Genomic DNA, 55,221 nt, shown 5'->3' on the forward strand with positions numbered 1-55,221 from the left:
TTTCGTCGGGTGCTGGTGTGTGTGGGCGTGCGACGGCGCATGGTAAGGGATACCCCTCCTCCCGCTCTTTCGGCGCCCCCCCCCCCCCCCCCCCCCCTTCTTCTGCCCCCCCCCCCCCCCCCCCCCCCCCCCCCGACGCGTCCCACATCCCGCCTGAACTGCCGTGACAGGGCCGGCCGACCCCGTCTCCCGGGGCCGGCCGGCCCTGTCCGTTTTGGCGGCCGTTAGCGCGCCACTGCCGGACTGCTGGTGGTCTCCGTGGTCCACAGCCGTCCCTCGGCGTAGGCGAGCGCCGCCGATTCGAACTGGAGCGCCACGTGGGTGGCCGAGGTGTTGACGTCCCGCCAGTAGCGCTGCAGCGGGGCGCTCTCCCCGTAACCCGTGGTGCCGCCGTTCGCCGCGAGCCGGTTGACCGCGGAGGCCAGCATCCGCACGGACAGGGCGGTGTCGCGCAGATTGCGCCGGGTCTGCTCGGGCGTCACCTCAGCGCCCAGGTCGGCGACGTGCGCGCACCGCTCCAGCAGCAGCCGTGCGGCGTCCGTCTCCCCGGCCGAGTGGGCCAGCACGCCGGCGAGTGCCTCGCGGCTGGGGCCCGGTGCCTGGGGCCGCAGGAGTACGGAGCGCGCCTTGACCACCGCGTAGGCCGACCACTGGCCGAGCGCGCCCTCGGCGGCGCCAAGGAGCGGCCCGGCAAAGGAGAGCCCGTTGGCAGCTTCCAGCGGCACGGTGTGACAGGGCGCCGTGGACGCCGTGGGGCGGCCCGTCAGCAGGTCGGCGCGGGCGAAGGTGCGCCGCTCGGGAACGAACACGCCGGAGGCGACCACCGTGTGGCTGCCGGTGGCCCGCATACCGACGCTCTCCCAGCTCTCCACGACCTCCACCTCGTCCCGGGGAACCGCGAAGACCCGGGGCCCGGCCCCGTCGGGCAGCGTGGCGCACAGCAGCAGCCAGTCCGCGTACGCCACGGCGCTGATGTAGGGCCAGCGCCCGGAGACTGTCCAGCCGCCGGCCGCGGGGGCGGCCTGCCCGAAGGGGGAGAGGGAGCCGACGACGAGCGCGTCGGGCCCCTGCGCCCACACCTCCCGGTAACCCTCGGCGGGCAGATACGCCGCCATCCGGCCCAGGTTGGCGGCCAGCGAGGCGCACCAGGCGGTGGCGGGGCAGGCGGCGCCGACCCGCGCCACCGCCTCGGTGAGCTCCGCGAAGGTGCCCTCGGCGCCGCCGCACTCCCGGGGTACGAAGTGCCGGGCGAAACCGGCCTCGACCAGCAGTTTGACCACGTCGGGGTCGAGCTTGCGGGCCTCCTCGGCCCCTCGCGCGGATTCGGCGGCCTGTTGGGCCAGTTCCTCGGTGTCCAGCATCCTTGCGCCTCCCATGGACCGCGTCGTGCGGGGAAGCAGCCGTGGGCATGGACGTCGCACTCCAGGCGGCCATGCCGTCAGCGGCGTGCGTTCGCGCACCCGTCGTCCGCCACGGTCCCGGCCTCCGCTGGAAGGCGGCTGGAGGTCGGCTCGACAGCGGCCGCCGTCACCGCTCCCGACTCCAGCGTGCTGCTCAGGAGCTGGTCGAAGCCGGCCTTGATGCGCTCCGGCGAGAAGCCCCTGACCCGGCTCTGGTGGTCGATCAGGCTGGGCGCGAAGGGGGCCAGCAGCGCGTCCGCCAGAAAGTCCGCGTCGGCGTCCGGGCGCAGCTCGGCGATCAGCCGGCCGGCATGCGCGTGCTGAAAGTCGTAGGAGTCGCTGACGTAGCGCGCGGGCGGCGAACTGGACTCGGCGAGCAGCAGCAGTTCCCGCTGCCCGACGGAGAGGTCGACGAGCGCGTGCAGGAAGGCACGCAGCCGCTCACCGGCGTCGGCCTGCGGCCCCAAGGGGGGCGGGCCCTCCACCACCCGGGCCCGGAACAGCTGATGCTGTTCCTCCAGGAGCGCGAAGACCAGTCCGGCGCGGTCGCCGAAGCGGCGGTAGACCGTGCCCACGCCCACGTCCGCCACCCGGGCCACCTCGTCGAGGGAGAGCCGCTCCGCTGCTCCGGCGGCCACCAGACGGGCGGCCGCGGCCAGGATCTTCTGTCGGTTGCGCACCGCGTCGGCGCGTTCGGATGGGGCTGCGGCCATGGCCGTGAGCATAGTTCGCCCTTCTCCAGTGGCGTACGAGGTCGTTGCTTGCGATACGGAAGTCTCTCCGCTTAGGCTCGGCGCGCGTATCGATATGGAGAAATCTCCGCTTGTCTCGCCGAGAGGAAGTCCCCGTGGCTGCTGACCAGTTCGACCCCGCGCCCACCACACCCGCCGAAGGAGACCCGGGCAGTTACAACCTCCCGGTCATGCAGGAGTTCCGGCAGAACGGCGGCAAGGTCGGCGGCCCCTTCGAGGGCGGTTCGCTCATCCTGCTCACCACCAAGGGGGCGAAGTCCGGCGTGGTGCGCACGGTGCCCACGCTCTTCTTCGCCCAGGCCGACGGCAGCCTGCTGATCTTCGGCAGCAACGGCGGCGCGGACACCCACCCCGCCTGGTTCCACAACATCAAGGTGAATCCCCGGGTGACCGTCGAGACCGGCGAGGAGACCTACTCGGCCATCGCGACCGAGGTGCCGGCCGGGAGCGAGGAGCGCGACCGTCTCTTCGCCGAGGCCGCCGCCGAGGTGCAGGCCTTCGCCGCCTACCAGGCCCAGACCGAGCGGAAGATCCCCCTGGTCATACTGAGCCGGAAGGACTGAGCCGTGCGCTACACGCTTCTCGGCAGGACCGGGGTCCGGATATCCAGGCTGGCGCTGGGCACCATGACCTTCGGCGACGACTGGAAACTCCCCGAGGCGACGCGCGCGCGGATCTTCGACCAGTACGCCGAGGCCGGCGGCAACTTCATCGACACCGCGGACGAGTACGGCGACGGATCGGCGGAGACGGCGCTCGGCAAGCTGCTCGCCGGACGCCGCGACCAGTTCGTCCTCAGCACCAAGTACACGATGCAGACGCGGCCGGGTGACCTGAACTCCGCGGGCAACCACCGGAAGAACCTGGTGCGTTCCCTGGAGGCGAGCCTGCGCCGGCTCGGCACGGACCACCTGGACATGCTGTGGGTGCACGCCCGGGACACCCTCACCCCGGTGCCCGAGGTGATGCGGGCGCTGGACGACCAGGTGCGCGCGGGCAAGGTGCTCTACGTCGGTGTGTCCGACTGGCCCGCTTGGGAGGTGGCCCAGGCCAACACCCTGGCCGAACTGCGTGACTGGTCGCCCTTCGCGGGACTGCAGATCAGGTACAACCTGCTGGAGCGCACCGTCGAGCGTGAACTCCTCCCGATGGCCCACGCCTTCGACCTGCCGGTGTTCGCCTGGGGCCCGCTGGCCGACGGGCGGCTCACCGGCAAGTACCTGCGCTCCGAGGAGGGGCGGCTGGACCACGTGGCCTGGGGGCAGGGCGGCACCGGCCCCGGCGACGACGTCGTGGAGGAGACCGTGCGGGTCGCCGAGGCCGCCGGAGTCAGCCCCGCCCAGGTGGCGTTGGCCTGGCTGCTGTCCCGGCCCGGAAACGTGGTGCCGATCCTCGGTGCCACGAAGCCCGAGCAGCTCGCCGACAACCTGGGCGCCGTCGAAGCCGTGCTGGAGGACGACTGGCTGGCGGGCCTGGAACGGGTCAGCCGTGTGGAGCCGGGCTTCCCGCACGACTTCCTGCGCTTCCCGGCCATGCGGGACGCCATCTACGGCGACCGCTGGCAGCAGGTCGACGACCTGCGGACGACCGCGCGACGGGTGCCGGCCGACGACCGGTACGGGGCCGCCTGAGCGCTCCGCCGGAAGTGTGGTGCCTGAACCAACAGTGCGGCGGAGCGGCCAACCGGCCCGCTCCGCCGCACTGTTGTGTCACCGCACCGGCCCCGGAAGGGCTACGCGTCCTTCACGTTCACGGTCTCCGACAGATTCACCTTGGCGACGATCTGTTCCACCTTCACCCGGACCACGACGCCGTTGGGGATGGTGAACCGCTCGGAGAACTCCTCCTCGCGCCGCTTGCCGTGGTACCGGCCACCGATCCGGGCGGTCCAGGTACGCAGTTCGTCGATGTCCTCGCTGAGCGTCGCCCGCCCGCGCACCAGCACGAACGAGAACGGCGGACGCTCGTCGTCCCACAGCATCGCGATCCTGCCGTCCCGTTGCAGGGAGCGGCCCTTCACGCTGTCCTTCTGGCACGTGTAGATGATGTCGTCGCCGTCCATGATGACTCCGACCGGGACGACATGGGGGCTGCCGTCCTTGCGGACCACCGAGGCCTTCGCGGTCCTGGGCGGATCGGCCATGATGAACTCCCGCCACCAACCCTCGGGCGCGTCCACGTAGTTGGGCATCAGTGCGTCTCCTTCTCCTGCTGTTCCGCCGTCTCGTCGGACGCCGTGCTGTCGGACTCTGTGCTGTCGAACCCTGAGCTGTCGGACGCCGTGCTGTCGGATGCCGTGCTGTCGGCTGCGATGCGGTCGGTTGCGATGCTGTCGGCTGCGATGCCGTCGGGCTTCGCGCGCCGCCAGGTGAGCACGCGCTCCGGCGCGCGGCCCCCCACCGGTGTCACGGCCGTGCCGCGCAGCGACAGCGTTTCGCCGTCGAGCGTGACCCGGCGTATCTGTTCGGTGCCCGCCATCCGCGGATGGGCGCTGACCTGGACCCGGTGCGTCATCCGGTCCCCGGCCAGCCGCCACTGCCCCGAGTAGCCCATGTAGGTCTCCAGGGCCGGGGCCTCGCCGGTCTTCATCATGCTCACCGCGACATGGCCGTCCGCGGTGTAGATCAGCAGCCCGGCCGGCGCCTCGCCCAACGGCCCCGCCACCGTGCCCCCGTCCTCGCCCACCTCCGTGTACGAGGCCAGCCGCCACACTCCGACGACCTCTTCCGGCGTCACCGCGAGCGCCTGCTGGTCACGCGGTAGGAGCCGAGCCGCACGGCCGCGCCCTGTCCGAAGAGCCGCCCGGCGTCGGTGCTGTCCTCGTCGGCGAAGGTCTGCTCCTGCGGCGCACCGACCGAGGGCCGGTAGTACGTGGTGTGCTTGCGCGCGGAGAGCCGTACGAGGCCCTTGTCGGTGGGCCAGGACGCGTCCAGCAGGGTCAGCAGTCCGAGCCCGGCGTTGAGCTGCCGCGGCTTGACCAGCGTCTCCTCGCCGCCCTCGTCCAGGGTCGCGGTGGACCGGTCGAGACGGTGTCCGATGCGGTCCACCCGGAAGTGCTCCTCGCCGTCGATGAGCCAGCGCACCACCCCGGCCGCGCGGTCGTAGGCGATGCCGAAGTCGTGGCTGTCGCCGGGCCGTCGCGCGACCAACGGCACGGTGTGCGCGAACGAGGCGTAGTCGCCCAACTGGCCGCGCAGGAAGGTGGGGCGCCCGTACCAGGCGTAGATCCGCTTGTTGGTGACCACGAAGTCGAAGGAGACGGAGCTCTCCGGGTCGGTGGTCAGCATCATCGCGGAGGCCAGCCGCAGATCGTCCTCCGGATCCCGCACCGCGTCCCCGAAGGGGTGGTCGGCGGTGCCGTAGGTCCGGCCGGAGAGCCGCGTCTCGAAGAGGAGTTCGTAGCCCTCGTGGGCGTCGAAACCCGGGTGGCCGCTGGAGGCGGTGTGACTGGTGTACGCGATGAACTTGGCGTGGTCCCCGGAGCCCGGCATGCCGACCGGGTTCTCGGCGGGGATGGTCTGCGTGAACGCCGGCTCGCCGGTCGCGGGGTGGCTGCCGCGTGCCCGTACGGACAGCTCGCCCGGGCGGGTCGTGACGATGCCGTCGTCGGCCCGGTAGGGGCCGCCCGCCACGTGGAACCACCGGGCGCCCTCGCCCTCGGTGCGGAACCCCTCGGCGAAGTCGTCCCAGACCATCCGGTAGCCACGGCTGCCCGGTTTGGCGGTGGAGGTCCCTGGAGTCGTCATGACGGTGCCCAGTGCGGCGGCGGCGAGCAGCAGGCCGTGCCGGGAGACGAACGTTCTGCGCGGCATCGGAACCGCTCCTTTCCTCGGGGTGTCCAGGGGTGCGTCTGCGCGCGGGGTGCGGGGCGTGCGGGGCGCGTTCACGGGTGTCCGTCCAGTACGGCGGCGACCGCCGCCGGGAAGGAGTCCACGACCGTGTCCGCTCCCGCCCGCATCAGTTCGTCGGGGCCTGACACGCCGTACGAGACCCCGATCACCGTCATTCCGGCGGCCCGCCCCATCTCGGCGTCGGGCACCCCGTCACCGATCACCAGGCACTGCTCCGGAGCGAGCCCGAGCCCCTTGGCGACATGCAGGGCCATGTCGGGGTGCGGCTTGCCGCGCTCGACACTGTCGTCGCCCGCGATGACCGTCAGCCGGGTGTCCAGACCGGTGAGTTCGGCGATGGCGCGCGCGGCCTTCTCGACCTTCGAGGTCGCCATGGCCAGCCGGAAACCGGCGGCGGACAGCCGGTCCAGCCCTTCGAGGACCCCGGGATACAGCAACCGCGGACCGGCCGCCCGCACATGGGCGCCGAACCGCCGCCCGTACTCCTCGGTCGCCTCGGCCACCCGCGGGTCCTCCACGGGAACGCCCAGCAGCCCGGCGAGGGAGGCGGGCAGCGGGCGGCCGACGGTGGAGAGGATCGCCCCTCGGGACACCGCCGTGCCCATCGCCGCCAGGACTTCGGCGGTGATGGTGGCGATGGCGGCGGGGGTGTCCGCGAGCGTGCCGTCGAGGTCGAGGATCACCCCACGGTCCGCCGCGGCGGGGGCGCCGCTCACCGCTCCGCCTGTACGGCGCTCAGGGCGGCGGAGAACTCTCCCGCGACCCGGGCGGTGCTGAGCAGCAGGGAGCGGCCGGCCTTGGGCAGCATGCCGCCGGAGGCCCTGGCGAGCGCCTTCATCAGGTACGGGCTGACCGCGTTGCCGACGATGCCCTCCTGGTCGCACTGGGCGAGGGCCTCGGCGATGGCCGCCTCGACGACCGCCTCGTCCACCGCGTCCTGCTCGTCGATGGGAGTGGTGAGCAGCACCGTGCCGGGTCCGTTGACCTGCCAGTGCGCCTCGGCGGCGCGCGCGGCGGTGTGCAGGTCGTCCATGCGGGTCACGGGCACATCGGCTTCGCGCACCACGAAGGCCGCGAGCCTGTCGGTGCGGTACCCGTACACGGGGACACCGGCTGTCTCCAGGTACTCGGCGGTCAGCCGGTGGTCCAGGATGCTCTTCGCGCCGCCGGAGACCACGGTCATCTTCGTCTTGCGGAACTGGAGCAGGTCGGGGGAGATGTCGAGGGTGTCCTGGCCCCGGCGGTGCACGCCGCCGATGCCCGCCGTGGTGAAGACCTGGATGCCGGCCCGCTCGGCGATCACGATGGTGCCGGCCACCGTCGTCGCCCCGAGTCCGCCGCCGGCCAGCGCGCCGCCGATGTCCCGCGCGCTGATCTTCGGAATGCCCTTGGTGGAGGCGAAGCGTTCGATGAGGGAGTCGGTCAGACCGACGACGAGTTTCCCGCCGGCGATCCCGATGGTGGCGGGTACGGCCCCGGCGCCCCGTACCGCCTTCTCGATCAGTGAGGCGGTCTCGGACGAGGGGTCGGTGGTGATGAGCGAGGACTCCAGCGCCACCACCGGACGCCGTTCCGCGAGCGCGGTGGCGATCTCGTCGCTGACCTCTAGCAGCTGGTCGGGCTGTCGTTCCATGTCCGGGGTGTCCTTCCTGAGGTGCGGGAACTGACTCGCCAGGCCACCCTCCCCGCCCCCGCTGGAGCCCCGGTCGAGGAGCTGTCGAAGCTCGGGCCGCAGCGGTCCTCAAGAGAAACTCCGGTGCCTTCCGGCACGGTCGCGGAACCGGAAACCGCTGAAACAGGGGGTAGTTGTGGCAAGGGGAACGATGAGACACAAGGTCGCGTACGCCGTGGTGGCCGCGGCGGCCGTGGTGGCGCTGCTGCCGGCGACCGCGCAGTCCGCGCCGACGGCGTCGCAGGCGGGGGCGGACGGCGGGACCGTCCTGTTCCAGGACACGTACGGCACCGGCTTCACCACCGGTGAGAACGGCAACTGGCTGCTCCAGGGCGATGCGGAGTGGCCGACCGGGGACGCCGTCGTCACCACGCCGGGCGGCGTGCTCAACGTGGTGCCCACGGGCGTCAACCCGAAGACGGGCGACCCGGCCTACGCCCGCAGCACCGGCCCGGACGGCGGCGCGGACTCGGACGACCACATCAAGTGGATCGCCTTCCCCAACCGGTTCACCGCCGAGAACGTCCCGGGCTTCGAGGTGCCGGACACCGGCTCCATCAGCTGTGTGCACAAGGTGGCGGGCCGGACCTTCGGCACCGAGAACCCGTTCGGGAGCACCGTCAAGGACCCGGCGTCCGACATCCGGCTCGCCTCGATCGCGCTGATCACCGCCGACTTCGAGTCCCGGGCGATCGCCGACTTCTCGGTCACGAACGACACCATCTACGCCATCTACGAGCGTCTGCCGAGCGAGACGGAGGACTACGCCTCCTACGGTTACGCGATCCCGCTGGCCAAGACGGCGCGGGGGGCGATGCACGAGCTGGAGGTCCGGCTGGACCAGAGCGGCAAGCGGGTGACCTGGTTCGTGGACGGTCGCCAGAAGCTCCAGACCGACAAGATCGGCACGCGGGCCTTCGACCGCAAGTACATGACGCTCGACCACGGCGGCGAGGAGGAGCCGGTCGAGCTCGACCAGATCACCTGCGGCATGGGCCTGGGCAGTCTGCTGGACGGGGCCAAGCCGGGCGCGGCCGACGGCGGGGCGCTGGTGCGGCTCAAGCACAAGGACGGCTTCTACTTCGATCCGCGGCGCGGTGAGCCGGTGGAGCAGAAGTTCTTCGACCCCGACAGCAAGGTCGAGAACCGGCTCTTCGGCCAGGGCTCCGAGATCAGGATGGACTGGACGAAGGTGATCCGCAGGCCCTGACCGGGGGAGCGGATCACGGGACACGACCGAGCGGGGCCGCCCAGAACTGGGACGGCCCCGCTGTCGTGCGCGCTACCGGTTCTCACCGGCGCGCAGGTTCAACACCCTGCTTCGAACCGCGTGCTAGCGCAGTTCGAGGGCGAGATCGCGCTCCACATAGGTGCTTCGCGGTTTGTCCAGGCCTCCGCCCAGGACCTGCTGGTGCAGCCGCTGTATCCGGTCGGACGGTTCGACGCCGAGTTCGCCGACGAGCGCCGAGCGCAGTTGCTGGTAGACGTCCAGCGCCCGCCAGGTGTGCCCGGAACGGCACAGGGCGATCATCAGCTGCGCATGGAAGCTCTCGTGCATCGGATGCTGGGCGACCAGCATCCGCAGCTCGCCGAGGAGTTCGGCGTGCCTGCCGAGTCGCAGATCGGCTTCGATCCGCAGTTCGAGCGCCCGCGCCCTGGCCTCCTCGATGCCGAGGATCTCGGTGTCCAGGACATGCCCCGTCGGTACGTCGATGAGGGCCGAGCCGTGCCACAAGGCCAGGGCCCGGCCGAGTACTTCGGCGGCCAGGCCGGCCTCGCCCCTCTCCAGTGCGGCGCTTCCCTCCGCCGTGAGTCGTTGGAAGGTTCCGACATCGCTGCTGTGCACCGGTTCGGACAACAGGTATCCGCCGAACCGCGTGGACAGTACGTCCTTCGCCGTCGGTCGTCGGACGTCCGGCCGGGCTGCGCTGATCCTGCGGCGGAGTTGAAGGATGTAGGTCTGCAAGGTGGTCTGTGCGCTCCGGGGTATTCGGTCACCCCAGATCTCCTCCATGAGAACCGGTACGGGAACGATCCGTCCGGCTCGCAGGGCGAGGAGTGCCAGTATCTGCCGAGGCTTGCCCGCGCTCGGCACGATCGATGTGCCGTCCAGACGGATGTCGAGCGGTCCTAAAACTTCGATTTCCATATCCAGGCCCCCTGTCGGAAAATTCCAATTGGGAGCCTCGCAGAGGACTTCGGATCGACATAGTGAATCCGCCATGGCTGTGCCTATGAATTCCTCATACCCGGCAGGGGTGATCGGCACGGGGAGGAAAAGGTGGGGCGAGAACAAGCCAATATTGTGCGACGCCGTGTCGGGTGACACACCCTGGGGATGTGAATTCTGGCACACCTCCGCCGGAGCGGGCAACCTTATGTAACGCGCATTTATCGACCTGTTGGCCGGAATGTAAAAGCCCCGGCCCGGGAGACGGGTGCGGGGCTTTCTGCGGCGCTCGGTGCGGTTCGGTGCCGGCGCGGGCGCCGCCCGCGGTTCAGGACCGGCGGCAGTCCACATGGCTGATCTGTTTCCACGGCTGACCCTCGAACCGGATGAAGGCGTCGTCGGTGAACCGGTCCTCGTTGACCACCCGGAACTCGTCCTTGCTGTCCGCGTGCCCGCCGGGCGTGATGTACGGACCCTGGAAGCGCAGCATGCCGCGCTTCCAGCCGGCGGAGGACGCGGTTCCGGTGTTGCCCCAGGTGTCCCAGTAGAAGGAGGTGTACTGGTTGTCGATCGTGTTCAGGCCAAAGACCCAGCGCCCCTCGAACGCGGGGCTCTTGAGGTGCATCTCGTAGAACTTGCCCTCAAGGGTCTTCTTGGTGTCCCAGTTGAGGGTGACCGTGGTGGGCTCCTCAAGCGTGAGGTCGGTGTACGCGCAGGTGTAGTCGCCGAGCAGGAAGTCGAGTTCGGTCATGGAGACCGCCTTGGCCGACCCTCTCGCGTCCTGCTGGGCCCCGGCGGGCGCCGAGCCGATCAGCGGGAGCACGAGCACGCCGACGAGTGTCCCGAGGCCGCCCCGGACGAGGCGCCGCGAAGATACGGAGAGCATGGGCACGTTCCTTTCCTGAAGGTCCCCGAGGTCCTGAAGGCCCTCAGGGTTTCGAAGGTCCTGTGCCACACACTGTGGTCCGCGATGATCGAGGATCGGTCGAGGGCTTCCGGGGCGTCCGCGGCGTCGGGCGCGGACGCGGGTGCCCGGCCGCGACCGACCGCGGACATGCCGGTGCCCCGCCGCGACCGATCCGCGGCGGGGCACCCCTGACGAGGGCGGGGGTCCCTCTCAGGGGGCGACGCGCGCCTTCGTCCCGGCCTCCGGGGGCAGGGCCGTGCCGGTGGCGGCCGTCGCGTGGTGGTGGTCGGAGTCGTCATCGTCCGCGTCGACATCGCTCACGTCGACCCGGCCCGGCGGCAGCACGAGGGCGAGCAGTCCGGCCAGTGTGTAGAGGCCGACGACGGTCAGCAGGCCGACGACCGCCGAGTCGGTGGGCGAGTGCCGGTCCTCGAGCAGCGTGAAGTAGACGGTGCCCACGATCGCGACACCGGTGGCCACGCCGATCTGGATGGACGTGTTGATCAGCGAGGACGCGGCGCCCGAGGCGGACTTGGGCATCTGGGCCAGCACGATGGTGAGCAGCGTCCCCGCCACCATGGCGAGGCCGATACCGGAGACGATCATGCCGGGTGCCAGGTGCCACCACTCCAGCGAGCCGGAGTAGTGGTCGACGGTCCAGGTGATGACCCCCATGCCCACGGCCATGACCGCGCAGCCCAGGAGCACCACCCGGCGGCCGAGCGGCATCAGTTGAGGGGCCACGGCCGAGCCGATGCCCACACCCAGGGTGAACGTGACCAGTGCCACCGCGGTGCGCAGCGGGGAGTACCCCTCGCCCGTCTGGAGATGGACCGTGAGGACCAGCTGGTAGGCCATCCCGCAGAAGAACAGGATGGCGACGAGCAGGCCGCCGAGCGAGCTGCGGTGGTGCAGCAGTGCCGGGTCGATGATCGGTGACTCGCCGCGGGCGATCACCCGGTGCTCGTAGCGGACGAACAGCCAGAGGATCACCGGGCAGGCGATCATCAGGGCGAAGGTCCACCAGGGCCAGTCCAGTTCGCGTCCCTGTACGAGCGGGAAGAGCAGGCTGATCAGGCCGACGGTCGCGATCAGGGTGCCGCGGATGTCGAAGCTCTCCCGGGTCTCCACGCGCGACTCGCGGGTGAGGATGGCGGCGGCGACCAGCGCGGCCAGTCCGACGGGAACGTTGACGTAGAAGACCGGCCGCCATCCCAGGCCGAAGAGGTCGGCCTCCAGGAGGACGCCGCCCAGCAGGGGGCCGCCGATGCCGCCCACGGCCAGCGACATGCCGTAGAGGGACATCGCCTTCGGGCGCTCGGACTTGGGGAAGTCCACCTGGAGCATCGCCAGGACCTGCGGCACCATCAGCGCGGCCGCGGCGCCCTGGAGGATCCGGGAGACGATGAGCATCTCCGGGTTGGTCGCCGCGCCCGCCAGCGCCGAGGTGACGACGAAGGCGCCGAGGCCGATGAGGTAGATCCGCCGGCGTCCGAGCTGGTCGCCGAGGCGGGAACCGGTGATCATGGCGGCGGCGAAGGCCAGCGTGTACCCCGCCACCGACCACTCCAGCTGGGCGGAGGAGGCGTCCAGGTCCTCCTGGACGGCGGGCAGGGCCACGTTGAGAACGGTGTTGTCCACCATGTCCATGAACACCGCGAACAGGGTGACGGCCAGCGTCGCCCAGCGCTTCGGGCTGTACTGCGCCGGGGGCGCCGTATCAGCTTGTTCTTCCACCGTCATGGGACGGCCCTTCCGGTAGGCTCGGGAGCAGCAAGGGAAGCAAGACAAATCTGTTTTGCTTTCAAAGCAAAGCTATTGCGGGGGCTGTGTCATGTCAAGCGATGGTCGGCAGGGGGCAGGGCTGAGCGTCGACAACGGGGTCCGGACGCTCCTGCTCCTCATGCCGCGTGTCGTCGCACGCACCAAACGCACGCCGGTGCCTCAGCAGTTGGAGGAGTACAACCTCGCTCCGCGCCACCTGTCCCTGCTGGCCTACCTGTACTTCGACGGGCCGCTCGCCGTCAGCGAGCTGGCCACCCGGCTGGAGTTGGTCCCGGCCACGGTCAGCCTGCTCGTCGGGGAGCTGAACCGGTACGGCGTGGTGGACCGCAAGGAGGACGAGGCCGACCGGCGCCGCAAGATCGTCAGCATCGCCGAGCCGTACCGGGAAGCGGTGCGCAGCTGGCTGGAGAACGGCGTGAACGCCTGGCGGGTCGCACTCGAACCGCTGAGCCCTGCCGAACGGCAGACCTTCATCGACACCCTGCGCGTGTACGAGCGTGAGCTCATGGGCGCGCAGGACCGACAGGCGGTCGCGGCCACCGCAGACTGATCGACGTCCGCAGGCGCGCGCCGTGGCGTGCCTCTCGCGGAATCGGCCCGCCGAAGGGCGGGCCGGCCACATCCGTGATGTGACGGTTGTTCGCACGCCCTCGTGAACGACTGCGGGGGTCGGTCCATGTATGCGCAGGGGGAAAGCTACGTGGTCTACGCAGAGAATCGACTCCACGACCATCACTACGACTACGACTACGAATCCGATGACCGTGAATCGGGAATCGGTGCGGAATTAGGCGCGACCGGGCTGAGACTGGCCCTGTTCATCACCGGCGCGGTCCAGTTGGGCTACGCACTGATGGCAATCCTGAATCTGCTGAAGTGGCACCACGAATCCCTGAGTCTCGTGGGCGCCGTGCTGATACTGATCGCATTCTTCGGGCTGCAGCTATTTCACTGCAATCCCTATGCCGTTCATCTCAGGGCCAGGGTCGGTCCCTGGACACTTGTCCTGCAGGCCGCACTGGCCTATACCCCGTTCCCCATGTTCGGCGTGCTGTGGGGCGGCTTCGGCGGATTCCTCTCGGGGGCCGTGCTGGTCGTGCTCCGGGGCTCGCCGCTCGCCTGGGTCCTCTTCGTCCTCAACGCCTCCGCCGTGCTCGCGCTCGCACTCTCCACGTTCGCCCTCGCCGCGTCGGTCTATCTGACGCTCGCCACCGTGGTCATCGGGCTGATGGTCTACGGGCTGACCCGGCTGAGCGACATCGTCGTCGAGCAGTACAGGCTGCGCCACCGGACGGCCTGGGCCGCTGTCTCCGGGGAGCGGCTCCGCTTCGCCCGCGACCTGCACGACCTGCTCGGCTACAGCCTCTCCGCCATCACGCTGAAAAGTGAACTGACGCTGCGGAAGGTGGGAGTCGACGACGAGCGCGCCCGCAAGGAACTGGTCGAGACGCTGAACATCGCACGGCAGGCGCTGGCCGACGTCCGGGCCGTCGCCCGTGGCTGCCGGAACATGTCCGTCACGGCGGAGCTGCGTTCGGTGTCCGGAGTGCTCAACGCGGCGGACGTGGAGACCACGGTCGAGGGCGAGCCCGGCGACCTCGACCCGCGAACCGGCTCGATACTGGCCATAGTGCTCCGGGAGGCCGTCACCAACCTGCTGCGCCACAGCGCGGCGAGCCACTGCCGCATCGAGTTCGGCGAGGCCGACGGGGAGCTGTGGCTGGCGATCTCCAACGACGGCGTCGAGGCCGGGGCGTCACGCACCGAGGCCGGCCGCCGCAGCGGAGGCCTCGGCAATCTCGCCGACCGGCTGGGTGCCGTCGGCGGAAGGCTGACCGTCACCACCGAGTGGGGCTGGTTCCATCTGCGCGCCGCTCTGCCGGCCCGGCCCGCCGAACCTCCGGCCCGTACCGGGCGACAGCCCACGCATCACCACGCACGCTGACACGGGGGGTGGTCAGATGACACCGTTGTCCCTGGCGATCCGGACCGCGTCGACCCGATTTCGGGCACCGAGCTTGTGGACGATCGTCGTGAGGTAGTTGCGCACCGTACCGACGCTCAGATGCAGTTCCTTCGCGATGACCCGCACGTCCTCGCCCGCGGCGGCCAGGCGCAGTACGTCCACCTCGCGTGGCGTCAGCTGCTGCGCCGGGCCGTCCCAGGCCATCAGGGCGAGTTGCGGATCGATGACCCGCTGACCCGCCGCCACCTTGCGTATCGCCTGGGCCAGTTCGCTCGGCAGTGCGTCCTTGAGTACGTATCCGTCCACCTGGGCGGCGAGTGCGCGGCGGAGCGCCGCCGGGTTGCCGAGGCTCGTGATGATGAGGACCCGGCAGGAGGGGACACAGGAGCGGAGCTTCGCGGCGGCCGTCAGCCCGTCGGTGCCGGGGAGGTCGATATCGATCACGGCAATGTCGGGCCGGTGTTCCAGCACGGTGGGAAGAATGTCGTTCCCATTGCCCACCTCCGCCACGACGCTGAGATCCTGCTCCAGTTCCAGCAACGCCACCAGCGCCCCGCGGAGCATCGGCACATCCTCGGCAATGATCAGCCGTATCACGAGCTGTTCCCCCTAGTTTATTGTTCAGCTTTCACTCACTCGTCAGCGGCTCGATGTGGTGGTAATGAGGCGGCAATCGCTTTCTTCGTCGCCTGCGACCCCGTTGCGCCGGATCGCCCCGCTGAGGGCCGGGAGGCGCCTGGCCCACAGGCCGGGGATCATGCCGGTGAACTGCGGTTCCTGCCTGAAAGGGCGATGCCCGTCACCCGGTCCGGCATACGGCGCGATGACAGGAGGGTCCTGTTCGGCGTGCACGCGATCCCCCCGAAGTCGAACGAGTGTCAACACCATCGATTCCAGACGCTCTTCACCTTTCCGCGCGGTCCGGAAAACGGATCGATCACCTGGTCATCAGCCATCCGGCCACCGTCATCGTAGTGTGAACTCTCTTGCGAATGGCGGATATTCCTCCTGAGTTCCGAATGGGTGGGTCGTGATGAAAAGTGGCCACCGCACGGGCAGTTGCGCAGAAGTCGTCCGCCCGCCGCGGCCCACCGCCGCCACCCGCGCCCTGAGCTGAGCTCAAGGGCTTCTCCACCGTCCCCGTCGACGCTGGGCGCGAAGAACGTATCCGTTCACGGATGCCGCAGCCGATACGGAGGAGAGGGCGATGACACGGACCGTCCTGACAGCCGGGACCCGCCACAGCGCGCTTCTCGGGATCGGCGGCTACCGGCCGCGCCGGGTGGTCGGCAACGCCGAGATCTGCCGGCTCATCGATTCGACCGAGGAGTGGATCGAGACCCGCAGCGGCATCGTCGAACGCCGTTTCGCGGACCACGACGAGACCCTGCTGATGATGGCCGCCGCGGCGGCGGAGAAGGCCCTGGCACAGGCCGGAACCACGCCCGCCGAAGTCGATCTCGTGCTGGTGGCCAGCATGTCCAACCTGGTGCAGACCCCTCCGCTCGCCGTGCGCGTGGCACACGAGTTGGGCGCGCGCGTCGCCGCGGGCGTCGACCTGTCCGCCGCCTGCGCAGGCTTCTGCCATGCGCTGGCCATGGCCTCCGACGCGGTCCGCGCGGGCAGCGCCCGCCGGGTGCTGGTCGTCGGCGCCGAACGCATGACGGACATCGTGGAACCCACCGACCGCACGATCTCCTTCCTCTTCGCGGACGGCGCGGGCGCGGTCGTCGTCGGCGACTCCGAGACACCGGGGATCGGCCCGGTCGTACGGCGGGCCGACGGCGCCCACAGCGACGCGCTGAGGATGACCGCCCCCTGGGCCACGGCCGAAGGGGCCGCCCCCGAACGGCCATGGATGCGCATGGACGGCCGCCGGGTCTTCCGCTGGGCCATGGACGAGGTGGCCCCCGCCCTGGCCCGGACGGTCGGCGAGGCCGGGCTGACGGCGGCCGAGCTCGGCGCCTTCGTCCCCCACCAGGCCAATCTCCGCATGATCGAGCTGATGTCCGAGCGGCTCGGACTCACCGGCGCCACCGCCGTCTCCCGCGACGTGGTGCGCTCCGGGAACACCTCCGCGGCGTCCATACCGCTCGCCCTCGATGCGCTGCTCGCCTCCCAGGAGGCGTCCACCGGGGACACCGCGCTCCTCGTGGGCTTCGGAGCCGGCCTCAACTTCGCCTCCCAGGTGGTGGTTCTGCCGTGAACCGCACCGATCGGCGGGCCGTCGCCGACGTCGGGCCCTCTCAGGTCCGTGAGGGGTTCCGGGCCGCCATGGCCCAGCTCGCCGGCGGAGTCGTAGTCGTCACCACCGAGGACGCCGACGGCCGTCCGTACGGATTCACCGCCACCTCGTTCTGCTCCGTCTCGATGGATCCGGCACTGGTCCTGGTCTGCCTCGCCGAGACCTCCAGCTCCTACGAGGCCTTCATGGACTGCCGGGGCTTCGCGGTCAGTCTGCTGAGCCAGGAGCAGCGGGCCCTCGCCACTCGTTTCGCCACCACGGGCGCCGACAAGTTCCGCGCCGAGGACACCGTGACCACCCCCCGCCTGCTCCCGGCCGTGGAGGGCGCGCTCGCGGTCCTGGACTGCGACGTACACGCCCGCCACCCCGCAGGCGATCACACCATCCTGGTGGGCGCCGTGCGCCATGTCCTCCCCGGCCGGGGCGAACCGCTGGTCTACCACGACCGGGCCTTCCAGCAGCTGCGTCACCCCGAACACCCCCGCCTGCCGCGTCCCTGACCGGCCGGGGCCCGCTCAGGCCGGCCGCACCAGCCCCATGTCGTAGGCGAAGATCACCGCCTGTACGCGGTCCCTGGCCCCGATCTTTGCGAGGATGTGGCTGACGTGGGATTTGACCGTGGACTCGGCCAGGGAGAAGCGGGTGGCGATCTCGGCGTTGGACCAGCCCGTGGCGATGGCCGTCAGAACCTCGCGTTCGCGCGTTGTGAGGGCGGTGAGTTGGCGGTCCTGGGCGGGGGTGGTGCCCGGGAGGTGGGCGGAGAAGGCGTCGATCAGTTTGCGGGTCAGGCCCGGGGCGATGACCGCGTCGCCGGAGGCCACCGCCCGGATGCCCGCCGTCAGTTCGTCGGGGAGGGCGTCCTTCAGCAGGAAGCCGCTGGCTCCCGCGCGCAGGGCCGCGTAGGCGTATTCGTCCAGGTCGAAGGTGGTGAGGACCAGGACGCGCGAACGGCCGCCCGACTCCACGATGCGGCGGGTGGCCTCGATGCCGTCCATGCCCGGCATCCGGACGTCCATCAGCACGACGTCGGGGCGTAGTTCGGCCGTCATACGGACCGCCTCGGCGCCGTGGGTGGCCTCGCCGACCACGGTCAGGTCGGGGTGCTGTTCCAGGAGCATGCTGAAGCCGAGGCGTTGCAGGGCCTGGTCGTCGACGATGAGGACAGTCGTCATGCGGGACGCTTCTCCGTGGGTGCCGTGTGTGCCGTGGTGGTGGTCAGGAAGTGGGCCTCCACCGTCCAGCCGCCGTGGGTGTTCGGGCCCGCGGTGACGCTTCCCCCGTACAGGGCGGCCCGTTCGCGCATGCCTACCAGGCCGCGGCCCTCGTCCTGCGGGTCGGGGGAGTGCGGGGTGCGGGAAGGGCCGGCGTCCTCGACCGTGGCGTGCACGGACGTGTCGTCCGTCGTGAGGGAGACGTGGACCGTGGTGTCGGACGCCGCGTGTTTGAGGGTGTTCGTCAGGGACTCCTGGACCACGCGGTAGACGGCCAGTTGGAGTCCGGGGGCGAGACCGGTGAGGGCGCCCCGCGTGTGCAGGGTGACGGTGGGGCCGGCGCCGCGGACGCCATCGAGGAGGGGGTCGAGGTCGGCGAGGCCCGGCTGGGGAGCGAGGGGCGGGCCGGGGTGCGGGTGTCCCGTGCCGGGTCTCGGGGGGGCCTCCGCGGTGTCGCGTTCCTCGCCGATGACGGACAGGAGGCGGCGAAGTTCCGCCAGGGCGCCGCGGCCGCTGTCGGCGATGATGCGCAGCGTCTCGGCGCCCCGCTTCGGTTTCGCCTCGGTGAGTCCGGCGGCGCCGCCCGCGAGGCCGACGATCACGGCGAGGGTGTGGCCGAGGATGTCGTGCATCTCCCGGGCGACGCGGGCGCGTTCGGCGGCGGCGGCGAGGCGGGCCCGCTGGTCGCGCTCCACCTCCAGGCGGACGGCGCGTTCGTGCAGGGCCCGGATGTACGCGTTCATGACCCGGCCGACCAGGCCCGCCGCGGCGACCGCCATCACGAGGGCCGACTGCACGATCGCCAGCACCGGCGTCTCAAGGAACTGCTGGTTCGGCTGTTCGGCGCCGCGGACGACGACCGCCACGGTCGTCTGCGCGACGGCGATCGCCAGACAGACCGCCAGCTGGGCGGGTCTGACGCTGCGGCCCACATTGAGCAGTGCCACGATCCGTGCGCTCTCCGCGCCCGTGTCGGCGTCCAGCGTGAGGGCCACCGCGGAGACGGCGGAGGTGAGGGCGAAGACCAGGACGGGGCGCTGCTGCCGCCACAGCAGTGGACACAGAACGCGACGATCAGCACCAGCACCGTCGGTACGGCGGCTCCGATGCCGTTCGCCGCGTTCCGCACGGCCGGGAGACCGAGACCGGCGCAGAGCAGCGGCACCACCCAGCGCCTGACCCCCGGATGGTCCAGGTCCGCCTGTCTCGTCCGGCTGAGCCACTTCATGACCGCGACGTCCGAGCCCCGGTTCGTCCCGTCCAGCAGGGTCTCGGACGCGACGGAAGGAGCCGATGGCCCGGGCCCGGGAGCGGTTGGTGCGGTCACATCCTGACGGCCTCTCGTTGTGCGGGGGCCGCCCGCCGGCCCCCGGGGGATTGGGACCGGCGGGCGGGGCCGGGTGGGCAGGGCCGGTGCGGGTGCCGCCGCCGTGCGGGCCGTACGCCCTGCTGGGATCGTACGGCCGACGGGCTCGGCCCTGGCCGGTGCGGACAGCCGAGTCGCGGCAGGTGGGGGCAGCCGGGCCGTGGGCGGTGGCGACAGCCGGGCTGCGGGCAGTGGCGACAGCCGGGCCGTGGGCGGTGGCGACCGGCTCGGCTCTCGTCGGCGCGGGTGGTTCGGCCGTGGTCCTTGCCGGTGGGGCGATCCGGCCCTGGCCCTCGCCTGCGCGGGCGGTTCAGCCCTTGCCGGTGTGGACCGGCTCGGGGATCTCCTCGCCCTCGCCCCTGCCCCCGGTGCTCTCGGCGTCCTTCACCAGCAGGTGCCGCAGCTTCTCGCCCTCGACGTCCACGTTGGGCAGTATCCGGTCCAGCCGACCGGGCAGGGCCCAGGCGCGGCGGCCGAGCAGGGCCATGACCGCGGGGACGATGGTCATCCGTACGACGAAGGCGTCGAAGAACACGGCGGCGGCGAGGCCCAGGCCGATCGACTTGATGAGCGCGGTGTCGCTGAAGAGGAACCCGGCGAACACGGAGATCATGATCACCGCGGCGGCCGTGACGACACGGGCCCCGTGCCGGAAACCGGCGATCACCGCTTCCCGCGGTTCGGCCCCGTGGACGTACTCCTCCCGCATCCGGGTGACGAGGAAGACCTGGTAGTCCATGGCGAGTCCGAACACCACGCCGACCATGAAGATCGGCAGCACGCTCACGACCGGGCCGGTCTGGTCGACGCCGAAGACGTCCGCGAGCCAGCCCCACTGGAAGACGGCGACGACGACACCGAGTGTGGCGAGGACGCTGAGCAGGAAGCCGGCGGCGGCCTTGAGCGGGACGAGGATCGAGCGGAACACCAGCATCAGCAGGATCAGCGCGAGGCCGACGACCACGCACAGGTACGGGATCAGGGCGTCGTTCAGCTTGCCGGAGATGTCGATGTTGAGGGCGGTGGTGCCGGTGACCATCAGCTCGGCGCCGGTGTCTTCGTGCAGGGCGGCGCCCCGGTCGCGGATGTCGGACACGAGGCCGACCGTGTCCTCGCTGGTGGGGGAGGAGCCGGGGACGGCACGGATCAGGGCGACGTCACCGGTCTCGTTGAACGAGGCGGGGCTGACGGAGGCGACGTCGGGCAGGTCACCGAGCAGGGTCACCGCGTCCTGGGCGGCGGCCTTCGGGTCGTCGCTGCCGCGGGCGTCGACGACCACGGTCAGCGGCCCGTTGTAGCCGGGCCCGAAGCCGTCGGTGATGGTGTCGTAGGCGGTGCGCTGGGTGCTGCCGGGGGTGGCCGTCGCGTCGCTGGGCATGCCCAGTTGCAGCGACAGGGCCGGGACGGCGAGCAGGAGCAGGCCGGCCACCGAGACCCCGAGGACCTTCATGGGTTGCGCAGGACGAACCGCGACCAGCGCACACCCATCGGCTCGCGCCCGCCCTGCTCGATCGCCCGCATACGGCGCGTCTTGAGCTTCCCGGTCGAGATCCGCGTACCGGCGAAACCGAGCATCGCGGGCAGCAGGGTGAGCGCGATGACCACGGCGACGACGACCGCGAACGCGGCGCCGAGGCCGATGTCGGAGAGGATCTTGATGCCGATGACGCTGAGCCCGGCCAGCGCGATGACCACGGTCAGCCCGGCGAACACCACCGCCGATCCGGCGGTTCCCAGGGCGCGCCCCGCGGCCTCCTCCGGCTCGTGGCCCTCCTTCAGCTCGCCGCGGTAGCGCGACACGATGAAGAGGGCGTAGTCGATGGCCACCGCGAGGCCCAGCATCAGCGCCAGCGTGCTGGTGCTGGAGCTCGGGTCGATGAACGAGCCCGCCACGGTGATCCCGCAGATCGCCGCGAGGACGCCGAAGAGCGCGGTCAGCAGCGGCAGTCCGGCCGCGACCAGCGAGCCGAACGCGACCAGCGAGCCGAAGGTGATGACCATCACCAGGGCGGCGATCACGATGCCGATCAGCTCGGCCGCGCTCTGATGGGACTCCTCGTTGACGGCCGTTCCGCCCATGCTGACCGCGAGACCGGCCCGTTCGCCCTGTTCGGCGACGTGCTCCAGGTCGGCGCGGGCGGCGTCGGTGATGTCGGCCTGGGCGACCTTGTAGGTCACCTGGGCGTAGGCGACGGAGCCGTCCTTGCTGACGGTGCCGCTGGTGTAGGGGTCGGCGACGCTCGCCACCTGGGACGCCGACTTCAGGTCGGCGACCAGCGACTCGACCTCCCCTTTGTGCGCCGCGGACGTCAGCTTCTGCCCGTCGGGCGCCTCGAACACCACGCGTGCCGTGGCCCCGTCGGCCGACGCCTGCGGGAACTCCTTCTCCAGGAGGTCCAGCGCCTTCTGGGACTGGGTGCCGGGGATGGCGAAGGTGTCCGACGTACTGGACGACACACTGGCCGCGCCCATGCCGACGGCGGCCAGGACCGCGATCCACAGCATCAGGACGAGCCGTCGTCGCCTGAACGAGAACCGGCCGAGCCGGTAGAGGAAGGTGGCCACGGAATTACTCCCAGCAGAGTCGTCGTCGAGACGGAGAAAAGGGCCTGCGCGACCCGTGTCTCACGCTAGGGAGGGAATCCCGGCCACCTGCGGCACCGGAGATGCGATAACGGCGGGGCGGAGTAGTACCGCGGTACTACTCCGCCCTCATCCCGGGGAACACGCGCCTCGGCGCACGGCTAGCCGGCCGCCGGGGATCCAGACCGCTCGGTCTCCCAGCCGGCCGCCGCCGCGATGCCGATGAGCAGCGGCCAGAGGGCGGCGCCCATCTCCTCCGGTGTGCCGGGGCAGTCGTGGCGCAGCCAGTCGACGATGCTGCCGAGCACGGCTCCCGCCACGAACGCGGCCGCCGGGTCGTGCGGGGTGCCGCCGCCGGCCACCGGGTCGTCGGCGAGGGAGGAAGGCCGTACCGCCCCGTCGGCGGGGACGGACGCCTCGTACGGTCCGGTGGCCTGGGCCGGGCTCCGGCTGATGTGGGCTGTCACCGTCATGCGCTGGAGCAGGTGGTTGATGACCCGCGCGCTGCCGTCGTCGCCGAGCAGGGCCCGGTAGAGGGGGGCGTGTTCGGCCACGTGCGCGAAGAGGTCCGGCAGGGGGTTGTCCGGGGGGCCGCCGTCGGGGGTGGCCGGTGGGACCGCCGCGGGGCTGGCCGCCACCAACTCGTCGAAGACCGTCGTGCACGCGGCGGCGGCCAGGTCGTGCACGTCGGTGTAGTGCTCGTAGAACGTCGACCGGTTGACCCCCGCGCGCTTGGTGATGTCCGAGACCGAGATCTGGCTGAGGTCCCGCTCGGCGATGAGTTCGCGCAGGGCGGTCTCCAGGGCGGAGCGGGACCGGCGGGTGCGGGGATCCATGGGACGTGCGGGCATGGTGCGAGCGTATCCTTTCCGCCACTTGTTGGTTAACCGACATATGCTGGATAGTGGCGGGGGTCCAACCGAACGGAGCCGTCATGCCCTTTCTCGCCCGGCCGGCGATGGCCTCTCTGGCCGCCAGGGCGATGCAGCGTCTCACCGCCCTGGCGGACCGGCGTATCGCGTCCTCCCTGTTCAGCCGCTATCCGGAGTACCCGAGGAACATCCGCGAGCTGACGGTCCCGACCTCGGCCGGCCCGGCCCGTGCGGTCGTCTACCTGCCCGGCACCGATGCCGCCCCCGGCTCTACCCCGAACTCGGCTCCACCCGTGCACGTCAACTTCCACGGCGGCGGCTACGTCCTGCCGCCGATCGAACTCGACGACCCCCTGTGCCGTTTCCTCGCCGCGGAAGCGGGCGTCGCGGTGGTCAACGTGGACTACGTCGTCGCTCCCCAGCACCCGTTTCCCGCCCCGCCCCATCAGGCGTACGAGATCGTCCGATGGGTCGCCGGGCACGGCGCGGAGCACGGCTGGGACGGCGACCGGCTCACGGTGGGCGGCCAGAGCGCGGGCGGCGGCCTCGCGGCGGCGGTGGCCCGCCAGGCACTGGAGGCCGGGGACGACAGGGCCCCGTCCATCGCGCTCCAGGTCCTCCACTATCCGCCCCTCGACCTCGCGACCCACGCCCGCGACAAGCGCGCCGCCATCGCCAAGCCGGTGCTGCGCCCCTGGATGGCGGACGTCTTCGACTCCGCGTACGTGCCGGACCCGCGGCGGCGCACCGACCGCCTGGTCTCGCCCGCCCATCCGTCGGACACCGCGGACCTCACGGGCATCGCCCCGGCCTTCGTCGTCACCGCGGAGTACGACCTCCTGCGCGCGGAAGGCGTCCGGTACGCCGAGCGGCTGCGCAGGGCCGGTGCGCTTCTCGACCACTACGACGTCCCCGGAGCCGACCACGGCTACGACCAGAAGGACGCCGAAACGGCCAGGAGCGTGTACGCCCTGATCGCCGCGCACGTACGCCGGGCCACGACCCCCGGGCCCGGGAACACCCCGAGGGAGAACCAGCCATGAGCACCAGCACAGGCCTGTCGGGCAAGTCGGTCGTCGTCACCGGGGCCGGGTCCGGCATCGGCCGCGCCGCCGCCCTGCGCTTCGCGGCGGAGGGCGCCCGTGTCGTCCTCGCCGACCTCAACGCCGACGGCGCCAAGGAGGCCGCCGAGGAGATCGTCGCGGCGGGCGGCTCCGCGGTCACCGTGGTCGGGGACCTCAGCGAGCAGCAGACCGTCGACCAGGTCGTCGCCACCGCAGTGGACACCTTCGGCGGCATCGACGTACTCGTCAACAACGCGGGAATCATGGACAGGATGTCCGCCGCGGGGGAGACGGACGACGACGAGTGGGAGCGCGTCCTGCGGATCAATCTCACCGCGCCCTTCCTGCTCACCCGCGCCGCGCTGCCCCACCTCCTCGCGAACGGCAAGGGCGCGATCGTCTTCACCGCCTCCGAGGCGTCCCTGCGCGGCAGCGCCGCCGGCGCCGCGTACACCGTCTCCAAGCACGGCGTCGCCGGGCTGACCAAGTCGCTCGCCGTGATGTACCGGGACAAGGGCGTACGGACCAATGCCATCGCCCCGGGCGGCACGGTGACGGGCATCCAGGTCCAGTTGGACCAGGATGCCCTCGGTCCGTCCGTGATCATGGGCTACCGGGGCAATGTCGGCCGCGCCGCGGACGCCGACGAGCAGGCGGCGGCCATCGTCTTCCTCGCTTCCGACGCCGCCGGCAACATCAACGGCGTCATCCTGCCGGTCGACAACGGCTGGGCCGCCGTCTGACGTTCAGCCGAGGGGGTTGTCCCTGTTCCGCAGGGTCGTCAGGACGAGCTCGTACATACGGGACTTGATGGTGCCGAGGGTCGGGCCGGCCTTGCCCACCTGGGCCCGGGCGAGTTCCACGGCGGTCGCGCGTACGGCGTCCTCGGGCACCGCGCGGTCGACGAGGGCGGCGGCGAGGGCGTCGCCGCCCCCGTAGCGGCGGGCCGTGGTCATGGCCTCGTGCGCGGTCTGCGGGGTCAGCCGGGACTGGATCAGCGCGGACATGCCCGGAGTGAAGGGGATGTTGATGTCGGCCTCGGGCAGACACCAGAAACCGCGGTCCTCGCGCATCACACGGAAGTCGTGGGCCAGCGAGAACATCGCGCCCGCCGCGAAGGTGTGCCCCTGGAGGGCGGCCACCGTGATCACGGGCAGGGACAGCATCCGCGCGAACAGCTCCTGGACGCCGATGACGTACTCCTGCTGCTGGTCGGCGTGCGCGAACAGCCAGTCCAGGTCGAGGCCGCTGGAGTAGAACTTGCCGGTCGCGGCGGTCACCAGGGCGCGCGGCCCCTCAGTCTTCTCCACCTCGTCCAGCGCGGAGCCGACCGAGGCGATCCAGTCGGGGTGGAAGCGGTTCTCGCCGTCCCCGAGGTCGAGTACGAAGACGTCGTCCTGGCGGTCGAGCATGGGCATGATGACTCCCTCGTGAGGTTACCTATCGGTAACTTATGCCCGCGAGGGTGAACGCGCAACGGTCCGCGAAGATGAACGCGCAACGGTCCGCGAAGATGAACGCGCAACGGTCCGCGAGGGGGAGCGTGCAGCGGTCCGCGCGTCACGCAGTGGCCGGTTTCGGTCTCCCGCTGTGGGAGCGCTTCCACGACAGTCATGACCATGCCATGCGACCGGCCCCGTCGCATGGTGTCGCTCCACCACGCCATCACTCCATCGCGGCCTCCCCACGAGCCGCGACCCGGAAGGGACGGACATGTCCGCCACTGGCAGCAGCAACACCGTGAGGAGACCGTCGCGTTCGGGGCTCGCAGTGCTCCTCGGAGCGCTCGTCTCCCTGCTCGCGACCCTGCTTCTCGGCGCACCCGGGGCCTCGGCCCGCACGGAGCCGACCACGTCGGGGGCAGCAACCCGCGCGGCCGCCCCTGCCGCGGTACCGGCCGCCGCCCCCGAGGCCGGACCCGCCGCGGCACCCACCGCCGCACTCACCGAGGTCACCGACTTCGGCGCCAACCCCAGCAATCTGCAGATGTACCTGTACGTGCCGGACAGTGTCACCGCGAACCCCGCGATCGTCGTGGCCGTCCACTACTGCACGGGATCCGGCCCGGCGATGTACTCCGGAACCGAGTACGCCTCGCTCGCCGACCGCTACGGGTTCATCGTCGTCTACCCGTCGGTCACCCGCGCCAGCAAGTGCTTCGACGTCTCCTCGCCGCAGGCGCTGAGGCGAGGCGGCGGCAGCGACCCGGTCGGCATCAAGTCGATGGTCGACTGGGTGACGCGCACCTACTCCGCGGACACCGGTCGGATCTTCGCCACCGGCATCTCCTCCGGCGCGATGATGACGAACGTCCTGCTGGGCGACTACCCCGACGTGTTCGCGGCGGGCGCCGCGTTCTCGGGCGTACCGTTCGGCTGCTTCGCCACCACCGACGGCTCCGAGTGGAACAGCGCGTGCTCCGGCGGCACCGTGATCCGCACCCCGCAGGAGTGGGGCAACCTGGTCCGTGCCGCCTACCCGGGCTACACCGGGCCCCGGCCGCGGATGCAGGTGTGGCACGGCACCGAGGACGACGTCCTGCGCTACCCCAACTTCGGGGAGGAGGTCAAGCAGTGGACCAATGTGCTGGGTGTCGGCCAGACCCCGGCCGCCACGGACTCGCCCCAGTCCGGCTGGACCCGCACCCGGTACGGCTCCACCGGTGACCGGGCTCCCGTCGAGGCCATCAGCCTCCAGGGCGTAGGTCACAACCTGTACGCGTACGGCATGGCGGCCAGGGTGCTCACGTTCTTCGGCCTGGACAACTCGGGCCCCGGGCCCGAGCCCCAGCCGGGCGCCTGCAGGGTGACCGTCACGACCAACGCGTGGAGTACGGGACTGACCGGCTCCGTGACGATCACCAACACCGGCACCGCCCGCATCGAGGGCTGGAAGCTGGCCTTCACCCTGCCCTCCGGGCAGACCATCACCAACGGCTGGGGCGCCACGTACACCCCGGCGAGCGGGACGGTGACCGCCACCAACGCCACGTACAACGGCACGATCGCGCCGAACGCGAGCGTCGGCATCGGCTATCAGGCGAATCACGGCGGAAACAGCGCGGCTCCGACCGCGTTCAGCCTCAACGGAACGGTGTGTTCTGTGAATTGACGGCTCATCAGCATCGTTCATGACGTTCTGTCACATCCTGGCGGCCGGAGGCGCGTCCTCGGCCGCCAGGAACCCCGTCCGCCGCTCCGGAGGAGTTCAGCATGCCCGTGAAGCCGTCCACGCCGAGAAGAGTCCCGTTCGCCCGCCTGGTCACCCGTCTGCTCACCCCCTTCGTCCTCGTCCTCGCCCTCGTCGTGACCTCGTCCGCAGTGGTCGCACTGGTCGCCCTGGTCAAGGAGACCCGGGCCACGGAAGGGGGTGCCGGCCGTCCGGCGGTGTCGTCCGCCGCCCGGCACTGGGTCAACACCTGGACCGCGATGCCGCAGCTCACCGAGCCGGGCAACATGCCGCCGCCACCGTTCACGGAGGACCGGGCCGTCCTGACCGACACGACCCTGCGGCAGACCGTGCGCGTCTCGACCGGGGGCGAGCGGGTGCGGCTGCGTTTCTCCAACGCCTTCGGCGACACCGCGCTGCCGCTCACGGCGGTGACCGTGGCGCTCCCGCTCGACGGACGGGCCGGGGTCGCCGCGATCGAGCCCGGCACCCTGCGGCGGGTGACGTTCGGCGGGCGTGGGTTCGCGACCGTGCCCGCCGGAGCCCAAGTCGTCTCGGACGCCCTGGACTTCGACCTCCGGCCGGGTTCCAACCTGACCGTGACCGCCTATCTGGCCGAGGGCCAGCCCTCCCTCGCGCTCACCTCGCACCCGGGATCACGCACCACCTCGTACCTCCAGAAGGCCGACCACACAAGGGACTTGGACCTGCCGGAGGCGACTCCCGTCAACCACTGGTATCTGCTCAGCGATGTCGAGGCGCTCTCCGGGCGTGGCACGGCGGCGGTCGCCGTCCTGGGCGACTCCCTCACCGACGGCCGCGGCTCCACCACCAACGGGAACAACCGCTGGCCGGACCGGTTCCTGGACCGGCTGCACGCCCGGGCCGAGACCTCGGACGTCGCGGTCCTCAACCAGGCCGCCGGCGGCAACCGCGTCCTCAACGACGGCCTCGGCCCCAACGCCCTGGCCCGCCTCGACCGCGACGTCCTGTCCCGCAGCGGCGTCTCCTGGCTGGTCGTCTTCGAAGGGGTCAACGACATCGGCACCGCCGCGGCCACCCCGGCCGCCCAGCGGGGCGTCACCGCCGAACTGATCGCCGCGTACGAGCAGATCGTGGTCCGCGCGCACGCGCAGGGCATCCGGGTGTACGGGGCCACGCTGACGCCGTTCGGCGGCAACACCATGTACGACGACCCCGACGGGCACCGTGAGTCGGCCCGGCGGGCGGTCAACTCCTGGATCCGTACGAGCGGGACGTTCGACGCGGTGATCGACTTCGACCGTGCCGTCCGTGACCCGCAGGACCCGCACCGCCTGCTGTCCACCCTGCACGACGGGGACTGGCTCCACCTCAACCCGGAGGGCTACCGAACGCTGGCCGCGGCCGTCCCGCTGCGGCTCTTCCGGTCCGTCGGGGGAGGGGCGTCCTCGTGACCGGCCCCGTGTGGAATGCGGCCCCGAACCGGGCCGCCGATTCACCGCCGTCTTCCCGGATTGCCAGGTGCTCAGCCACCTCGGCAGCGGCGCGGAGCCAGGTCCGGCCGTCCTGCTCCGCCGGGTGTTCTCCGGCTTCTGACGGTATGTATGCCGTGTGGTGAAGGGCCGCGGTCGAGGGGGTGCTCCCCGTGGCCGCAGCCCTTCGCGGGTCCGTGATCCTTCGGCGGGCCGCTACTCAGGCTTGGCGGCGTCGTGCCCCTCGGCGTCGTGCCTCTCGGTGCCGTGCCCCTCGGTTGCCGGGAACGGCGGCACCGGCAGCAGATCGTGCAGTTGCGTGTACCGCTGGGCGCAGGCCGTCCGGGCGATGGCCTCGGAGACGGCGTCGGCCAGGGGCCGCGAGGACTCGCTCAGCAGACGGCGGGCCTTGTCCGTGAGTGTCACCTCGATGCCGCGCCGGTCGCCGCAGGCCGAGCTCTTGCTGATCAGCCCCGCGTGCTGCAGGCAGGCGACCTGATAGGTCAGCCGCGTCTTCGGGCGCCCCAGCAGCTCCGCGATCCGCGTCATCCGCAGGCTGGAGCCGGGCTGGTCGGCCAGCAGGCACAGCACCAGGAACTCGTCGTGCGAGATCCCCATGGCGTCCTTGACCCGGGAACGCAGCGACTGTTCGATCGCCCCGGCCGCGGCCAGCAGACGCATCCAGGCCCGCAGCTCGGCCGGCAGCAGCCCGGCATCGCCCGCAGGCGGCCTGTCGCTGCCCGCCGGCAGCCCGTCTCCGGCCGCCGATCCCCCGTCTCCGCCCGCCGGCAGCCCGGCGTCGCCCGTCGGCTCGCGTTCGGGCTGGTCGGCGGGGGCGGAGGAATCGGCCATAGTCCCCAAGTCTACCCGTTGTTCAATTTTGGATAATCGGCTAGCGTGGCGTCATCCAAATTTGGATTACTGAGTCGATCGTTCGAAACCATCAGGAGAAGTCCCATGACCGTCGCCGTAGAAACCGGCCTGTGGCAGCTCGACCCCGCCCGCACCACCGTCGCCATCAAGCACAGGACGATGTGGGGCCTGGTCAACGTGAAGGGCGTCTTCGCCGGCGTCACCGGTGAGGGCGAGGTCCAGCCCGACGGCACCGCCCGCGGCACGATCACCCTGGACGCCGCGTCCCTGGACACCAAGAACCGCAAGCGTGACGAGCACCTGCACGGCAGCGACTTCTTCGACGCCGACCGGCACCCCTCCCTCGTCTTCGCCGTCCGCAACGCCACGGTCCGCCAGGACGACACCGTCGAGATATCCGGTCAGCTGACCGCTCGCGGCATCAGCCGCCCCCAGACCGTCACCGCCCGCGTCACCGGTGCGACCGCCTCCGCGGTCACGCTCACCGCGGAGTTCACCGTGGACCGGGAGCAGTTCGGCATGGGCTGGAACCAGATGGGCATGATCCGCGGCCTGACCACCGTCACGGCGACGCTCGGCTTCACGCGTACGTCCGCGTAGGCGGATTTCCGTACGTCGACGTGGCCGCCCCCGGCGTCGGGCTGCCGGGCACGCGGAGGCGGCGAGGTCGCATCACGCGACGGCGGTTCCTTCCAGCTCGACCAGCTGGCCGGGGATCGCCAGGCGTGTCACCCCGAGCATCGTGGTCGTCGGTGCCACCCGGGCGGCGCCCAACCGCGCCGCCAGCACGCCGTAGTGCTGGAAGAGCAGGTCGACGTCGGTGGTGTAGACGTTGAGCCGGACGAGGTTCGCGAGAGTCATGCCGGCCTCGCCGAGCACGGCCTCCAGGTTGTCGATGCTCAGCGCCAGCTGCGCCGCCATGTCGCCGTCGTGCCGGGGCTTGCCGTCGCCGTCCATCGCGGTCTGCCCCGAGATGTACAGGGTGCGGGTGTGCCCGGAGACGACCTCGCCCTGGTTGAACCCCATCTCCACCGACCACGTCACCGGGTTGACCGCCGTCCGTTCCACTGTCACATCAGCTGCCACGTCAGCTCCATTCGATTCATGGGGAGTACGTACGGCCCTCGGCCCGGCAGCCGCACACTTCGACGTCGTGTCTTCGGTGTCGTGTCTTCGACGTCGTGCTGACGAGCCTCGCAACAAATCACGACACCCTCAGTCATGTATTCGGTAGCGTTCTCGTATGCGCGCCGACCGGCTGGTCTCCCTGGTGTTGCTGCTGCGCCGGCGCGGCCGGCTGACCGCGGACACGCTGGCCCGCGAGCTGGAGGTGTCCACCCGCACCGTGCTGCGCGACATCGAGGCACTGTCCGCGGCCGGCGTCCCGGTCTACGCCGAACGCGGCAGGCACGGCGGGTTCGCGCTGATGCCCGGTTTCCGGACCGAGCTCACCGGACTGAACCACGACGAGGCCCTCGCCCTGCTGACCGCCGGATCGGGGCGCGGCGAGCAGGCGTTCGGCCTCGGCTCGGCGCTCGCCTCGGCCATGCGGAAGGTGGTCGACGCGCTGCCCGAAGGCCACCGGGTCACCGCGAGCGACGCGGCCCGGCGATTTCTCGTCGACCCGGAGACCGACCTGCTCGCACGTCGGCTGGTCACCGAGGAAGTACCCGACACCACCATGATCGAGGTCAGGCGCGCGGTGCTCGCCGGACACAAGCTGCGTATCCACTACGCGGCCACGGGCCGGCCGCCGCAGTGGCGCACGGTGGACCCGATCGGCCTGGTCACCGCGCGCGACCGGGCCTACCTGCTGGCCACGAGATCCGGCGCGGACCGCACCTACCGGCTGTCGCGGGTGCTGGCCGCCGAGGAACTCCCCGAACCGGCACAGCGGCCGAACCAGGTCGATCTGGACCGCATCTGGCGGGAGCGCTCCGCGCGGTTTCTCTCCGGCAGCGACCACATCACCGTGCTGGTACGGGTGAACCCGGCACGGCGGGAGGACCTGCTGGACACCGCGCTGGCCGTCCGGGCGGAAGAAGCGGAAGAAGCGAAAGAAGCGGAAGCACCCGACGCGGACGGCCGGCTGCGGCTGGAGGTGACCTTCCAGGACTCCCGGCACGCCGAATGGGCGCTGTGGCAGCTCGGCACGGACGCGGAGGCCCTGGCCCCGCAGTCGTTGCGCACCGCCCTGCGCAACCGCGCCGCCGCGATCGCCGACCTCTACGGAGATTCGTCCTGAGGCCGGCGCTCCCCAACGACCGTACGGTGTACGGCGTTTCCTGCGTTTCCCCAGTTTCCTGCGTTTCCCGCGTGGAGCGTCACGGGTTCAGCGAGCGGTTCGTCACGCGCGCCAGGTGTGCGGCGAACACCTCGCGAGTCTCCGGTGTCAGTGTCCGCAGGGCCACCGCGGCCGTGATGATCACGTCGCACAGCTCGGACTGGACGTCGTCCCAGGTGTGGGAGACGCCCTTGCGCGGGTTCTGCCCGGTGGCGCCGATCACCGCCTCGGCGACCTCGCCGACCTCCTCCGAGAGCTTCAGCATCCGCAGGAGCAGGGCCTCTTGGTGTGGACGGGCCGGCTGGGAGCTCGCCAGCCGTTCCTGGAGACGGTCGATGGACTCCCAGAGATCGTCGTCGCTCATGACGATCAGCCTGTCACGCGGCGGGGCGCACCAGGGCGGGTGTCGGTGACCGACCGCGTCCCAAGCGGTTCTGAGCAGTGCCCGAACGGTCCTGAGCCGTCCTAAGCGCTGTACGACATGCTGTCCTCGTCGAACAACTCGCCCTGCTCGCCCTCCTTCTCGCTCCGCAGCCGCTTGCTGCGGAGCCCCACCACGGCCAGCGTCGCGGCCGCCGTGCCCGCGAGGGCTACCGGCACCATCCAGCCCCGGTCGACCGCGTGGCCGAGGGCGTGGTCCAGGGAGAGCCGGCCGGGGCCCGTGACGGCGAGGCCCGCCGCCGCGAGACCCAGGGACGCGGCGTGTTCGTAGCCGCCGCTCTGGTTGAAGAAGCCGTTCGGTGCGTGCACCGCCGACGCGCCCGCCATGGCCCCGGCCGCGGCGGCGCCGGCCGCCGGGGTCGCGAGGCCCAGCGCGAGGAGCGTGCCGCCGCCCGCCTCCGCCAGGCCCGCCGCGGCCGCGCTCGCCCTGCCGGGCGCGTACCCCACGGACTCCATGAACTGGCCGGTCCCGGAGAGCCCGCCCCCGCCGAACCAGCCGAAGAGCTTCTGCGTACCGTGCGCCGCGAGCACCCCGCCCGTGCCGAGGCGGAGCAGCAGCAGTCCCAGGTCGCGTCGGTCGAAAGAGGTCACGGTTCTCGTCACTCCTCGGATGTCCCGGCTGGTGTCCCGGCCGGCGTTCCAGTCGGCCGTTCTCACGCGAACGGCTCCTTTTGTCTCGTACGCCGCCTGCCCACCGTCGCACCGAACAGCCGCCCGGGTCCTGGCCCGCGCCGCCGTTCGGGTGGCGGGGGCGGCCAGGTGGTGTGAGTCTGACGTCCATGACGATTCAGGTAGCCAAGCTGAGCAACCCGGCCGTCCGGGACTTCGTCAGCGCCGTGAACGCCCATGACCGGGACGCCTTCCGGGCCGTCCTGACGCCCGACGCGACGATGTCCGACGACGGCTCGGACCGCGACCTCGACGAGTGGACCGAGCGGGAGATCTTCGACTCCCACGGCCATATGGAGGTCGACAACGAGTCGGGCGGCGGCCTCGCCCTCCTCGCCCGCTACAGCAACGACGCCTGGGGCGAGATGAGGACGCGGTGGAGCTTCACCGTCGACGGCGGCGGCAGGATCTCCCGCTTCGAGACCGGCCAGGCGTAACGGCAGCCGCGATACCGCCGTCGCGGTCCTGCCCCCTGCCCCCCCCGCAAGTCCTGCCCCCGCGGTCTTGCCCTCGCGTGTACTCCAACTCCTAGCGTCCATGGGCATGGAGAGCAGCGGGAACACGTGGAGCGACGACGGACGCAGGACTCTGGGGCGCAGCGGTATCGAGGTGAGCGCCCTCGGTTTCGGCTGCTGGGCCATCGGCGGTGAGTGGGCGAGACCCGACGGACAGCCCCTCGGCTGGGGCAAGGTCGACGACGACGAGTCCGTACGGGCGATCCGTCGTGCTCTCGACCTCGGTGTCACCTTCTTCGACACGGCGGACGCGTACGGCACCGGGCACAGCGAGCGTGTCCTCGCGCGGGCGCTCGGCAAGCGGCGGTCCGACGTCGTCGTCGCGACCAAGTGGGGCAACGTCATCGACGAGGAGCGCCGGCTCGCCGTGGGCAGTGACGACTCCCCGGAGTACGCCCGACGCGCGCTGACCGCCTCACTGCGACGGCTGGACACCGACTGCATCGACCTCTACCAGCTCCACATCTCCGACGCCGACCCGGAGCGCGCGGCCCAACTCCGGGACGTTTGCGAGGAGTTCGTCCGGGAGGGGCTCGTCCGTGCGTACGCCTGGAGCACCGACGACCCGGAGCGGGCCGCGGTCTTCGCCGAGGGCGAGCACTGCGCGGCCGTGCAGCACCGCCTCAACGTCCTCCAGGACGCGCCCGAAATGCTCGCGCTCTGTGCGGAGTCGGGGCTGGCGAGCATCAACCGCAGTCCGCTGGCGATGGGGTTGCTGACCGGCAGGCGCGGGCCCGGCCGGCCCCTCGAAGCGGGCGACATCCGCAGCCGGCCGCCCGCCTGGCTCCCCGGTTTCGGCGACGGCGGCGGCGCCGACCCCGAGTGGCTCGCGCGCGTCGACGCCCTCCGGTCCGTCCTCACCAGTGACGGCCGTACGCTCGCCCAGGGCGCCCTCGCCTGGCTGTGGGCCCGCAGCCCGCGCACCGTGCCCATCCCCGGCTTCCGCTCGGTCGCACAGGCGGAGGAGAACGCGGGCGCACTCGCCCAAGGCCCGCTCACCGCAGGGCAGTTGACCGAGATCGACGACGCGCTGGGCCGCTGAGCGGCGGACGCACGGGCTCTCACCCGGATTGGTGGGCAGCCGTTCCGTGGCCCGGGTCGCAATCCCGCGGTCCCACGCGGGATCCCCCCACCCGAGCCGCCGGAACGGCTGCCGCCTCCCCCCAGAGGTGTGGCACGGAAGTCCTGTGCTCCAAGTGTGAAGTTCTGGTGGAGGAGTGTCGAGCATAGGCCCGTAACCGGCCGAGATGCCGCGGAGGTAGCCCCTCCGTTTGTGCAGATTGACCAGCTGAGCCGCGCCCCTTCAGGGGCGCGGGGCTGTATCGATGTGCGGCTCCGCCGCGTGGGCGCGACCAGCCACAGTCGGCCCGCACCTTCCCCACGGCCGGCGGCAGCCTACCCCCGCCCCACAAACGGCATCGCGGTAGCGAGAACCGTTGCGAACTGCACATTCGCCTCCAACGGCAACTCCGCCATGTGCCGCACCGTACGAGCCACGTCCGCCACGTCCATCACCGGCTCGGGCGCCACCTCCCCGTTCGCCTGCAGCGCCCCCGTCTGCATCCGCTCGGTCATGTCCGTCGCCGCGTTGCCGATGTCGATCTGCCCGCAGGCGATCCGGTACGGCCGCCCGTCCAGCGACAGGGACTTCGTGAGGCCGGTCAGCGCGTGCTTGGTCGCCGTGTACGCGGCCGACTGCGGGCGGGGCGTGTGCGCCGAGATCGAGCCGTTGTTGATGATCCGGCCGCCCTGCGGATCCTGCTCCTTCATCTGCCGGTACGCCGCCTGCGCACACAGGAACGCCCCGTCGAGGTTGGTGCCGACCACGTGCCGCCAGGCCTCGTACGGCAGCTCCTCGAACGGGACTCCGCCGGGACCGAAGGTGCCCGCGTTGTTGAAGAGGAGGTCGAGCCGCCCGAAGCGGTCCCGTACGGCGGCGAAGAGCGCGGCCACCTCGTCGGGCCGCGAGACATCGGTGCGCGCACACAGGGGCGTGCTGTCCGTCGCGGCCGGCTGCCCCGCGCGTGCAGTCTCCGCGAGCGCCGCCGTCTCCTCCAGGCGCTCCGCGCGGCGGCCCGCGAGCGCCACCGACCAGCCGGTGCGCAGCAGTTCCACGGCCACGGCCCGGCCGATCCCCGAGCCCGCTCCCGTCACGATCGCGATCTTCGTTCCCATGGCGTTCATGGCCCAGCAGCGTACGTGAGGACAGGCGATCTTCCGCCATACGGACCTCATCTGTCCGACATCTGACTGTTGTGTACGTGACAGTCCGGCGTCGAATCTGACCACTCCAATATCAAGTACAACAACAGTCAGGGGAAGGCCAGATGACACCCGCAGGCCACCAGCAACTGTCGCAGCACGCCCCCGAACTCCGCGCCGCCGCCCGTCACCTCGGACGCCGCCGTTTCCTCACCGTCACGGGCGCGGCCGCCGCGCTCGCCTTCGCCACCAACCTGCCGACCGCGGGCGTGGCGGGTGCCGCGGAACTCGACGCGGCGAAGATCACCGAGAACCCCTTCACGCTCGGCGTCGCCTCCGGTGACCCGCAGGCCGCCTCCGTGCTGCTGTGGACCCGGCTCGCGCCCGCCCCGTTCCAGGCCGACTCCGGTCTCCCGTCGCAACGCGTCACCGTGCGCTGGGAGTTGGCCCGCGACGAACGTTTCCGACACGTCGTCAGACGCGGCGCGGCCGTCGCCCACCCCGAGTTCCACCACTCCGTACACGTCGAGGTCGGCCACCTCGACTCCGACCGGGTCTTCTACTACCGCTTCCGCGTGGGCAGTTGGGTCAGCGAGACCGGTCGTACGCGCACCGCGCCCTCGTCCCGCTCGGGCGTCTCCGAACTGACGCTGGCCGTGGTCTCCTGCCAGGCGTACCACGACGGGTACTTCACCCCGTTCGGCCATCTCGCCGAGGACGACGTCGACGTGGTCTTCCACGTCGGCGACTACCTGTACGAGTACGCGGTCAACTCCGTGGGCGGCGTACGCAATTACACCGACCGCGTGCTGCCCGACATATTCAACCGGGAGACGATCACGCTGGAGGACTACCGGCTGCGGTACGCCCTCTACAAGACCGACCCCGACCTGCGGGCCGTGCACGCCGCGCACCCCTTCGTCGTCACCTGGGACGACCACGAGACCGAGAACAACTACGCGGACGACATCCCCGAGAACGACGTGCCGCCGGAGGAGTTCCTGCTGCGCCGCGCCGCCGCGTACCGCTCGTACTGGGAGAACCTGCCGCTGCGCCACCCGCAGCGGCCCGAGGGCCCCGACATGCGGCTCTACCGGCGTCTGAACTGGGGGCGGCTCGCGCAGTTCGACATCCTCGACACCCGGCAGTACCGCACCGACCAGGCGAACGGCGACGGCTGGAAGACGCCCACCCCCGAGTCGGAGGCCGAGTCGCAGACCCTGCCGGGGCTCGCCCAGGAGCGGTGGCTCATCGACGGCTGGAAGCGGTCGAACGCGCTGTGGAACGTCGTTCCGCAGCAGGTCGTCTTCGCCCGCCGCAATCACGCCACCGCCGGCAACACCACCCTCAGCATGGACGCCTGGGACGGTTACCCCGCCTCGCGTCGGCGGCTCCTCGCGGGCGCCGAGGCGGCCGGTGTGGAGAACCTGATGGTGCTCACCGGCGACGTCCATGTGTCGTACGCCTTCGACATCAAGCGGGACTTCGCCGACCCGGGGTCGCGGACGCTGGGTACGGAGGTTGTCGCCACGTCGATCAGCAGTGGGCAGAACGGGGCCGCCCGGCCCGCCAACTGGGCGGGTTATCTTGCCGCCAACCCGCACATGAAGCACTACAACGGGCATCGGGGGTATTCGACGGTTCGCCTCGGGCGGGAGCTGGCCCGGGTGGACTTCAAGACGGTGGCCGCCGTGACCACGCCCGGGGCTGCGATCACGACAGCCGCGTCATTTGTCACCGAGGTGGGGGATCAGGGGCTGAAGCCCGCGTAGCGCCTTCGGCGGGAGGGGTGGGGGGCTGCGGGTGGTTCGTCGGCCGCGGGCCGGATGTGGCTGGTCGCGCCCCGCGGCGGAGCCGCAAATGTCACGGCCCCGCGCCCCTGAAAGACTGCGCAGTTCCCCGCGCCCCTAAAGGGGCGCCACCTCGCCCGGATACGTGACGCCGACGCGGTCCCGTACCGCGTCGAGCGTTCGCATGACTGCCAGGGTGCCGTCGAGGGGGACCAGAGGGGACTCGGTCTCGCCGGCCTGGAGGCAGCGCATGACCTCGACGGCCTCGTGCTTGAGGCTGGCGTGGGTGCCGTCGGTCGCGCTCGCGGTGAACTCCTGCGGGTCGCGGCCGTCGCGGTGCAGTACGAGGCGGTCGGCGTGGAAGAAGCCGGACGGGATGTCGATACGGCCCGCGGATCCGGTGACCGAGGCGGAGGTCGACAGGTCACCCACGAGAGAGCAGTGCAACGAAGCGAGAGCGCCGCTCTCCCAGGAGAGCAGCATCCCCGTCTGGAGATCGACGCTCTCGTCGGAGAGCACCGCTCTCGCCGTCACCTCCGAGGGCTCGCCGAGCAGCAGGTGCGCGAACGACACCGGATAGACGCCCAGGTCGAGCAGTGCGCCGCCGCCCTGCGCCGGATCGCGCAGCCGGTGGGTGGGAGGGAAGGGCCCCGAAATGCCGAAGTCGGCCTGCACCGTGCGGACCTCACCGATCGTCCCCTCGTCGACCAGCGCCTTCAGCCGCCGGATCAGCGGGTTGCAGTACATCCACATGGCCTCCATCAGGAAGCTCCCGCGCTCCTTCGCGAGGCCGACCAGCTCCTCCGCCTCGCGCGCGTTCAGCGTGAAGGCCTTCTCGCACAGCACGTTCCGGCCCGCTTCAAGACAGAGCCCGGCCGCCGCCCGGTGCGCCGAGGGCGGAGTCGCGACGTACACGACATCCACGTCCTCGTCCGCCGCGAGGCTCTCCCAGTCGCCGTACGCCCGGGGGATTCCGAACCGCTCCGCGAACGCCTTCGCCGACTCCTCGGTGCGTGAGGCCACCGCGACCACCTCGGCGTCCGGCAGATCGATCAGATCCGCCGTGAACGCCCCGGCGATCCCACCGGTGGCCAGCACGCCCCACCGCACACGTTCTCCCGCCATCCCAACCCCTCGCTCCGTGAGCACGATCACCCGGTGTCCGACGACCCGAACGTCACGGACGACTCGAACGCGATGGTCTCGACCACCTGTACGAGCTGAGAGCATAGGTGGCGTATTCCACAAGCAGGGAGGGGCGCATGTCCGAGCGTGGCCGCACCACGCGGGACCAGGACGGCCCGGAGGGGCACATACCGAGCGCGGCCGTCACCGAGGCGGTCACCGACGCGGTCACCGAAGAGACCGCGACCGCCGCCGCGGCGGCGCCGGTACCGCCACCGGAGGCCCGCCGTTCCGTGGGACTCCTGGTCACCCTCGTCCTCGGCGGGCTCACCGCCGTACCGCCGCTGTCCATCGACATGTACCTCCCGGCGCTCCCGGAGGTCACCGACGCGCTCCACGCGTCCGCGGCCACCGTGCAGCTGACCCTCACCGCGTGCCTCGCAGGCATGGCGCTCGGGCAACTGGTCGTCGGCCCGATGAGCGACAAGTGGGGGCGCAGACGGCCGCTGATCGTCGGACTGCTCGTCTACGTCGTCGCCACCGCCGTGTGCGCCTTCGCGCCCACCATCGAACTCCTCGTCGCCTTCCGGCTGCTCCAGGGCCTCGCGGGCGCCGCCGGAATCGTGATCGCACGCGCCGTCGTACGCGACCTCTACGACGGCGTCGACATGGCCCGCTTCTTCTCCACGCTCATGCTGATCTCCGGGGTCGCGCCGATCATCGCGCCGCTCATCGGCGGACAGGTGCTGCGGATCACCGACTGGCGGGGCGTCTTCTACATCCTGACCGCCATCGGGGTCGTGCTGACAGTCGTCGTCTGGCGGATGCTCCCCGAGACGCTCGCGCCCGAGCACCGCCACAGCGGCGGCACCGTCGAAGCGCTGCGCACCATGCGCGGCCTGCTCGCCGACCGCGTCTTCACCGGCTACATGCTCACGGGCGGCTTCGCCTTCGCGGCGCTCTTCGCATACATAAGCGCGTCGCCGTTCGTGATCCAAGACCTCTACGGCGCCTCCCCGCAGACGTACAGCATCCTCTTCGGCGTCAACTCCATCGGACTCGTGGCCGTCGGCCAGATCAACGGCAAGCTGCTCGTCGGCAGGGTCAGCCTCGACAAGGTGCTCGCGGTCGGCCTCGGGATCATCACCACCGCCTCGGCCGCGCTGCTGCTGATGTCGAGCGGGGTCCTCGGCGAGGTGGGCCTCGTCCCGATCGCCGTCGGCCTCTTCGTCCTCATGTCCGCGATGACCCTGTGCATGCCCAACACCAACGCCCTCGCCCTCATGCGCACCCGGCACGCCGCGGGCTCCGCCTCCGCGCTGCTCGGCACCTCCTCCTTTCTCGTCGGCGCGCTCGCCACACCCCTCGTGGGCATCGCCGGGGAACACACCGCGGTCCCGATGGCCGTCGTCCAGTTGGCGTGTTCACTGGTCGCCGTCGGCTGCTTCGTGGGACTGTGCCGTCCCTGGCGGAGACAGGCGGACGTGAAGGGAGCAGAGAGCTGAGCGCACCGAGACTGCGCCTCGGCACACCGGAACGTGCCGGGCTCGACGCCGACGAACTCGACCGTCTCGTACGGGAGTTCCGGCGGCTCACCGACGGGGACCGGCCCTGGGCCCCGGGCGCCGTACTGGTCGCCGGACGCGGGCCCGTGATCGCCGTCGAGGAGGCGGCGGGCTGGGCGGTGCGGTACTCCGCGTACGACGAGGTCACCGACACGGGCGTCGAGCTGCCCCGCGAGGCCCGCGTCCCGATGACCGCGGACACCGTCTTCGACCTGGCCTCCCTCACGAAGCTCTTCACGAGCGTGGCCGCCGTGCAGCAGCTGGAGCGCGGCACGCTCGGCATCGACGCGCGGGTCGGGGCGTACCTTCCGGACTTCACCGCGGCCGCCGAGTACGGCATCACCGTGCGGCACCTGCTCACCCACACCTCCGGGCTGCGCCCCGAACTCCCGCTGTACGACTGCCGGGACGACAGGGCACGGCTCGCCCTGCTGCGCGCCGAGGAGCCGCTGACCGCGCCCGGCAGCGCGTACGCCTACTCGGACCTCAACATGCTGATCCTCCAGCACGTCCTCGAACGGATCACCCGGCGCCGACTGAACGTCCTGGTCCGGGACGGCATCACCCGGCCGCTCGGAATGACGGCCACCGGGTTCGGACCCCGCCCGGACGCGGCCGCCACCGAGGACCAGCGGCGGCCGTGGGCCAAGGCGGACCGGGGGATGCTGCGGGGCGAGGTCCACGACGAGAACGCCTGGGCGCTGGGCGGAATCGCGGGCCACGCGGGCCTCTTCTCGACGGCCGGCGACCTGGCGGTCTTCTGCCGCACGCTGCTGGCGGGCGGCTCGTACGGCACCGCCCGCATCCTCGGCCCCGACTACGTCGAACTCCTCCTCTCCCCTCCCGGCCTCGGCTTCGCCCTCGACCAGCCCTGGTTCATGGGCGAGCTGGCCGGCCACGGTGCCGCGGGCCACACGGGCTTCACGGGTACGTCGCTGGTCCTCGACCCGTCGACGGACACGTTCCTGGTGCTCCTGGCGAACACGGTCCATCCGCGCCGACGGCCCCCGGACAGCGGCCCCCGGGCGGCAGCGGCGACACGACTGGCACGGGCGGTACGGGGGGCGTGAGCGGTGCGCCGGTTTGTGAGCGGTGCTCTCGACCGTGGATGCCGTGCCGGTTTGTGAGCGGCGCTCTCGTCGGAGAGCACCGCTCACCCGACCCACTCCGGCGCCCCTCGTAGAATTCCCCCGTGACCGCCCCCGTTTCCCCAGCCGAGACCCTGCGTGTGGCCCTGGCGGGGCTGCTCGACGGGTTGCCGACGAAAGCGGCCGCACAGGCCGTCGAACGGCTGATCGTGAACTACCGGGGGACCACCCCGACCGACGCCCCGATCCTGCGCGACCGCGCGGACGTGGCCGCGTACGCCGCGTACCGGATGCCCGCGACCTTCGAGGCCGTACGCGCCGCGCTGGACGCCTTCGCGGACGTCGTGCCCGAGTGGGCACCGGGCAGCCATGTGGACGTGGGCGGCGGGACGGGCGCGGCGACCTGGGCCGTCAACGCCACCTGGCCCGAGGAGCGGCCGGTGACCGTGCTCGACTGGGCCGAACCCGCACTCGCCCTCGGCCGTGAACTCGCCTCGCGGAACCCGCTGCTGAAGTCCGCGGAGTGGCACCGCTCTCGTATCGGAGCGGCGCTCACCATCGAGAGCACTGATCTCGTCACGGTGTCGTACGTCCTCGGCGAGCTCACCGATCAGGCCCGCACCGCCGTCGTGGACGCCGCCGCCACCGCCGCACAGGCCGTCGTGATCATCGAACCCGGCACACCGGACGGCTACGCCCGCGTCATCGAGGCCCGCGACCGTCTCGTCGGCGCCGGCTTCCACGTCGCCGCCCCCTGTCCGCACAGCGCCGCCTGCCCGATCGTCCCCGGCGAGGACTGGTGCCACTTCTCGGCCCGGGTCAGCCGTTCCTCGCTGCACCGGCAGGTCAAGGGCGGCTCACTGGCGTACGAGGACGAGAAGTTCAGCTATGTCGCCGCCACCCGCTTCCCGGTGACCCCGGCCGCCTCCCGGGTCGTACGGCGGCCGCAGATCCGCAAGGGGCAGGTGCTCCTCGACCTGTGCGAGACCGAGGAGCAGTTGCGTCGCTCGACCGTGACGAAGCGCCACGGCCTCCTCTACAAGGCGGCCCGCGACGCGGACTGGGGCGACGCCTGGCCGCCCCCGCCCCTGTCTCCGGCCCAGGGCGCGGGCGAGAGCTCAGACGCGTAGCTCCTGCGTGCAGCACTTCACGCTGCCGCCGCCCTTGAGGAGTTCGCTGAGGTCCATGCCGATCGGCTCGTACCCCCGTTCCCTGAGCGGGTCGAAGAGGCCCGTCGCGGACTGCGGAAGCAGCACGTGCAGACCGTCGGAGACGGCGTTCAGGCCGAGCGCCGCCGCGTCTTCGTCGCCCGCAAGGAGGGCGTCCGGGAAGAGCCGGCGCAGTACCCCGCGGCTGCCGGGGGAGAAGGCCGGCGGGTGGTACATGACCTGGTCCGTCGCGTCGTCGAGTACGGCGAGGGCCGTGTCCAGGTGGTAGTACCGGGGGTCGACCAGGTCGAGCCCGATCACCGGCCGCCCGAAGAACTCCTGCGCCTCGCCGTGCGAGAGGGGGCTGGCCCGGAAGCCGCGTCCGGCGAGCACGTACGAGGCGGTGACGGCGAAGTCGCCCTCGCCCTCGTTGATGTGGACCGGTTCGTGGACGCGGTCGAAGCCGTTCGTGCGGAACCAGTCCAGGTGGGCCTCGGCCTCCGGTTCCCGCTCGCGGAAGGCGAACCGGGCGCCCAGGACCCGGCCGTCGACGACGGTCGCGCCGTTCGCCGCGAACACCATGTCGGGCAGGCCGCGGCGAGGGGTCAGTTCCTCGACGGTGTGGCCGAGGGTGCGGTAGCGGTCGCGGAGGTCTTCCCACTGGGCGACGGCGAGGGGGACGTCGACGGGCTTGGCGGGGTCCATCCATGGGTTGATGGAGTACGTGACCTCGAAGTGTGCGGGTGGGCACATCAGGTAGCGCCGGGGTGTGGCGCGGCGGGGAAGCTGCAAGGAGGGCTCCTTACCGGTACCGCGGGGGCAGTTGGTGCCCATGGTGCGCCGCGAGCGGGCCTCCCGGCGGGAGCCGAACGGGTTGTTTTCCGCCCCCGCCGCCCCTACCCATTCCCGTCACTACTCAGGGGCTCCGCCCCCGAACCCCCGCTCCTCAAGCGCCGGAGGGGCTGAAGTTCAAGTGGGGGTCTGGGGGCGTCAGCCCCCAGGGGAAGGGAATGGGTAGGGGCGGCGGGGGCGAGAAGCGTCGTTCCGCGAGACGGAGCGTCTTGTCTGGCTGGTAGATTTGGGCGTATGGCTCATACGTCCGCCCAGCCCCCGCAGAAGCCCGCCCCCGACTCCAGCCGCCGCAGCGAGAAGTCCCGGCGGGCGATCTACGACGCCGCCCTCGCGCTCGTGACCGAGGTCGGCTACCCCAAGACCACCATCGAGGGCATCGCCGCACGCGCGGGCGTCGGCAAGCAGACGATCTACCGGTGGTGGTCGTCGAAGGCCGACGTCCTGCTGGAGGCGTTCATCGACCTGAGCGCCCAGGCGGCGGAGGCGGCCGCCCGGCCGGAGGTCATCGGGGAGGGGGCGGAGTACGAGATCCCCGACACCGGCGACATCGAGGCCGACCTCAAGCTGGTGCTGAGGGCCACGGTCGACGAACTGCTCGACCCCACCTTCGAGGCCCCGTCACGGGCCTTGGCGGCCGAGGGCGTCGTCAACGAACAGGTCGGCCGGGAGTTCGTCGGCAAGCTCCTCGAACCCCAGCTCCAGCTGTATGTGAAGCGTCTGCGCGCTGCCCAGGAGCAGGGGGCCGTGCGCAGCGACATCGACCCGCGCATCGCCCTGGAACTCTTCGTCTCGCCGCTCGCCCAGCGCTGGCTCCAGTACACGGGCCCCATCACGTACGAGTACACGGACAAGCTCGTCGAGTACGCCCTCTATGGCCTCGCGCCACGTGGGCCCGCCGCCCGCTGACCGCCGGCCCACCGGCCCTCCGCCCGCGCCAGCCGTCCCGGCGCGTCCGTGATGATCCCGTCGCAGCCGAGCGCGAGGGCGCGGTCGCGCTGTGCCGGGGTCACCACGGTGTGCGCCCACACCCGGGGGATGCCGGACCTGACCGCTCGTACGAGATCGCGGTCGCGGGCCTTGTGGTCCACGTCCAGGACCTCCACGAACGACCGCCACCGCTCGGGCCGGTCCGTGCGCATCTGCCGTGCCGACCGCCACAACTGCGAGACCAGGCCCATGCGGTGGGCCCGCCGTGCCACCGCCGGGTGGTTGGAGTTGACCAGCACCGAGCGGGTCAGGCCGCGTGACCTGATCATCGTGGCGAGGGCCGGCAGGCTCCGCGGGTCCTTGGCCTCCAGCATCAGCACCACCCGACCGCCGAAACGGTCCAGCACCTGGGCGAGCGTCGGCGGCCGCTCGGAGCGCCAGCTCCCCGGCAGCCCGTCCTCGGGGCGGAGCCGGACCCCCTCCCAGTCCCGCCGGTCGAGCGCGTGCACCGGACCGCCCATGTGGGTCGTGCGGTTCAGGGTCGCGTCGTGCATGACCACCACGGTCCCGTCGCGCAGCATCCGGGTGTCCAGGTCGAGCACCTGGGCCGTACCGCGCTCGTACGCGGCCACGAGGCCCGACATGCTGTTCTCCGGCACCTCCCGGGCGCCGCCGCGGTGCGCGGTGTGGACGATGCGGGGGAGTGCGGACACCGTCAGCGGGCCGGCGCCCCATTCGGGCGGAGCGATCGCACTGCCCTGTCCCACGAGGGCCAGCGACGTGAGACCCGCGATACCCGTCAGCGCAGACCGTGTGACCATGCCGACACCGTAGGCGGGCAAATCGTCTCAAAGTATGCAATGACACTCGATCGATGGCCCGGTCGGGCATCGTCCCGCCTACCCCGGATGTGGGCTCCGGCCCCCCGTGACGCAGGATGGTGGGACCATAGGGCATGCTGTCCGCACAACAGCCAGGGCGAGGGGATCGATGAGCGCAGAGATGGGCCGCCGCTCGGGCGGGCAGGGCAGGATCTCCCAGTGGCTGCGTGGCCGACGGCCTCGTACGGACTCGGGAGACGACTCCTCGGGACGTGAGGAACTGCTGCTTGCCGCCGCCGGAGCCGGGCTGCCACTCGCGCCCGCCGCCCATCCCTCCGCATACCGGTGTTCCTGTGACCGTGTCGGGTGTCCCACCCCCGCGCGGCACCCCGTGTCGTTCGCCTGGCAGACGCAGTCCACGACCGACCGGGCGCAGATCGAGCGGTGGGCCCGGCATCAGCCGCTGGCCAACTTCATCACCGCGACCGGCATGGTGCACGACGTTCTGGACGTTCCGCTGGAGGCGGGGCAGGAGGCGCTGGAGCGGTTGCTCGCCCTCGGTGTCGAGGTCGGGCCCGTCGCGGTGTCCGGGGGCGACCGGATGCTCTTCTTCACGGCTACGCGTGGTACGCCCGAGGACGAGGACGAGTGGTGGCCGTGCGAGCTTGACTGTCATCCGGAGACGATGGATGAGCATCCGGGGTTGCGGTGGCACTGCCGTGGGTCCTATGTGCTGGTGCCTCCGGCACGGTTGGCGGGGGAGTTGACGGTGGAGTGGGCGCGGGGGCCGGAGCACGCGCTGCCGGATCCGTTGTCGTTGCTCGAGGTGCTTACCGATGAGTGTGCTCGGTATGCCGGGGTGGAGCGGGAACATGTTGCGGCGTGGCCCCTTCGGGGCTGACGCCCCAGCCTCCAGCCCCCCGCCCCTGAAAGCCAGAAGACTGCGCAGTTCCCCGCGCCCCTGAACAGGTGGCCCACGCTCCTGAACAGGAACAGGTGGCCCACGCTCCTCAACAGGTGGGGCGCCCTCTCTGCCTACTCGCCCTTCGCCGCCGTCAGGCCCTGAATCCTGCCCAGGAACTCCACCTGTTGGTTCGCGGCGTCCTTGGACGGGTCCAGGACTGCCTGGTTGGAGATGGACTCCAGGGTGAGGGACTGTTTTGGTTCGCCGGTCATGAGGGCCTTGACGTCGGCGTTGGTGACGTTGATGGGGACGCCCTGGGCCGCTGTCTGCTTCTGGTAGTGGCGGGTGGTGAAGAAGACGAGGGCGCCGCCTGTGGTGGTGCGCAGGGCCACCGGGGCGTAGTCGCCGGAGGCCAGGGGCTCGTCGATGTACTGCTGGGCGAGGCCGGGGCGGCTCGCGCTCTTCGTGCGGTCGGAGCGCCACTTCGTGGTGTGGGTGCCCGCGGCGAAGGTGTCCCCGCCGTCCTTGAGGTAGGTCGCGTAGTCCTGGGGGAGGTTCCCGGGCGCGACCGCCAGGTCCGCCGCGGTCGCCGTGACCGGTTCCGCCCAGCCGTCCTGGTCCTTCTTGAAGTCCGGCACCTCTTCGGCGGCGACGATCGTCAGATACGAGACCTGCCACACGTCGTCGGCACCGCCACGGGTGAACACCAGCAGCCAACGGTCCTCACCGCGGCCCTTGTTGGCCTTCGAGTCGGTGACGAACCAGCGCGGCCAGCCCGCCTTCTTCGGGATCGTGAACTCGGTGTCGCTCAGCTTCAGCGGCACGTAGTTCGGGTTGCCGCCCGGCTGGTTCGTGCTGCCGGCCTTGAGCTTCGCGCCGTCGATGTCCCCGAGGGCACCGGTGACCCGGTCCGCGTCCAGGGACGGGTCGTTGGCGCCGTTGGCCTCGTTGTAGGCGGCCGTGAAGTCTTTGAGCGCACGCGCGGCCTCGGTCTTCGTGGCCCCGGGGAGGACCTCCCGTTCCCCGTGCACCACCACGCATCCGCTCGCCGTCACCGACAGCACGGTCACCGAGGCCGCCGTCAGCGCGCTCCGGCCAAGCCTGCGAGGCCTACGAGGGCCGTGATCCCTGCTCATCGGTACCGTCACCTTCCCCTTCCCGGAGGGGAACCCTACCGGGGCCGGGGAGCACGCGGACGGCGGGATCACGTAACCGCGCCCGCACTGTGATCCGGCGCGCCCCGCCATGTCCCCAAACGTCCCCGTCGGAACTTTTCCCGGACCTCTTCGCGGATCTCTTCCCGGGCCTCTTCTTCGGGCCTCTTCAGACCTCTTCGCGCACCGGCGCGGCCGGCTTCGCCTTTTCCTTGCCAGGCCGTGCGGGGGTCAGGAAGAAGGCGAGGGTCGGCACCAAGTACAGGGACCACACGACGACTTGGAGGACCGTCGGATCGGGCTGGAAGTTGAAGACGCCCTTGAGGAGCGTGCCGTACCAGCTGTCCGGCGGGATGGTCTCGCTGATGTCGAAGGCCTTGTTCGTCAGACCCGGCAGGAAGTCGGCCTCCTGGAGGTCGTGGAAGCCGTACGCGAGGACACCCGCGGCCACCACGACCAGCATGGCGCCGGTCCAGGTGAAGAACTTGGCGAGGTTGATGCGCAGGGCGCCCCGGTAGAAGAGGTAGCCGAGCACGACCGCGGTCGCGATGCCCAGCAGCACGCCGATCAGCGGGCCCTCGGTGCCGTCGCTGGACGCGCGTACGGACGTCCAGACGAACAGGGACGTCTCCAGGCCCTCGCGTCCCACGGCCAGGAACGCGGTCGCGACCAGCGCGCCCGTGCCCATCTGCAGCGCCGCGTCCAGCTTGCCGTGCAGGTCGGCCTTCAGATGGCGGGCCGTACGCCGCATCCAGAAGACCATCCATGTGACCAGGCCGACCGCGATGATCGACAGCGAGCCGCCGAGCGCCTCCTGGGCCTCGAACGTCAGCTCCTGGGAACCGAATTCGAGCGCGCACCCGAAGCCGAGGGCGAGACCCACCGCGACGGCGATGCCGATCCAGATCGGCTTCAGGGCGTCCCGCCGGTCCGTCTTCACCAGGTACGCGATGAGGATGCAGACGACGAGGCTGGCTTCCAGGCCCTCGCGCAGGCCGATTAGATAGTTCGCGAACACGGCCTACGCCTCCTTGGAGTTCGTGGAGTTCGTGGAGTTCTTGGATTCCTTCGAATCCTTCGAGAACAGGGCGCGGCCCCACCAGTCGTCCTTGTCGCGGACGCCCGGCGGGACCGCGAAGACCGCCGAACCCACGTGCTGGATGTACTCGTTGAGCGCGTCGGCCGCCAGGCTCCGCTGCACCGGGATGAAGCCCTTGCGTACGTCCCGCTGGTACGCGAGGAAGAACAGGCCCGCGTCCAGGCGGCCGAGGCCGTCGGTGCCGTCGGTGAAGGAGTAGCCGCGGCGCAGGAGTGTGGCCCCGGCGTTGGTGTCGGGGTGCGCGAGCCGTACGTGCGCGTCGGGTTTCATCGCCTTCAGGAACGGCTTGTCCCGCTCCTTGGCCTTCCCGACCGGAGCGCCCTCGCCCTTGTCACGGCCGAAGATGTCCTCCTGCTCCTGGAGGGAAGTACGGTCCCAGGTCTCGATGTTCATGCGGATGCGCCGGGCCACGAGGTACGAGCCGCCGACCATCCATGCCGGGCCGTCCTTCTCCTCGACCCACACGAACTTCTTCAGCCGGTCCGTCTCGGTGCCCGCGATGTTGCGGGTGCCGTCCTTGAACCCCATGAGGTTACGAGGGGTCTGGGCCTCCGGAGTCGTCGACGACGTCTTGCCGAAGCCCAGTTGGGACCAGCGGATGACGACCTTGCCGAAGCCGATCCTGGCGAGGTTGCGGATCGCGTGCACCGCGACCTGCGGGTCGTCCGCGCACGCCTGGACGCACAGGTCGCCGCCACTGCGGTTCCCGTCGAGGTTGTCGCCCGCGAACTTCGGCAGGTCGACCAGGGCTTCGGGCCGCCGGTCCGCGAGGTCGAACCTGTCGAACAGGGACGCCCCGAAGCCGATCGTCAGGGTCAGCCGCGACGGTTTGAGGCCCAGTGCCTCACCGGTGTCGTCCGGCGGCGCCTCGGCCAGACCGCCGTACGCGCCCTCGCCGACCGCGTGCCCGGCGGTCATCCGCCGCGCGGCCTCGGTCCAGTCCTTCAGCAACTGGACGAACGCGGCCCGGTCCGTCGTCCTCACGTCGAACGCGGCGAAGTGCAGCCGGTCCTGCACCGGGGTGGCGATGCCCGCCTGGTTCGTGCCGTGGAAGGCGATCGCGGCGCCCGACGCGGCCGCGGTCGGTTCCGCGTCGTCGCCGTTGCGGGCCATCGCCACCGCACCGCCGGCCGCGGCGGCCCCGAGCGCGAGCCCGGCACCGCCCCAGCCGATCAGTGAACGCCGCGACGGGGTACGGGAGTCGGCGCCCCGCCCCCCGCCGGGCTCTGCGGCTTCCCCTGTGTCCGTCGTGTCCGTGGTGTTCGTGGTGTCCGTCATGGCGCCAGGCCCCTCTTACGTCACGTCCTACTTCACGACGGCGGCGGCGAGCTTGGACAGGGGCTCCGCGAGCGCGTTCACCGCGTCGGAGAGCTCCTTGCGATCGGCCTTGCCGACCTTGTCGTACGACGTGAAGACGTAGGAGGTCTTGTCCTCGCGGTACTTGTCGAGCAGCGTGTTCAGCGCCGCGAACTGTGTGTCGAGCTCCTTGGTCAGCGCCGCGTCGTTCTCCGAGGCGACCGGCTTCAGCAGCGCGTACGACTTCTCCGCGCCCTCGACGTTCGCCTTGAAGTCGACGAGGTCGGTGTGCGAGTAGCGCTCCTCCTCGCCGGTGACCTTGCCGGTGGCGACCTCGTCGAGGAGTTCCTTGGCGCCGTTGGCCATCGAGGTCGGGGTGATCTCGGCCTTGCCGACCCGCTTCTGCCAGTCGGTGAGGTCGGTGATCAGCTGGTCGGCGAGCTCGGAGTCGCGGTCGGTGAGCTTCTTGTCCTGCCAGAGCGAGCGCTCCAGGCGGTGCCAGCCGGTCCAGTCCTTCTCCGGGTCCTGGTCCTCCTCCAGACCGTCCTCGCGCACGTCGACCTTCGGGTCGATGTCACCGAAGGACTCGGCGACGGGCTCGGTCCGCTCCCAGCCGATGCGCGAGTCGGCGTACGCCTTCTTCGCGGCCTCGATGTCGCCGTCCTTGACCGCCTGCGCGAAGACCTTCGCCTTGGGCAGGGTCTCGTCGGCCTGCTCCTGCGCGTACTCGCGGTAGGCGGCGACCGCCGCGTCCAGGCGCGGGTCGCGCTTGGCGACCTTGCCGGAGCCGGTGGCCGTGACGTCCTGACGGATGCCCTTGCCCTTCATGCCCGGCTTGCAGGCGATCCGGTAGTCGCCCTCCTTCACCTCGGCGGTGACCTTCTGCTTGGTGCCGGGGCCGATGTTCTCGCGCTCGGTGACGATCCGGTCGTCCGGGAACAGGAGGTAGACCTCGGTGACCTTGGAGCCCTTGTTCTCGACGTCTATCTGGATGTGCCCGGCGGGGAACTCGGTCTTCGACACCTCGCACTTGGAGTCCGTGGCGGTCACCTTGACGACGCGGTCGTCGCCGCCCGAGGCATCGCTCTTCTCGGTGCAGCCCGTGACAGCGGCCAGCGCCGCCGCGGTCACGGCGGCGGTGACGGAGAGTCGGACGGCTCGCATACAGGCTCCAAGAGGTCACAGGGGAGGCATAGGTTCACAGTGAGGCTGCCCTAACTTATCTGAGGCTTACCTGACTGAAAGCTGCCCGTCCAGTGATTCAGCTCTCATTGGCGATGCAGGGCCACGGCCTGATCACGGTGGCTCAATCCGCCCCCCACGAAACGGTCAAAGACCGGTCAAGAACCCCTCACCGGGGCCACCAGGACCTCGCCGGTGCGTGGATGCGGAAACACCTCGACCTGCTGTTGGTAGACGTCCGAAAGTAGTCGGTCGGTGAAGACCTCGGCCGGCCGTCCGTCGGCCACCGCACGCCCGGCGCGCAGGATCACGACCCGGTGCGCGTAGGCCGCCGCGAGCCCCAGATCGTGCAACACCACGACCACCGCGTCCCCGGCGTGCGCCCTTGCGCGGCAGACCCGGAGCACCAGTTCCTGGTGGCGCAGGTCCAGGGCGGCGGTCGGTTCGTCGAGCAGCAGCAGCCGGGTGCGCTGGGCGAGCACCCGGGCGAGCGCCACCCGGGCCCGCTCACCGCCGCTGAGAGCGGAGAAGGGCCGCCCCGCGAAGTCCGTGACCTCGGTCGCCGCCATGGCCGCGGCCACCGCCGCGTCGTCTGTTTCCTCTGCGTACTCCTCGGCCTGTCCGGTCCAGGGCGCCCGGCCCATCCGTACGACCTCCTCGACCGCGAACGGGAAGGAGAGCGCGGTGGACTGGGGGAGCACCGCCCGGCGCAGGGCCAGTTCCTGCGCCGACCAGTCGGACGCCGGGCGACCGTCGACGCGTACGACTCCCGCGGCGGCCGGGAGATCGGCGGCGAGCGCGCCCAACAGGGTGGACTTTCCCGCCCCGTTGGGCCCGACCAGGGCCAGCACCTCGCCCGCGCGGGCCGTGACGTCCACGTCGGACAGCACCTCGCGGCCACCGAGCCGGACGTGCAGGGCCTCGGCCTCGGCGAGTACGTCGCCGGGGTGCACGGGGCCGGGAGGCGCGGGCCTCGTGCCGATCAGTCCGAGCAGCTTCACGCCCAGCCTCCTTGCCTGCGACGGGTCCTGCGCAGCAGCCAGAAGAAGAACGGGCTGCCGAAGAGCGCGGTGAGCACCCCGAGCGGCAGCTCGGCGGGCTCCACGACGGTACGGGCCGCGAGGTCGCCCGCGAGCAGGACCACCGCACCGCCGAGCGCGCTGCCGGGGATGAGGAAGCGGTGGCCGGGGCCGGCCGCCATGCGCAGCAGATGCGGGATGACGAGCCCGACGAAGCCGATGACACCTGAGACGCTCACGGCCGCGGCCGTCAGCAGCGCGACGACCAGGATCAGCACGACCCGCAGCCGTTCGACGTCCACGCCCAGATGCCGGGCCGGGCGCTCGCCGAGGGACAGCAGGTCCAACTTCCGTGCGTAGAAAGGCGCCACGGCCAGCCCGAGCGCCGCGCACGGCAGCACCGCGAGCACCTTCGGCCAGGTGGCCTGGGAGAGCGAGCCGAGCTGCCAGAAGGTGATCTGGTTCACCGCCGCGGTGTCCGCGAGGAAGATGAACAGGCCGATCAGCGCCCCCGCGAACGCGTTCACCGCGATACCGGTGAGGATCAGCGTCACGACCTCCGTACGGCCGCCCGAGCGGGACATCGAGTACACCAGCAGGGCCGTGCCGAGACCCGCCACGAAGGCGAAGGCAGGCAGGGTCCAGTTGCCCAGGAAGTTCAGGCCGAGCGAGATCGCGGCGACCGCGCCGACCGCCGCGCCCGACGAGACGCCGATGACGCTCGGTTCGGCGAGCGGATTGCCGAACACGCCCTGCATCAGCGCGCCCGCGCACCCCAGCGAGGCGCCGACGAGCAGCGCGAGCACGATCCGCGGGAAGCGCACGTTCCAGAGCACGGACTCGGGGACGCGGGCGAGTTCGCTGCCGCCGACTCCGGCCCGGTGCGCGATGGACGACAGGACGTCACCGGGGGAGATCTCGTACGCGCCGAGCCCGGCGGAGGCCAGGGTGAGGAGGCCGAGGAGGACGGCCAGGGCGACGGTGAGCAGCCAGGGGGCGCCGCGGCGGGGTCTGGCGGGGAGTTCGTGGGCGGGTGCCGTCTCTCCGGCCCCGGCTGCCGTCTCGCCGGTCCCGGCCGCCGTGGCGTGGTCCTCGGGGGCGGCGCCCTTGTCGGTCACGGTCACTCGGCGTCCCCGTACAACTGGTCGACCAGGGACTTCAGTACCTCGTCCGTGCGGGGCCCGTAGTTGAGGAGGACGCCGTCCTCGATCGAGACGACCCGGCGCTCCATTCCCGCGGGGGTCTGCGCGACGCCGGGGATCTTGACGAGACCGTCGATGCCGCCGACGGATTCGAGCCCCTTGGACATGACGAGGATCGCGTCGGGGGCGGCCTTGGCGAGGGCCTCCGTGGTGATCGTCGTGAAGTCCTTCTCCAGACCCGACTCGGCGCCGCCGTCCACCGCTCCCGCCGCTTCGAGCAGTGAGGTGGCCCCGGAGTCCTTGCCGCCGATCAGATAGACGGAGGCGGTGCCCCGGAGGTAGAGGAAGGCGACGCGCGGCTTGTCGGTCTTCTTCGGAATGTCCTTGCGCACGGCGGCGATCCGCTCCTCGGAGCGCTTCGTGAGCTCCTTGCCCGCCGCCGGTACGCCGAGGGCGCGGGCCACCGTCCCGATCCGCGGGCCCACGTCGTCGAGACCCTTCGCCGGGTCGACGACGAGAACGGGGACCCCCGCGTCACGGATCTGGTCCATCGCCTCGTCGGGCCCGGTGCTGGTCTCGGCGAGCACGAGATCGGGCTTGAGGGACAGGACGCTCTCCGCGGAGACGTCGTGGTTGCGCGTGACCACCGGCAGCTTCTCCGCCTGCGCGAAGGTGGCGGTGATGTCACGGGCGACGACCCGGTCCCCGAGCCCCAGCGTGAAGACGATCTCGCTGAGACTCCCGGAGAGCGGAACAATCCGCTCGGCGTCCCTGACCGTGACCTTCCTGCCGTCGGACGAGCGCACGGTGACCGGGAGTTGGGGGGTCGGGGTCTCGGCGAGCGGCTCAACCCGATCGGCGGCGGCCTCGGCCTTGGCGGCCGGCTCGCTCCCAGCCGTGCCGTCCTCGGACGAGCAGGCTGTGGTCACCGTCAACGCGAGCACCGCAAGCAGTGCCCCGGCCACTCGTGTACGCAGGCGTCGCACGGTCGCGTGGTTCCTTTCATCGGGGGCGAGCCGGTCTCTGATGGTTCACCGGTGGGGCAGGGGGCGCCCCTTCGGCTTTCAGGGGCGCGGGGCTGTATCGATATGCGGCTCCGCCGCGGGGCGCGACAAGCCACAGCGGACCGTCGGCCAACAAACGACCCGTAGCCCCCCTCTTCTGTCTCATCCGACGCTTCCCGCATCGGAAGACATAGCTTAGGTTAGCCTTACCTTTCTCGCCAGAACCGCCCCGGATCTGGCCAGATCCCGCGCCCCGGAGGACCCGAATGCCCTCGCGCCCGCCCCTACGCACCTACGTGACCCTGCTCTGCGCAGCAGTACTCGTGGCACTGCTCCCGGCCGGTCAAGCCCAGGCGGCCGGCCGTACCGTGCAGGGCGGCCGCCTGGACTGGGGCATCAAATCCTCGTTCCAGAGCTATGTCACCGGCCCGATAGCGAACGGCAGTTTCTCCCTCACGGGCGGCGCCGCCACGGTCGGCGGCAGCCAGTTCCGCTTCCACTCGGCGACCGGGACGTACGACGGAACGTCGGGCGCCTTCAACGCGGGCTTCTCCGGCGGTGTCCACTTCCGCGGACACAAGACGGACGACGGCTCCTACCAGCTCGACCTCACGATCAGCCGCCCCACCGTCCGCCTCTCCGGCAACGGCGGCACCCTGTACGTCGACATCGTCAGCAAGGCGAAGGACACCGGGACGGTCACGACGTCCTCGCAGGTGCCCTTCGCCTCCCTCTCCCTGGGTGGCGTCAACATGAAGGGCGGCGGCAACGCGGTCCAGTTGAACAACCTGCCCGCCACCCTGACCGCCCAGGGCGCCAAGTCCTTCGCCGGGTACTACACGGCCGGCACCGCCCTCGACCCGGTCAGTCTCTCGGCGGACGTCAAGGCCGCGGCCGCCGCCGAGCCGTCGCGCACGCCGTCCCCCTCCCCGTCCAAGTCCAAGGCGAAGAAGGAGACTTCGGGCCGGATCGAGAACGGCGCCGTCGACTGGGGCGTGCGCCGGACCTTCCGCGAGTACGTCACCGGGTCCATCGCCAAGGGCGAGTGGAAGCTCACCGACGGCGCCGAGGACGGCGGGGCGCTCTTCCGCTTCCCCAAGGGCTCGGGCACGTACGACGAGAAGAAGCAGACCCTCGACGCGTCCTTCACCGGAGCCGTCCGCTTCACCGGTGAGCAGGGCCTCGACCTCACGCTCGGCGCACTCCGGGCCAAGGTCACGGACGGCGGAAAGGGCACGCTCTACGCGGACGTCACCGGCGCGGGCGGCACGGGCGGTACGGCCAGGACGGACGGCACGACCAAGAAGGTCCCCCTGGTCACCTTCACGGCCAAGGACTTCAAGCCCAAGGACGGCCTCGCCCAGCTGACCGAGGCACCCACGAAGCTCACCGCCGACGGAGCCAAGGCCTTCGGCGGGATGTACAAGGCGGGCACGGAGATGGACCCGGTCTCCCTCGCCGTCGCCCTGACCGACGGCGCCGAACTGCCCGCCCTGCCCGACCTGGGCAGCGCGGAGTCGGCCACCCCGGAAGTCGCGGCCGCCGAACAGAAGACGGCTGAGCCCAGGACGGAGGCCACCGCGAGCGACTCGGACGTTCCCGTCCTGCCCATCGGCCTCGCGGCCGCTTCCCTGATCGCGGTGGCCGCGGCCTTC

The 55,221-nt window shown here is 71.1% G+C and carries 52 protein-coding genes and 1 pseudogene (1 of these 53 only partly in view); 22 read left to right on the forward strand and 31 right to left on the reverse strand.

The features are described 5' to 3' along the window. Positions 1–224 precede the first annotated feature (224 nt). Entirely contained in the window at positions 225–1,361 is a 1,137-nt protein-coding gene (locus ACZ5VQ_RS40375; RefSeq protein WP_469109355.1) for an acyl-CoA dehydrogenase family protein, read from the reverse strand. 77 nt (positions 1,362–1,438) lie between these two features. After that, a complete protein-coding gene (locus tag ACZ5VQ_RS40380; RefSeq protein ID WP_469109356.1) occupies positions 1,439–2,113 on the reverse strand; it encodes a TetR/AcrR family transcriptional regulator in 675 nt (224 codons plus the stop codon). Positions 2,114–2,247: 134 nt separating this feature from the next. Here ACZ5VQ_RS40380 and ACZ5VQ_RS40385 point away from each other — a divergent pair, with 134 nt between their 5' ends. Beyond that, a complete protein-coding gene (locus ACZ5VQ_RS40385; protein WP_469109357.1) occupies positions 2,248–2,715 on the forward strand; it encodes a nitroreductase/quinone reductase family protein in 468 nt (155 codons plus the stop codon). 3 nt (positions 2,716–2,718) lie between these two features. Continuing rightward, a complete protein-coding gene (locus ACZ5VQ_RS40390) occupies positions 2,719–3,783 on the forward strand; it encodes an aldo/keto reductase (RefSeq protein WP_469109358.1) in 1,065 nt (354 codons plus the stop codon). 101 nt (positions 3,784–3,884) lie between these two features. On the opposite strand, the gene ACZ5VQ_RS40395 is transcribed toward ACZ5VQ_RS40390, so the two are convergent. From ACZ5VQ_RS40395 to ACZ5VQ_RS40415, 5 genes are all read right to left on the reverse strand, one after another. Then, positions 3,885–4,343 carry a PPOX class F420-dependent oxidoreductase gene (locus ACZ5VQ_RS40395; protein WP_383942977.1) on the reverse strand — a complete coding sequence of 153 codons (459 nt, stop codon included), beginning with the start codon at positions 4,341–4,343 and terminating at the stop codon, positions 3,885–3,887. After that, the gene (locus ACZ5VQ_RS40400) at positions 4,343–4,888 is read right to left on the reverse strand and encodes a lipocalin-like domain-containing protein (RefSeq protein WP_469109359.1); all 546 of its coding nucleotides are present in this window, start codon (positions 4,886–4,888) and stop codon (positions 4,343–4,345) included. The genes ACZ5VQ_RS40395 and ACZ5VQ_RS40400 overlap by 1 nt, the downstream gene beginning before the upstream one ends. Continuing rightward, a complete protein-coding gene (locus ACZ5VQ_RS40405) occupies positions 4,885–5,964 on the reverse strand; it encodes a DUF6081 family protein (RefSeq protein WP_469109360.1) in 1,080 nt (359 codons plus the stop codon). The genes ACZ5VQ_RS40400 and ACZ5VQ_RS40405 overlap by 4 nt, the downstream gene beginning before the upstream one ends. Before the next feature lie 71 nt (positions 5,965–6,035). Further along, positions 6,036–6,719, reverse strand: a complete 684-nt coding sequence (locus ACZ5VQ_RS40410) for an HAD family hydrolase (protein ID WP_469109361.1) — start codon at positions 6,717–6,719, stop codon at positions 6,036–6,038. After that, on the reverse strand, positions 6,716–7,636 hold the full coding sequence (locus ACZ5VQ_RS40415) for a pseudouridine-5'-phosphate glycosidase (protein WP_469109362.1): 921 nt from the start codon (positions 7,634–7,636) through the stop codon (positions 6,716–6,718). Before ACZ5VQ_RS40415 ends, ACZ5VQ_RS40410 begins: the two co-directional genes overlap by 4 nt. Before the next feature lie 190 nt (positions 7,637–7,826). Between ACZ5VQ_RS40415 and ACZ5VQ_RS40420 the strand changes: the two genes are divergently transcribed. Next, the gene (locus ACZ5VQ_RS40420) at positions 7,827–8,885 is read left to right on the forward strand and encodes a DUF6081 family protein (protein WP_469109363.1); all 1,059 of its coding nucleotides are present in this window, start codon (positions 7,827–7,829) and stop codon (positions 8,883–8,885) included. A 123-nt stretch (positions 8,886–9,008) separates the two neighbouring features. On the opposite strand, the gene ACZ5VQ_RS40425 is transcribed toward ACZ5VQ_RS40420, so the two are convergent. The 3 genes from ACZ5VQ_RS40425 to ACZ5VQ_RS40435 form a co-directional block, all read right to left on the reverse strand. After that, a complete protein-coding gene (locus ACZ5VQ_RS40425; RefSeq protein WP_362075105.1) occupies positions 9,009–9,824 on the reverse strand; it encodes an AfsR/SARP family transcriptional regulator in 816 nt (271 codons plus the stop codon). A 349-nt stretch (positions 9,825–10,173) separates the two neighbouring features. Then, on the reverse strand, positions 10,174–10,731 hold the full coding sequence (locus ACZ5VQ_RS40430) for a hypothetical protein (protein ID WP_362075108.1): 558 nt from the start codon (positions 10,729–10,731) through the stop codon (positions 10,174–10,176). A gap of 231 nt (positions 10,732–10,962) precedes the next feature. Beyond that, entirely contained in the window at positions 10,963–12,495 is a 1,533-nt protein-coding gene (locus ACZ5VQ_RS40435; protein WP_469109364.1) for an MFS transporter, read from the reverse strand. 91 nt (positions 12,496–12,586) lie between these two features. Here ACZ5VQ_RS40435 and ACZ5VQ_RS40440 point away from each other — a divergent pair, with 91 nt between their 5' ends. Both ACZ5VQ_RS40440 and ACZ5VQ_RS40445 read left to right on the forward strand, forming a co-directional pair. After that, the gene (locus tag ACZ5VQ_RS40440) at positions 12,587–13,087 is read left to right on the forward strand and encodes a MarR family winged helix-turn-helix transcriptional regulator (protein WP_362075114.1); all 501 of its coding nucleotides are present in this window, start codon (positions 12,587–12,589) and stop codon (positions 13,085–13,087) included. A gap of 150 nt (positions 13,088–13,237) precedes the next feature. Next, a complete protein-coding gene (locus ACZ5VQ_RS40445) occupies positions 13,238–14,482 on the forward strand; it encodes a sensor histidine kinase (RefSeq protein WP_469109365.1) in 1,245 nt (414 codons plus the stop codon). 12 nt (positions 14,483–14,494) lie between these two features. Here the strand turns inward: ACZ5VQ_RS40445 and ACZ5VQ_RS40450 are convergent, their stop codons facing one another. Continuing rightward, positions 14,495–15,100: a response regulator transcription factor gene (locus ACZ5VQ_RS40450; protein ID WP_362075120.1), complete on the reverse strand. Its 606-nt coding sequence runs from the start codon at positions 15,098–15,100 to the stop codon at positions 14,495–14,497. A gap of 610 nt (positions 15,101–15,710) precedes the next feature. Here ACZ5VQ_RS40450 and ACZ5VQ_RS40455 point away from each other — a divergent pair. After that, positions 15,711–16,709 carry a beta-ketoacyl-ACP synthase 3 gene (locus ACZ5VQ_RS40455; RefSeq protein ID WP_469109366.1) on the forward strand — a complete coding sequence of 333 codons (999 nt, stop codon included), beginning with the start codon at positions 15,711–15,713 and terminating at the stop codon, positions 16,707–16,709. Next, positions 16,706–17,248, forward strand: coding sequence for a flavin reductase family protein (locus ACZ5VQ_RS40460; protein ID WP_469109367.1), 543 nt, complete (start codon positions 16,706–16,708; stop codon positions 17,246–17,248). Before ACZ5VQ_RS40455 ends, ACZ5VQ_RS40460 begins: the two co-directional genes overlap by 4 nt. 15 nt (positions 17,249–17,263) lie before the next feature. On the opposite strand, the gene ACZ5VQ_RS40465 is transcribed toward ACZ5VQ_RS40460, so the two are convergent. From ACZ5VQ_RS40465 to ACZ5VQ_RS40480, 4 genes and pseudogenes are all read right to left on the reverse strand, one after another. Continuing rightward, the gene (locus ACZ5VQ_RS40465) at positions 17,264–17,920 is read right to left on the reverse strand and encodes a response regulator (protein WP_469109368.1); all 657 of its coding nucleotides are present in this window, start codon (positions 17,918–17,920) and stop codon (positions 17,264–17,266) included. Continuing rightward, positions 17,917–18,954: a sensor histidine kinase gene (locus ACZ5VQ_RS40470; protein WP_469109369.1), complete on the reverse strand. Its 1,038-nt coding sequence runs from the start codon at positions 18,952–18,954 to the stop codon at positions 17,917–17,919. Before ACZ5VQ_RS40470 ends, ACZ5VQ_RS40465 begins: the two co-directional genes overlap by 4 nt. Before the next feature lie 681 nt (positions 18,955–19,635). After that, positions 19,636–21,890: pseudogene (locus tag ACZ5VQ_RS40475) on the reverse strand (MMPL family transporter). A gap of 179 nt (positions 21,891–22,069) precedes the next feature. Continuing rightward, on the reverse strand, positions 22,070–22,759 hold the full coding sequence (locus tag ACZ5VQ_RS40480) for a TetR/AcrR family transcriptional regulator (RefSeq protein WP_469109370.1): 690 nt from the start codon (positions 22,757–22,759) through the stop codon (positions 22,070–22,072). Between the two features lie 83 nt (positions 22,760–22,842). Here ACZ5VQ_RS40480 and ACZ5VQ_RS40485 point away from each other — a divergent pair, with 83 nt between their 5' ends. Then, positions 22,843–23,823, forward strand: a complete 981-nt coding sequence (locus tag ACZ5VQ_RS40485) for an alpha/beta hydrolase fold domain-containing protein (protein WP_469109371.1) — start codon at positions 22,843–22,845, stop codon at positions 23,821–23,823. Continuing rightward, a complete protein-coding gene (locus ACZ5VQ_RS40490; RefSeq protein WP_469109372.1) occupies positions 23,820–24,587 on the forward strand; it encodes an SDR family NAD(P)-dependent oxidoreductase in 768 nt (255 codons plus the stop codon). The genes ACZ5VQ_RS40485 and ACZ5VQ_RS40490 overlap by 4 nt, the downstream gene beginning before the upstream one ends. A 3-nt stretch (positions 24,588–24,590) precedes the next feature. Here the strand turns inward: ACZ5VQ_RS40490 and ACZ5VQ_RS40495 are convergent, their stop codons facing one another. Further along, positions 24,591–25,262 carry an enoyl-CoA hydratase-related protein gene (locus tag ACZ5VQ_RS40495; protein ID WP_469109373.1) on the reverse strand — a complete coding sequence of 224 codons (672 nt, stop codon included), beginning with the start codon at positions 25,260–25,262 and terminating at the stop codon, positions 24,591–24,593. A gap of 295 nt (positions 25,263–25,557) precedes the next feature. Here ACZ5VQ_RS40495 and ACZ5VQ_RS40500 point away from each other — a divergent pair, with 295 nt between their 5' ends. Together ACZ5VQ_RS40500 and ACZ5VQ_RS40505 are read left to right on the forward strand one after the other, a co-directional pair. Then, on the forward strand, positions 25,558–26,955 hold the full coding sequence (locus tag ACZ5VQ_RS40500) for an extracellular catalytic domain type 1 short-chain-length polyhydroxyalkanoate depolymerase (RefSeq protein WP_469109374.1): 1,398 nt from the start codon (positions 25,558–25,560) through the stop codon (positions 26,953–26,955). A gap of 101 nt (positions 26,956–27,056) precedes the next feature. After that, on the forward strand, positions 27,057–28,448 hold the full coding sequence (locus ACZ5VQ_RS40505; protein ID WP_469109375.1) for an SGNH/GDSL hydrolase family protein: 1,392 nt from the start codon (positions 27,057–27,059) through the stop codon (positions 28,446–28,448). Between the two features lie 234 nt (positions 28,449–28,682). On the opposite strand, the gene ACZ5VQ_RS40510 is transcribed toward ACZ5VQ_RS40505, so the two are convergent. Further along, positions 28,683–29,318 (reverse strand): MarR family winged helix-turn-helix transcriptional regulator, encoded by a 636-nt coding sequence (locus ACZ5VQ_RS40510; protein ID WP_469109376.1) that lies wholly within the window; start codon positions 29,316–29,318, stop codon positions 28,683–28,685. Positions 29,319–29,423: 105 nt separating this feature from the next. Between ACZ5VQ_RS40510 and ACZ5VQ_RS40515 the strand changes: the two genes are divergently transcribed. Further along, on the forward strand, positions 29,424–29,939 hold the full coding sequence (locus ACZ5VQ_RS40515; protein ID WP_362075157.1) for a YceI family protein: 516 nt from the start codon (positions 29,424–29,426) through the stop codon (positions 29,937–29,939). A 72-nt stretch (positions 29,940–30,011) separates the two neighbouring features. On the opposite strand, the gene ACZ5VQ_RS40520 is transcribed toward ACZ5VQ_RS40515, so the two are convergent. Next, the gene (locus ACZ5VQ_RS40520; protein ID WP_469109475.1) at positions 30,012–30,407 is read right to left on the reverse strand and encodes a RidA family protein; all 396 of its coding nucleotides are present in this window, start codon (positions 30,405–30,407) and stop codon (positions 30,012–30,014) included. 175 nt (positions 30,408–30,582) lie between these two features. Between ACZ5VQ_RS40520 and ACZ5VQ_RS40525 the strand changes: the two genes are divergently transcribed. After that, entirely contained in the window at positions 30,583–31,584 is a 1,002-nt protein-coding gene (locus ACZ5VQ_RS40525; RefSeq protein WP_469109377.1) for a helix-turn-helix transcriptional regulator, read from the forward strand. A gap of 79 nt (positions 31,585–31,663) precedes the next feature. On the opposite strand, the gene ACZ5VQ_RS40530 is transcribed toward ACZ5VQ_RS40525, so the two are convergent. Both ACZ5VQ_RS40530 and ACZ5VQ_RS40535 read right to left on the reverse strand, forming a co-directional pair. Beyond that, positions 31,664–31,987, reverse strand: coding sequence for a MazG-like family protein (locus tag ACZ5VQ_RS40530; RefSeq protein ID WP_469109378.1), 324 nt, complete (start codon positions 31,985–31,987; stop codon positions 31,664–31,666). A gap of 101 nt (positions 31,988–32,088) precedes the next feature. Beyond that, the gene (locus tag ACZ5VQ_RS40535) at positions 32,089–32,655 is read right to left on the reverse strand and encodes a DoxX family membrane protein (RefSeq protein ID WP_362075166.1); all 567 of its coding nucleotides are present in this window, start codon (positions 32,653–32,655) and stop codon (positions 32,089–32,091) included. A 188-nt stretch (positions 32,656–32,843) separates the two neighbouring features. Between ACZ5VQ_RS40535 and ACZ5VQ_RS40540 the strand changes: the two genes are divergently transcribed. Then, positions 32,844–33,170 (forward strand): Cif family virulence factor, encoded by a 327-nt coding sequence (locus tag ACZ5VQ_RS40540; RefSeq protein ID WP_469109379.1) that lies wholly within the window; start codon positions 32,844–32,846, stop codon positions 33,168–33,170. 100 nt (positions 33,171–33,270) lie between these two features. Further along, positions 33,271–34,290, forward strand: a complete 1,020-nt coding sequence (locus tag ACZ5VQ_RS40545; RefSeq protein WP_469109380.1) for an aldo/keto reductase — start codon at positions 33,271–33,273, stop codon at positions 34,288–34,290. A 353-nt stretch (positions 34,291–34,643) separates the two neighbouring features. Here the strand turns inward: ACZ5VQ_RS40545 and ACZ5VQ_RS40550 are convergent, their stop codons facing one another. After that, a complete protein-coding gene (locus ACZ5VQ_RS40550) occupies positions 34,644–35,432 on the reverse strand; it encodes an SDR family oxidoreductase (RefSeq protein ID WP_469109381.1) in 789 nt (262 codons plus the stop codon). A 143-nt stretch (positions 35,433–35,575) separates the two neighbouring features. On the opposite strand from ACZ5VQ_RS40550, the gene ACZ5VQ_RS40555 reads away from it, so the two are divergent. Beyond that, positions 35,576–37,222, forward strand: a complete 1,647-nt coding sequence (locus ACZ5VQ_RS40555; RefSeq protein WP_469109382.1) for an alkaline phosphatase D family protein — start codon at positions 35,576–35,578, stop codon at positions 37,220–37,222. 135 nt (positions 37,223–37,357) lie between these two features. On the opposite strand, the gene ACZ5VQ_RS40560 is transcribed toward ACZ5VQ_RS40555, so the two are convergent. After that, a complete protein-coding gene (locus ACZ5VQ_RS40560) occupies positions 37,358–38,365 on the reverse strand; it encodes a Gfo/Idh/MocA family protein (RefSeq protein ID WP_469109383.1) in 1,008 nt (335 codons plus the stop codon). A gap of 137 nt (positions 38,366–38,502) precedes the next feature. Between ACZ5VQ_RS40560 and ACZ5VQ_RS40565 the strand changes: the two genes are divergently transcribed. The 3 genes from ACZ5VQ_RS40565 to ACZ5VQ_RS40575 all read left to right on the forward strand — a co-directional run bounded on the left by ACZ5VQ_RS40565 (position 38,503) and on the right by ACZ5VQ_RS40575 (position 42,148). After that, on the forward strand, positions 38,503–39,870 hold the full coding sequence (locus ACZ5VQ_RS40565; protein ID WP_469109384.1) for a Bcr/CflA family multidrug efflux MFS transporter: 1,368 nt from the start codon (positions 38,503–38,505) through the stop codon (positions 39,868–39,870). After that, positions 39,822–41,000 (forward strand): serine hydrolase domain-containing protein, encoded by a 1,179-nt coding sequence (locus ACZ5VQ_RS40570; RefSeq protein ID WP_469109385.1) that lies wholly within the window; start codon positions 39,822–39,824, stop codon positions 40,998–41,000. The genes ACZ5VQ_RS40565 and ACZ5VQ_RS40570 overlap by 49 nt, the downstream gene beginning before the upstream one ends. 122 nt (positions 41,001–41,122) lie before the next feature. Continuing rightward, on the forward strand, positions 41,123–42,148 hold the full coding sequence (locus tag ACZ5VQ_RS40575) for a small ribosomal subunit Rsm22 family protein (protein ID WP_469109386.1): 1,026 nt from the start codon (positions 41,123–41,125) through the stop codon (positions 42,146–42,148). On the opposite strand, the gene ddaH is transcribed toward ACZ5VQ_RS40575, so the two are convergent. Beyond that, a complete protein-coding gene (ddaH, locus tag ACZ5VQ_RS40580) occupies positions 42,137–42,919 on the reverse strand; it encodes a dimethylargininase (protein WP_469109476.1) in 783 nt (260 codons plus the stop codon). The two genes, ACZ5VQ_RS40575 and ddaH, sit on opposite strands and share 12 nt — an antisense overlap. A gap of 333 nt (positions 42,920–43,252) precedes the next feature. On the opposite strand from ddaH, the gene ACZ5VQ_RS40585 reads away from it, so the two are divergent. Beyond that, positions 43,253–43,924, forward strand: coding sequence for a TetR/AcrR family transcriptional regulator (locus ACZ5VQ_RS40585; protein WP_469109387.1), 672 nt, complete (start codon positions 43,253–43,255; stop codon positions 43,922–43,924). Here the strand turns inward: ACZ5VQ_RS40585 and ACZ5VQ_RS40590 are convergent. Beyond that, complete coding sequence (locus ACZ5VQ_RS40590; RefSeq protein WP_469109388.1) at positions 43,888–44,766, reverse strand: glycerophosphodiester phosphodiesterase; 879 nt, start codon at positions 44,764–44,766, stop codon at positions 43,888–43,890. The genes ACZ5VQ_RS40585 and ACZ5VQ_RS40590 overlap by 37 nt on opposite strands. 169 nt (positions 44,767–44,935) lie before the next feature. On the opposite strand from ACZ5VQ_RS40590, the gene ACZ5VQ_RS40595 reads away from it, so the two are divergent. Then, on the forward strand, positions 44,936–45,667 hold the full coding sequence (locus ACZ5VQ_RS40595; RefSeq protein ID WP_469109389.1) for a bifunctional DNA primase/polymerase: 732 nt from the start codon (positions 44,936–44,938) through the stop codon (positions 45,665–45,667). 134 nt (positions 45,668–45,801) lie between these two features. Here the strand turns inward: ACZ5VQ_RS40595 and ACZ5VQ_RS40600 are convergent, their stop codons facing one another. From ACZ5VQ_RS40600 to ACZ5VQ_RS40630, 7 genes are all read right to left on the reverse strand, one after another. Then, positions 45,802–46,806, reverse strand: a complete 1,005-nt coding sequence (locus ACZ5VQ_RS40600) for an SCO2278 family lipoprotein (protein ID WP_469109390.1) — start codon at positions 46,804–46,806, stop codon at positions 45,802–45,804. 187 nt (positions 46,807–46,993) lie between these two features. Continuing rightward, positions 46,994–47,842 carry an iron uptake transporter permease EfeU gene (gene efeU, locus ACZ5VQ_RS40605; protein WP_469109391.1) on the reverse strand — a complete coding sequence of 283 codons (849 nt, stop codon included), beginning with the start codon at positions 47,840–47,842 and terminating at the stop codon, positions 46,994–46,996. 3 nt (positions 47,843–47,845) lie between these two features. Beyond that, entirely contained in the window at positions 47,846–49,201 is a 1,356-nt protein-coding gene (gene efeB, locus ACZ5VQ_RS40610; protein WP_469109392.1) for an iron uptake transporter deferrochelatase/peroxidase subunit, read from the reverse strand. A gap of 27 nt (positions 49,202–49,228) precedes the next feature. Beyond that, the gene (gene efeO, locus ACZ5VQ_RS40615; RefSeq protein ID WP_469109393.1) at positions 49,229–50,383 is read right to left on the reverse strand and encodes an iron uptake system protein EfeO; all 1,155 of its coding nucleotides are present in this window, start codon (positions 50,381–50,383) and stop codon (positions 49,229–49,231) included. Positions 50,384–50,559: 176 nt separating this feature from the next. Then, positions 50,560–51,408: a heme ABC transporter ATP-binding protein gene (locus ACZ5VQ_RS40620; RefSeq protein WP_469109477.1), complete on the reverse strand. Its 849-nt coding sequence runs from the start codon at positions 51,406–51,408 to the stop codon at positions 50,560–50,562. Further along, the gene (locus ACZ5VQ_RS40625; protein ID WP_469109478.1) at positions 51,399–52,538 is read right to left on the reverse strand and encodes a FecCD family ABC transporter permease; all 1,140 of its coding nucleotides are present in this window, start codon (positions 52,536–52,538) and stop codon (positions 51,399–51,401) included. The genes ACZ5VQ_RS40620 and ACZ5VQ_RS40625 overlap by 10 nt, the downstream gene beginning before the upstream one ends. A gap of 2 nt (positions 52,539–52,540) precedes the next feature. Beyond that, complete coding sequence (locus tag ACZ5VQ_RS40630) at positions 52,541–53,548, reverse strand: heme/hemin ABC transporter substrate-binding protein (protein WP_469109394.1); 1,008 nt, start codon at positions 53,546–53,548, stop codon at positions 52,541–52,543. A gap of 284 nt (positions 53,549–53,832) precedes the next feature. Between ACZ5VQ_RS40630 and ACZ5VQ_RS40635 the strand changes: the two genes are divergently transcribed. Further along, on the forward strand, positions 53,833–55,221 hold the 5' portion of the coding sequence (locus tag ACZ5VQ_RS40635) for an HtaA domain-containing protein (protein WP_469109395.1). The gene runs 57 nt beyond the window's last position; the window shows 1,389 of its 1,446 coding nt (coding positions 1–1,389); its start codon is at positions 53,833–53,835; its stop codon lies off the right edge, out of view.

The organism is Streptomyces sp. NPDC033178 (assembly GCF_055577685.1).

Excerpts from the sequence above, each read along its gene's own strand:
- ACZ5VQ_RS40555 (WP_469109382.1), top strand. The coding sequence starts at position 35,576 with ATGACACCCGCAGGCCACCAGCAACTGTCGCAGCACGCCCCCGAACTC.
- ACZ5VQ_RS40565 (WP_469109384.1), top strand. The coding sequence starts at position 38,503 with ATGTCCGAGCGTGGCCGCACCACGCGGGACCAGGACGGCCCGGAGGGG.
- ACZ5VQ_RS40600 (WP_469109390.1), bottom strand. The coding sequence starts at position 46,806 with ATGAGCAGGGATCACGGCCCTCGTAGGCCTCGCAGGCTTGGCCGGAGC.
- ACZ5VQ_RS40490 (WP_469109372.1), top strand. The coding sequence starts at position 23,820 with ATGAGCACCAGCACAGGCCTGTCGGGCAAGTCGGTCGTCGTCACCGGG.
- ACZ5VQ_RS40420 (WP_469109363.1), top strand. The coding sequence starts at position 7,827 with ATGAGACACAAGGTCGCGTACGCCGTGGTGGCCGCGGCGGCCGTGGTG.
- ACZ5VQ_RS40560 (WP_469109383.1), bottom strand. The coding sequence starts at position 38,365 with ATGGCGGGAGAACGTGTGCGGTGGGGCGTGCTGGCCACCGGTGGGATC.
- ACZ5VQ_RS40380 (WP_469109356.1), bottom strand. The coding sequence starts at position 2,113 with ATGGCCGCAGCCCCATCCGAACGCGCCGACGCGGTGCGCAACCGACAG.
- ACZ5VQ_RS40480 (WP_469109370.1), bottom strand. The coding sequence starts at position 22,759 with ATGCCCGCACGTCCCATGGATCCCCGCACCCGCCGGTCCCGCTCCGCC.
- ACZ5VQ_RS40415 (WP_469109362.1), bottom strand. The coding sequence starts at position 7,636 with ATGGAACGACAGCCCGACCAGCTGCTAGAGGTCAGCGACGAGATCGCC.
- ACZ5VQ_RS40455 (WP_469109366.1), top strand. The coding sequence starts at position 15,711 with ATGACACGGACCGTCCTGACAGCCGGGACCCGCCACAGCGCGCTTCTC.
- ACZ5VQ_RS40430 (WP_362075108.1), bottom strand. The coding sequence starts at position 10,731 with ATGCTCTCCGTATCTTCGCGGCGCCTCGTCCGGGGCGGCCTCGGGACA.
- ACZ5VQ_RS40395 (WP_383942977.1), bottom strand. The coding sequence starts at position 4,343 with ATGCCCAACTACGTGGACGCGCCCGAGGGTTGGTGGCGGGAGTTCATC.
- ACZ5VQ_RS40540 (WP_469109379.1), top strand. The coding sequence starts at position 32,844 with ATGACGATTCAGGTAGCCAAGCTGAGCAACCCGGCCGTCCGGGACTTC.
- ACZ5VQ_RS40515 (WP_362075157.1), top strand. The coding sequence starts at position 29,424 with ATGACCGTCGCCGTAGAAACCGGCCTGTGGCAGCTCGACCCCGCCCGC.
- ACZ5VQ_RS40435 (WP_469109364.1), bottom strand. The coding sequence starts at position 12,495 with ATGACGGTGGAAGAACAAGCTGATACGGCGCCCCCGGCGCAGTACAGC.
- ACZ5VQ_RS40485 (WP_469109371.1), top strand. The coding sequence starts at position 22,843 with ATGCCCTTTCTCGCCCGGCCGGCGATGGCCTCTCTGGCCGCCAGGGCG.
- ACZ5VQ_RS40405 (WP_469109360.1), bottom strand. The coding sequence starts at position 5,964 with ATGCCGCGCAGAACGTTCGTCTCCCGGCACGGCCTGCTGCTCGCCGCC.
- ACZ5VQ_RS40525 (WP_469109377.1), top strand. The coding sequence starts at position 30,583 with ATGCGCGCCGACCGGCTGGTCTCCCTGGTGTTGCTGCTGCGCCGGCGC.
- efeO (WP_469109393.1), bottom strand. The coding sequence starts at position 50,383 with ATGCGAGCCGTCCGACTCTCCGTCACCGCCGCCGTGACCGCGGCGGCG.
- efeB (WP_469109392.1), bottom strand. The coding sequence starts at position 49,201 with ATGACGGACACCACGAACACCACGGACACGACGGACACAGGGGAAGCC.
- ACZ5VQ_RS40440 (WP_362075114.1), top strand. The coding sequence starts at position 12,587 with ATGTCAAGCGATGGTCGGCAGGGGGCAGGGCTGAGCGTCGACAACGGG.
- ACZ5VQ_RS40495 (WP_469109373.1), bottom strand. The coding sequence starts at position 25,262 with ATGCCCATGCTCGACCGCCAGGACGACGTCTTCGTACTCGACCTCGGG.
- ACZ5VQ_RS40595 (WP_469109389.1), top strand. The coding sequence starts at position 44,936 with ATGAGCGCAGAGATGGGCCGCCGCTCGGGCGGGCAGGGCAGGATCTCC.
- ACZ5VQ_RS40425 (WP_362075105.1), bottom strand. The coding sequence starts at position 9,824 with ATGGAAATCGAAGTTTTAGGACCGCTCGACATCCGTCTGGACGGCACA.
- ACZ5VQ_RS40375 (WP_469109355.1), bottom strand. The coding sequence starts at position 1,361 with ATGCTGGACACCGAGGAACTGGCCCAACAGGCCGCCGAATCCGCGCGA.
- ACZ5VQ_RS40585 (WP_469109387.1), top strand. The coding sequence starts at position 43,253 with ATGGCTCATACGTCCGCCCAGCCCCCGCAGAAGCCCGCCCCCGACTCC.
- ACZ5VQ_RS40590 (WP_469109388.1), bottom strand. The coding sequence starts at position 44,766 with ATGGTCACACGGTCTGCGCTGACGGGTATCGCGGGTCTCACGTCGCTG.
- ACZ5VQ_RS40510 (WP_469109376.1), bottom strand. The coding sequence starts at position 29,318 with ATGGCCGATTCCTCCGCCCCCGCCGACCAGCCCGAACGCGAGCCGACG.
- ACZ5VQ_RS40500 (WP_469109374.1), top strand. The coding sequence starts at position 25,558 with ATGTCCGCCACTGGCAGCAGCAACACCGTGAGGAGACCGTCGCGTTCG.
- ACZ5VQ_RS40550 (WP_469109381.1), bottom strand. The coding sequence starts at position 35,432 with ATGAACGCCATGGGAACGAAGATCGCGATCGTGACGGGAGCGGGCTCG.
- ACZ5VQ_RS40465 (WP_469109368.1), bottom strand. The coding sequence starts at position 17,920 with ATGACGACTGTCCTCATCGTCGACGACCAGGCCCTGCAACGCCTCGGC.
- ACZ5VQ_RS40505 (WP_469109375.1), top strand. The coding sequence starts at position 27,057 with ATGCCCGTGAAGCCGTCCACGCCGAGAAGAGTCCCGTTCGCCCGCCTG.
- ACZ5VQ_RS40530 (WP_469109378.1), bottom strand. The coding sequence starts at position 31,987 with ATGAGCGACGACGATCTCTGGGAGTCCATCGACCGTCTCCAGGAACGG.
- ddaH (WP_469109476.1), bottom strand. The coding sequence starts at position 42,919 with ATGTGCCCACCCGCACACTTCGAGGTCACGTACTCCATCAACCCATGG.
- ACZ5VQ_RS40545 (WP_469109380.1), top strand. The coding sequence starts at position 33,271 with ATGGGCATGGAGAGCAGCGGGAACACGTGGAGCGACGACGGACGCAGG.